47 protein-coding genes, 1 tRNA gene and 1 CRISPR repeat array (1 of these 49 running past the window's edge) are annotated in these 57,671 nt (G+C 41.1%); of the genes, 26 read left to right on the forward strand and 22 right to left on the reverse strand.

Annotation, left to right across the window (positions count from 1 at the left end; all coding sequences use genetic code 11):
• Positions 1-190: 190 nt before the first annotated feature.
• Complete coding sequence (locus tag V7K53_RS05460; RefSeq protein ID WP_094349008.1) at positions 191-562, reverse strand: hypothetical protein; 372 nt, start codon at positions 560-562, stop codon at positions 191-193.
• Positions 563-1,294: 732 nt separating this feature from the next.
• Here V7K53_RS05460 and V7K53_RS05465 point away from each other — a divergent pair.
• The 3 genes from V7K53_RS05465 (at position 1,295) to V7K53_RS05475 (ending at position 7,280) form a co-directional block, all read left to right on the forward strand.
• Complete coding sequence (locus V7K53_RS05465; RefSeq protein ID WP_335196605.1) at positions 1,295-2,578, forward strand: type IV pilus twitching motility protein PilT; 1,284 nt, start codon at positions 1,295-1,297, stop codon at positions 2,576-2,578.
• Positions 2,579-2,821: 243 nt separating this feature from the next.
• Positions 2,822-3,589, forward strand: a complete 768-nt coding sequence (locus V7K53_RS05470) for a circadian clock KaiB family protein (protein ID WP_335196606.1) — start codon at positions 2,822-2,824, stop codon at positions 3,587-3,589.
• Positions 3,590-3,842: 253 nt separating this feature from the next.
• Positions 3,843-6,462: direct repeats of the CRISPR family, unit length 37 nt; unit sequence ATCGCAATCAACTAAAATCCCTATTAGGGATTGAAAC.
• Positions 6,463-6,599: 137 nt separating this feature from the next.
• On the forward strand, positions 6,600-7,280 hold the full coding sequence (locus tag V7K53_RS05475; protein WP_335196607.1) for a RibD family protein: 681 nt from the start codon (positions 6,600-6,602) through the stop codon (positions 7,278-7,280).
• A gap of 124 nt (positions 7,281-7,404) precedes the next feature.
• On the opposite strand, the gene V7K53_RS05480 is transcribed toward V7K53_RS05475, so the two are convergent.
• From V7K53_RS05480 to V7K53_RS05500, 5 genes are all read right to left on the reverse strand, one after another.
• The gene (locus V7K53_RS05480; protein ID WP_335196608.1) at positions 7,405-7,755 is read right to left on the reverse strand and encodes a histidine triad nucleotide-binding protein; all 351 of its coding nucleotides are present in this window, start codon (positions 7,753-7,755) and stop codon (positions 7,405-7,407) included.
• 314 nt (positions 7,756-8,069) lie between these two features.
• A tRNA-Pro gene (locus V7K53_RS05485) sits at positions 8,070-8,143 on the reverse strand.
• 50 nt (positions 8,144-8,193) lie between these two features.
• Positions 8,194-8,559, reverse strand: coding sequence for a DUF1818 family protein (locus V7K53_RS05490; RefSeq protein ID WP_335196609.1), 366 nt, complete (start codon positions 8,557-8,559; stop codon positions 8,194-8,196).
• Between the two features lie 57 nt (positions 8,560-8,616).
• Entirely contained in the window at positions 8,617-9,162 is a 546-nt protein-coding gene (locus V7K53_RS05495; RefSeq protein ID WP_442940472.1) for a hypothetical protein, read from the reverse strand.
• Between the two features lie 184 nt (positions 9,163-9,346).
• Complete coding sequence (locus V7K53_RS05500; protein WP_094351515.1) at positions 9,347-9,583, reverse strand: DNA-directed RNA polymerase subunit omega; 237 nt, start codon at positions 9,581-9,583, stop codon at positions 9,347-9,349.
• 150 nt (positions 9,584-9,733) lie between these two features.
• Here V7K53_RS05500 and V7K53_RS05505 point away from each other — a divergent pair, with 150 nt between their 5' ends.
• Positions 9,734-10,153, forward strand: a complete 420-nt coding sequence (locus V7K53_RS05505; RefSeq protein ID WP_335196610.1) for a fasciclin domain-containing protein — start codon at positions 9,734-9,736, stop codon at positions 10,151-10,153.
• Positions 10,154-10,250: 97 nt separating this feature from the next.
• Here the strand turns inward: V7K53_RS05505 and V7K53_RS05510 are convergent, their stop codons facing one another.
• Positions 10,251-11,717 (reverse strand): glycoside hydrolase family 13 protein, encoded by a 1,467-nt coding sequence (locus V7K53_RS05510; protein WP_335196611.1) that lies wholly within the window; start codon positions 11,715-11,717, stop codon positions 10,251-10,253.
• Between the two features lie 628 nt (positions 11,718-12,345).
• Between V7K53_RS05510 and V7K53_RS05515 the strand changes: the two genes are divergently transcribed.
• Together V7K53_RS05515 and V7K53_RS05520 are read left to right on the forward strand one after the other, a co-directional pair.
• A complete protein-coding gene (locus V7K53_RS05515) occupies positions 12,346-14,073 on the forward strand; it encodes a S8 family peptidase (RefSeq protein WP_335196612.1) in 1,728 nt (575 codons plus the stop codon).
• Between the two features lie 113 nt (positions 14,074-14,186).
• Positions 14,187-14,486 (forward strand): hypothetical protein, encoded by a 300-nt coding sequence (locus V7K53_RS05520; RefSeq protein WP_335196692.1) that lies wholly within the window; start codon positions 14,187-14,189, stop codon positions 14,484-14,486.
• A gap of 5 nt (positions 14,487-14,491) precedes the next feature.
• Here V7K53_RS05520 and V7K53_RS05525 read toward each other — a convergent pair whose 3' ends face one another.
• On the reverse strand, positions 14,492-14,863 hold the full coding sequence (locus V7K53_RS05525; protein WP_335196613.1) for a CU044_2847 family protein: 372 nt from the start codon (positions 14,861-14,863) through the stop codon (positions 14,492-14,494).
• 146 nt (positions 14,864-15,009) lie between these two features.
• Between V7K53_RS05525 and V7K53_RS05530 the strand changes: the two genes are divergently transcribed.
• The 5 genes from V7K53_RS05530 to V7K53_RS05550 all read left to right on the forward strand — a co-directional run bounded on the left by V7K53_RS05530 (position 15,010) and on the right by V7K53_RS05550 (position 22,505).
• Entirely contained in the window at positions 15,010-18,447 is a 3,438-nt protein-coding gene (locus V7K53_RS05530) for an nSTAND1 domain-containing NTPase (RefSeq protein WP_335196614.1), read from the forward strand.
• A gap of 70 nt (positions 18,448-18,517) precedes the next feature.
• Entirely contained in the window at positions 18,518-18,850 is a 333-nt protein-coding gene (locus V7K53_RS05535; protein WP_335196615.1) for a hypothetical protein, read from the forward strand.
• A gap of 562 nt (positions 18,851-19,412) precedes the next feature.
• Complete coding sequence (locus tag V7K53_RS05540) at positions 19,413-20,702, forward strand: glucose-1-phosphate adenylyltransferase (RefSeq protein ID WP_335196616.1); 1,290 nt, start codon at positions 19,413-19,415, stop codon at positions 20,700-20,702.
• A 47-nt stretch (positions 20,703-20,749) separates the two neighbouring features.
• Positions 20,750-21,367 (forward strand): AAA family ATPase, encoded by a 618-nt coding sequence (locus V7K53_RS05545; protein ID WP_335196617.1) that lies wholly within the window; start codon positions 20,750-20,752, stop codon positions 21,365-21,367.
• A gap of 118 nt (positions 21,368-21,485) precedes the next feature.
• A complete protein-coding gene (locus tag V7K53_RS05550; protein WP_335196618.1) occupies positions 21,486-22,505 on the forward strand; it encodes a DnaJ C-terminal domain-containing protein in 1,020 nt (339 codons plus the stop codon).
• A 388-nt stretch (positions 22,506-22,893) separates the two neighbouring features.
• Here V7K53_RS05550 and dprA read toward each other — a convergent pair whose 3' ends face one another.
• Positions 22,894-24,036 (reverse strand): DNA-processing protein DprA, encoded by a 1,143-nt coding sequence (gene dprA, locus V7K53_RS05555; RefSeq protein WP_335196619.1) that lies wholly within the window; start codon positions 24,034-24,036, stop codon positions 22,894-22,896.
• Between the two features lie 257 nt (positions 24,037-24,293).
• Between dprA and V7K53_RS05560 the strand changes: the two genes are divergently transcribed.
• Complete coding sequence (locus V7K53_RS05560) at positions 24,294-25,373, forward strand: alpha/beta hydrolase (RefSeq protein WP_335196621.1); 1,080 nt, start codon at positions 24,294-24,296, stop codon at positions 25,371-25,373.
• A gap of 81 nt (positions 25,374-25,454) precedes the next feature.
• On the opposite strand, the gene V7K53_RS05565 is transcribed toward V7K53_RS05560, so the two are convergent.
• The 3 genes from V7K53_RS05565 to V7K53_RS05575 form a co-directional block, all read right to left on the reverse strand.
• Positions 25,455-26,144: an ElyC/SanA/YdcF family protein gene (locus V7K53_RS05565; RefSeq protein WP_335196622.1), complete on the reverse strand. Its 690-nt coding sequence runs from the start codon at positions 26,142-26,144 to the stop codon at positions 25,455-25,457.
• Positions 26,144-26,800 (reverse strand): DUF2301 domain-containing membrane protein, encoded by a 657-nt coding sequence (locus V7K53_RS05570; protein ID WP_335196623.1) that lies wholly within the window; start codon positions 26,798-26,800, stop codon positions 26,144-26,146. The genes V7K53_RS05565 and V7K53_RS05570 overlap by 1 nt, the downstream gene beginning before the upstream one ends.
• A gap of 330 nt (positions 26,801-27,130) precedes the next feature.
• On the reverse strand, positions 27,131-27,934 hold the full coding sequence (locus tag V7K53_RS05575; protein WP_335196624.1) for an SAM hydrolase/SAM-dependent halogenase family protein: 804 nt from the start codon (positions 27,932-27,934) through the stop codon (positions 27,131-27,133).
• A 109-nt stretch (positions 27,935-28,043) separates the two neighbouring features.
• On the opposite strand from V7K53_RS05575, the gene pirA reads away from it, so the two are divergent.
• The 5 genes from pirA to V7K53_RS05600 all read left to right on the forward strand — a co-directional run bounded on the left by pirA (position 28,044) and on the right by V7K53_RS05600 (position 34,756).
• A complete protein-coding gene (gene pirA, locus V7K53_RS05580; protein WP_335196625.1) occupies positions 28,044-28,199 on the forward strand; it encodes an arginine synthesis PII-interacting regulator PirA in 156 nt (51 codons plus the stop codon).
• Positions 28,200-28,837: 638 nt separating this feature from the next.
• The gene (locus tag V7K53_RS05585) at positions 28,838-30,928 is read left to right on the forward strand and encodes a pentapeptide repeat-containing protein (RefSeq protein ID WP_335196626.1); all 2,091 of its coding nucleotides are present in this window, start codon (positions 28,838-28,840) and stop codon (positions 30,926-30,928) included.
• A 237-nt stretch (positions 30,929-31,165) separates the two neighbouring features.
• Positions 31,166-32,680 carry a C-3',4' desaturase CrtD gene (gene crtD, locus V7K53_RS05590; RefSeq protein ID WP_335196627.1) on the forward strand — a complete coding sequence of 505 codons (1,515 nt, stop codon included), beginning with the start codon at positions 31,166-31,168 and terminating at the stop codon, positions 32,678-32,680.
• 202 nt (positions 32,681-32,882) lie between these two features.
• Positions 32,883-33,989: a saccharopine dehydrogenase family protein gene (locus tag V7K53_RS05595; protein WP_335196628.1), complete on the forward strand. Its 1,107-nt coding sequence runs from the start codon at positions 32,883-32,885 to the stop codon at positions 33,987-33,989.
• Positions 33,990-34,366: 377 nt separating this feature from the next.
• Positions 34,367-34,756, forward strand: a complete 390-nt coding sequence (locus V7K53_RS05600) for a hypothetical protein (RefSeq protein ID WP_335196629.1) — start codon at positions 34,367-34,369, stop codon at positions 34,754-34,756.
• 141 nt (positions 34,757-34,897) lie between these two features.
• Here V7K53_RS05600 and V7K53_RS05605 read toward each other — a convergent pair whose 3' ends face one another.
• Complete coding sequence (locus V7K53_RS05605; RefSeq protein ID WP_335196630.1) at positions 34,898-36,196, reverse strand: cation:proton antiporter; 1,299 nt, start codon at positions 36,194-36,196, stop codon at positions 34,898-34,900.
• A 571-nt stretch (positions 36,197-36,767) separates the two neighbouring features.
• On the opposite strand from V7K53_RS05605, the gene V7K53_RS05610 reads away from it, so the two are divergent.
• Both V7K53_RS05610 and V7K53_RS05615 read left to right on the forward strand, forming a co-directional pair.
• The gene (locus V7K53_RS05610; RefSeq protein WP_069069307.1) at positions 36,768-37,037 is read left to right on the forward strand and encodes a hypothetical protein; all 270 of its coding nucleotides are present in this window, start codon (positions 36,768-36,770) and stop codon (positions 37,035-37,037) included.
• A gap of 426 nt (positions 37,038-37,463) precedes the next feature.
• A complete protein-coding gene (locus V7K53_RS05615; protein WP_335196631.1) occupies positions 37,464-37,859 on the forward strand; it encodes a hypothetical protein in 396 nt (131 codons plus the stop codon).
• A gap of 74 nt (positions 37,860-37,933) precedes the next feature.
• Here V7K53_RS05615 and V7K53_RS05620 read toward each other — a convergent pair whose 3' ends face one another.
• From V7K53_RS05620 to V7K53_RS05635, 4 genes are all read right to left on the reverse strand, one after another.
• Positions 37,934-39,073, reverse strand: a complete 1,140-nt coding sequence (locus V7K53_RS05620) for a glycosyltransferase family 4 protein (RefSeq protein ID WP_335196633.1) — start codon at positions 39,071-39,073, stop codon at positions 37,934-37,936.
• Positions 39,074-39,136: 63 nt separating this feature from the next.
• A complete protein-coding gene (locus V7K53_RS05625) occupies positions 39,137-40,306 on the reverse strand; it encodes a glycosyltransferase family 4 protein (RefSeq protein WP_335196634.1) in 1,170 nt (389 codons plus the stop codon).
• A gap of 717 nt (positions 40,307-41,023) precedes the next feature.
• Positions 41,024-42,163: an amidohydrolase family protein gene (locus V7K53_RS05630; protein ID WP_335196636.1), complete on the reverse strand. Its 1,140-nt coding sequence runs from the start codon at positions 42,161-42,163 to the stop codon at positions 41,024-41,026.
• Between the two features lie 27 nt (positions 42,164-42,190).
• The gene (locus tag V7K53_RS05635; RefSeq protein WP_335196637.1) at positions 42,191-43,540 is read right to left on the reverse strand and encodes a glutamine synthetase family protein; all 1,350 of its coding nucleotides are present in this window, start codon (positions 43,538-43,540) and stop codon (positions 42,191-42,193) included.
• Between the two features lie 172 nt (positions 43,541-43,712).
• Here V7K53_RS05635 and V7K53_RS05640 point away from each other — a divergent pair, with 172 nt between their 5' ends.
• A complete protein-coding gene (locus V7K53_RS05640; protein ID WP_335196638.1) occupies positions 43,713-46,145 on the forward strand; it encodes a hypothetical protein in 2,433 nt (810 codons plus the stop codon).
• 215 nt (positions 46,146-46,360) lie between these two features.
• Here V7K53_RS05640 and V7K53_RS05645 read toward each other — a convergent pair whose 3' ends face one another.
• Positions 46,361-46,645, reverse strand: coding sequence for a DUF2470 domain-containing protein (locus V7K53_RS05645; RefSeq protein ID WP_335196639.1), 285 nt, complete (start codon positions 46,643-46,645; stop codon positions 46,361-46,363).
• Positions 46,646-46,917: 272 nt separating this feature from the next.
• Here V7K53_RS05645 and V7K53_RS05650 point away from each other — a divergent pair, with 272 nt between their 5' ends.
• On the forward strand, positions 46,918-47,673 hold the full coding sequence (locus tag V7K53_RS05650) for a metallophosphoesterase family protein (RefSeq protein WP_335196640.1): 756 nt from the start codon (positions 46,918-46,920) through the stop codon (positions 47,671-47,673).
• A 128-nt stretch (positions 47,674-47,801) separates the two neighbouring features.
• Here V7K53_RS05650 and V7K53_RS05655 read toward each other — a convergent pair whose 3' ends face one another.
• Positions 47,802-48,665, reverse strand: a complete 864-nt coding sequence (locus tag V7K53_RS05655) for a M48 family metallopeptidase (RefSeq protein ID WP_335196641.1) — start codon at positions 48,663-48,665, stop codon at positions 47,802-47,804.
• Positions 48,666-49,058: 393 nt separating this feature from the next.
• Here V7K53_RS05655 and V7K53_RS05660 point away from each other — a divergent pair, with 393 nt between their 5' ends.
• Positions 49,059-49,592: a DUF4330 domain-containing protein gene (locus V7K53_RS05660; RefSeq protein WP_335196642.1), complete on the forward strand. Its 534-nt coding sequence runs from the start codon at positions 49,059-49,061 to the stop codon at positions 49,590-49,592.
• A 125-nt stretch (positions 49,593-49,717) separates the two neighbouring features.
• Here V7K53_RS05660 and V7K53_RS05665 read toward each other — a convergent pair whose 3' ends face one another.
• The gene (locus V7K53_RS05665) at positions 49,718-50,614 is read right to left on the reverse strand and encodes an alpha/beta fold hydrolase (RefSeq protein ID WP_335196643.1); all 897 of its coding nucleotides are present in this window, start codon (positions 50,612-50,614) and stop codon (positions 49,718-49,720) included.
• Positions 50,615-51,228: 614 nt separating this feature from the next.
• On the opposite strand from V7K53_RS05665, the gene V7K53_RS05670 reads away from it, so the two are divergent.
• Together V7K53_RS05670 and V7K53_RS05675 are read left to right on the forward strand one after the other, a co-directional pair.
• Positions 51,229-51,813, forward strand: coding sequence for a hypothetical protein (locus tag V7K53_RS05670; RefSeq protein WP_335196644.1), 585 nt, complete (start codon positions 51,229-51,231; stop codon positions 51,811-51,813).
• 262 nt (positions 51,814-52,075) lie between these two features.
• On the forward strand, positions 52,076-52,849 hold the full coding sequence (locus V7K53_RS05675; RefSeq protein ID WP_335196645.1) for an armadillo-type fold-containing protein: 774 nt from the start codon (positions 52,076-52,078) through the stop codon (positions 52,847-52,849).
• A 108-nt stretch (positions 52,850-52,957) separates the two neighbouring features.
• On the opposite strand, the gene ftsE is transcribed toward V7K53_RS05675, so the two are convergent.
• Positions 52,958-53,704, reverse strand: a complete 747-nt coding sequence (gene ftsE, locus V7K53_RS05680; protein WP_335196646.1) for a cell division ATP-binding protein FtsE — start codon at positions 53,702-53,704, stop codon at positions 52,958-52,960.
• Positions 53,705-53,937: 233 nt separating this feature from the next.
• Complete coding sequence (locus tag V7K53_RS05685) at positions 53,938-54,693, reverse strand: WecB/TagA/CpsF family glycosyltransferase (RefSeq protein WP_322697238.1); 756 nt, start codon at positions 54,691-54,693, stop codon at positions 53,938-53,940.
• Between the two features lie 423 nt (positions 54,694-55,116).
• On the opposite strand from V7K53_RS05685, the gene V7K53_RS05690 reads away from it, so the two are divergent.
• Positions 55,117-55,836 (forward strand): response regulator transcription factor, encoded by a 720-nt coding sequence (locus tag V7K53_RS05690; protein ID WP_334837069.1) that lies wholly within the window; start codon positions 55,117-55,119, stop codon positions 55,834-55,836.
• A gap of 163 nt (positions 55,837-55,999) precedes the next feature.
• Positions 56,000-57,671, forward strand: the 5' portion of a protein-coding gene (locus V7K53_RS05695; protein WP_335196647.1) for a SpoIIE family protein phosphatase. It continues 2 nt past the right edge of the window; only the first 1,672 of its 1,674 coding nucleotides appear in the window; it begins with the start codon at positions 56,000-56,002; only part of the stop codon is in view: it crosses the right edge, with 1 base visible at position 57,671.

Here is a 57,671-nt window from a genome sequence, read left to right on the forward strand (position 1 = left end):
TCCCCTTAAAAAAGGGGGGATAAGAGTCTTAAAGTCCCCCATTTTAAGGGGGATTTAGGGGGATCTCCAATGGCTAGGTGTATACAAAAAAAACTTTTCAGACATCCTCTAAAAGTTCAAATTATAAAAACCATGAAAAAACCCGGCTTAACCGGGCAGACGCACTGTTTGTCTAATTAACCTGTAATAACTATTTAATCTCACAAGTTAGAGGGCAAGCAGCGTAAACAGTAGCCTGCATTTGGTCTGCCTCTCCATGCAGCCAGCTTAACCATTTAACTTCACTAGGATGAACTCCCTTAACAGTTAGCACACCCGCAGCCAATACAACTGCCATAACATTAAACATTATTAGAGCGCCTGCTACAAGCAAAACCGCACTAACAGGCATCACAGATTGCAAGATAATCGACAACAGACATCCGACCGTAGCCATCAACACAACTAGTGGAAAACCCACAACCAACAAACATACTGCTAATGTAAAAGTCCATATTAAAAAGCTTTTAATCATCAACAAGGAGTAGGTCTTTCCTTGATTAGAGCTTTGAGCAGAAACCATGACTTTTCCTCCCAAAATACACAACAGATTTTAATTTCAGCTATATCTCGCTTTTCGCGAGTAAACTGAATTGTTCTTCAGTGAAATTCAGTATATAAAAACTAATTGGGAAAATGAGCATTTGTTTACTAAAGTTTACAGTTAATTTTTCGTAATTATGAATATAAAGTCAACTTTCTATCTATTAAAAAAACTTGTTTACTGCATCTACCTTCAGGTATAGAACCTAAAAGGTATGAGCTTTTAACCTTGATCCCCACGATATCGCTCCTATTTAACTTAACATTTCTTATAAAAATTAGTAGTCTTTCTCATAATTCCTATACAGCCAGAATAAATGATCTGCTAGTATTTGTGCTGTTAATTGCTGGCAATTCGGGCCCATGCCTGGGATAAATTTCTCATCTAAGTTATGAGAATATTTACTTTAAAAGTAAAATCATTAAAATATACTTTTTAATCTATGTGTATTTTCTGAGGTCTTTTAAGTCCTTACGTGTGTTAAACCAGTTTAGATAGGTTAAATAATCTATCTAAATATTCTGAGTAGTGAAATCTTAGGAAATAAAAGATACCAATTGAGGTAGATGAAATAGATTGACCGTGGTTCTAGAGTTTCAATCGCCTTCTATCACCGCTAAGGCTTGCAGACAAGCATTCTCCAAAAGTCATCAAAGCAAGTGACTTTACTTCTCGTTAATTCAACTTTTTAACTGCCAAATGTGAAGATATATGACAGAATCACAGTCTCCATTAAATTCTAACTCTGCTGCCGGACGTAATTTGCCACCAATGCCGCCGCCACCACCGCCAACTCCAACCTTTAGTACGCAGCGGCAGATGACACAAACATTGGATATGTCAATGGATAGGGGCACTAATCCGCCTGTTGCAGGTCATCGTCCGGGTAGTCCACCGCCAATACCTAATTCAGTTCGCCCTCAAAACAGCAGTCCAGAAGTCACTTTAGAGAAGTTAATCAGAGAAGCTTACGATCAGGGATATTCTGACTTGCACTTAGGTGTGGGTGAACCACCCCGCTTCCGCAGCCGAGGAGAAATTCAATCAGGAGATTATCCAGAAACAGATAAAGAAACTTTTATGAGTTGGTTGCGGGAGGTAATGAGTGAGGGAGAAATTCAGCGCTTTGAAGAATCCTTAGAATTTGACGGAGCAACTCAATACGAATTTGCTCGCGTGCGGATTAATGTTTTTGGCTCCCTCAAAGGGCCTGCAATGGTGTTGCGGTTGATTCCGCTAAAAATCTTAACTATGGAACAGTTGAGATTACCTCCAATTTTTCGGGATATTTGTCATCACCATAAAGGTTTAATTCTAGTGACAGGGCCCACTGGTTCTGGTAAGTCCACTACAATGGCAGCGATGATTGACTACATCAATAAGGAGATGGCCAAACATATCATCACCATTGAAGACCCGATAGAATTTGTTCATCAAAGCCGCAAGTCTTTAGTCAAACAGCGGGAAGTGGGAATGCATACCCGAAAATTTGACAACGCTTTGAAAGCAGCTTTGCGGGAAGACCCAGATTTGATTCTGGTGGGGGAAATGCGGGACAAGGAAACAGTTAATACCGCCCTAAAAGCCGCTCAGACTGGTCACTTAGTCATGGGAACCCTGCACACCAATAGTGCGGTCAAAACCATTGAGCGGATTCTTAACCTCTATTCTGGTGATGAGCAGGATGCAATGCGGGTGGCGATTTCTGAGTCTTTAGTGGCAGTAATTGCTCAAGGTTTGTGTCGCACAACTGACGGTAAGCGGGCTGCTTTCCACGATGTGCTGATCAATACTGAGGCGATTAAGGAATGGATCAAAGACGGTAAGTATGATGAAATTGGCGAGCTGATGAAACAAGCTGGCTTTGATGGCATGATTACGATGAATCAGTCATTGCTGAATCTCTATCAAGACGGACGCATCACTGAAGAAACTGCTTTGGAAATGTCACCAACTCCTAACGAAATGGCACAGTTTCTCCGAGGTCGAGTTTAACGATTGGGCATTGGGCACAAGAGGTAGAGGTAAGGGGCAGAGGGGAAAAACTTACTGCTCCTTAATCCTCTGCTCCCCCGGTTACTGAGCGCAGTCGTTGGCGCAGCCTCTCGTAGAGAAGTATGCTCCCCTGCTCCCTCATCTTCCGTTAACTAATCCCAAATATCTTTGCGATCCTGGTTGAGGTTATAGCTAAGGTAAAAGGTAAAAGAGAGAATTTTTACTTTTAGTTCCCTAACCTCTGTGAATAACTTGACGACAAATAAACTATCTACACCCCAGCTGTTTAAAGGCATTGCGCTATTTACACCTGGAGGAGATTTAATTTACTGCATCGACCCTAGCAAGCAAGGTCGATGGCATTTGCATTTGTGCTCGGCTTTGCAAGAAATTCTAGATTTACCAGAGCCACCGCACTTTTTAGTGCCTTGTTATACTGCAACTATTGACAATTGGTTAGATCCGCGCACTCAACAAGTGCGAACTTTTGCTGAAGCTTATCCGGCTGTAATTAGACACCAAACTTTGCTTAATGCTGTTTTTGGCACAGGGGAATTAGTATGGCAAGCAGCTCCTTGGCAAGAGGGATTGTGCGATCGCATGGTGTTAACAAGCTACCGCTCGTCATTTGGGCAGCTTTGGGAGGATCACGATTTAATTGTTCGCTTAGACCTTTCTGAACCTGTACCAAAATATCACCAACCAGTAATAGTACAAAAAAAAGAAGCTATCACACAAGGCTATGTTCTCCGCTTGTTTGTTGCCGGACATAGCAGTTCTACTGAACGGATTCTGCAAAATTTACACGAATTGTTAGAGCGATCGCTCGGACACCCTTATACTCTGAAGGTAATTGATGTTTTAAGTCATCCAGAACAAGCAGAACTAAATCAGGTTTCTGCAACTCCTACCCTTGTCAAGGTTTGGCCTCACCCAATTCGACGAATCGTTGGAGAGTTGGATCATGTAGAAAAGATTTTACAGATGTTGGCTGCTAAGGAAAAATTTTAAGTAATCAGACTAGTTTGTTTGCCAAGTGCGCGAATGGGTAGGTGTTGGTGAAGGGGGAACTACAAAAATGGCTAGATTACAGTATCTGCAAGGATTTAAGAGCTTTAGCATCTTGAAACCATCCGCGCACCTTATATCAACTGACTTTCAGTTATTTACAGTTAGTACAATTGCCAGTCCTTATGTTATGATTTTCGCATTCGCGCTATTGAACCTTGAAAACCAAATAACACATAGCTTTCAGACGCCTGCGATCGCAATCAACTAAAATCCCTATTAGGGATTGAAACAAAGCATCCCGACAGACCGAAAAGCAGCCCGACAAATCGCAATCAACTAAAATCCCTATTAGGGATTGAAACTAGTCTTGCCGTGGTTCCATTGAGAATTCCAAGTTATCGCAATCAACTAAAATCCCTATTAGGGATTGAAACTTCTGCTTCTCGCGGTGGTAGTTCTCCAAATCTTATCGCAATCAACTAAAATCCCTATTAGGGATTGAAACTTTATAGATGCGTAGCGAAGCCACTTATTTATGAATCGCAATCAACTAAAATCCCTATTAGGGATTGAAACTTGCTTACAGGGCATCGGGTTAGCCTTTTGATAGAATCGCAATCAACTAAAATCCCTATTAGGGATTGAAACGATGCCCCAGCAATCCCCGTATTCCTAGCCCCAAAATCGCAATCAACTAAAATCCCTATTAGGGATTGAAACAACATATCCCCCTAAGTTAAACTGCCTAGACCCTAATCGCAATCAACTAAAATCCCTATTAGGGATTGAAACAGCAGAAGGCATTTCCTTTTAGAAAAAACTAAATAATCGCAATCAACTAAAATCCCTATTAGGGATTGAAACAGATCATTCCAGCTATTACGCCTATCTTGCTCTAAGATCGCAATCAACTAAAATCCCTATTAGGGATTGAAACAGGCTAAAACGGAATATAGTCAAACTCATCTACACAATCGCAATCAACTAAAATCCCTATTAGGGATTGAAACAGGCTAATCCCAGATGGTACGGTAAAGTTACGGAATCGCAATCAACTAAAATCCCTATTAGGGATTGAAACTTCATCCCAGGTACTGAAGCCCATAAAAAGTACATCGCAATCAACTAAAATCCCTATTAGGGATTGAAACATGAGGTTTGTAACTTACTAAGAGATTCTGACTATCGCAATCAACTAAAATCCCTATTAGGGATTGAAACTAGAAACTTCCCGCACTTGATAATCAAGGATTAGGTATCGCAATCAACTAAAATCCCTATTAGGGATTGAAACTGGGCAAAGGGATAATCTTCTTGGAAGATTTTTTAATCGCAATCAACTAAAATCCCTATTAGGGATTGAAACCACTCCTGATTATTTAATTCCGATTCAAATTCTTGATCGCAATCAACTAAAATCCCTATTAGGGATTGAAACCTTGATTATCAGCTACCCATGTACCACTACCCCCATCGCAATCAACTAAAATCCCTATTAGGGATTGAAACATCGCTAACCCAACACCAGGATTGAGCGATAATTATCGCAATCAACTAAAATCCCTATTAGGGATTGAAACTATTTATCCACTGGAACTATGGAAAGCAGCAAAGATAAATCGCAATCAACTAAAATCCCTATTAGGGATTGAAACTTCAATTAGTTCTTCTAAGGTTTCTTCTAGTAAACCTATCGCAATCAACTAAAATCCCTATTAGGGATTGAAACAAAATCTATAATATCTACTGGCTGATCTGTAAAAAATCGCAATCAACTAAAATCCCTATTAGGGATTGAAACCCAGCAATATCTTCTGGCTGACTTCGCCAAAGCATCGCAATCAACTAAAATCCCTATTAGGGATTGAAACAGTAATGAGAATTGATATTCTCAGAACTTACATTAATCGCAATCAACTAAAATCCCTATTAGGGATTGAAACACAAAATTAGCTTTTTCAAGCTCTTGAAATAATCATCGCAATCAACTAAAATCCCTATTAGGGATTGAAACCCTGCGGAGCAATCTATTGATAGTGCAGGGAAAATCGCAATCAACTAAAATCCCTATTAGGGATTGAAACAGAAAGTAGTTAAAGTGGAGATTGATTCTAGAATCATCGCAATCAACTAAAATCCCTATTAGGGATTGAAACTTTGCTTCTACCTCTAATGAGGCGGAAGATAGAATGATCGCAATCAACTAAAATCCCTATTAGGGATTGAAACACTAGTTTCAAATGTTTGTCAGGATGCCAAATATTGATCGCAATCAACTAAAATCCCTATTAGGGATTGAAACTGATTATCCTAGCGTAGAGCATCTTTCTATCGATGAAATCGCAATCAACTAAAATCCCTATTAGGGATTGAAACAGAGCCTACAAGCCCATGAGTTAATGCCCAATCATCGCAATCAACTAAAATCCCTATTAGGGATTGAAACTACACTAAAACCCAAAGTGATACACTATTGGCTTATCGCAATCAACTAAAATCCCTATTAGGGATTGAAACCAACTAGTGTAGGGGATGTGTTTGAATACAATGAATCGCAATCAACTAAAATCCCTATTAGGGATTGAAACCTAACGGGCCGTAGTGACCTCTATCGCCAACTAAAATCGCAATCAACTAAAATCCCTATTAGGGATTGAAACAAATTTAGCTCAAGGGGAAGTAGATACCACTCGCATCGCAATCAACTAAAATCCCTATTAGGGATTGAAACAAAACGCCTAATCCTCATTTTGTCACATACGAGCCATCGCAATCAACTAAAATCCCTATTAGGGATTGAAACTCAGATTCATGATGTAACTCCTGTTGATATTTCATCGCAATCAACTAAAATCCCTATTAGGGATTGAAACGATATCTCGTAAGCCTTTAACAGCAATCCCACACATCGCAATCAATTAATATTATCTACCACTTGCAAGATGTCTACTCTAATAGTATTGAGAGGCTTCAAAAAGGTAAAATTATAAAGAATCGTTACAACATAATCATGTCAGCTATCCAAACAACTTTGGTTCTTGCCATGACGGCCGATGGAAAAATTAGTGCCGTAGATCCGAAAGCGCCCCGTGAACCTAATGTAGTCGATCGTGCACATGTGGAGTACCAAGTTTCTCTTGCCGATCTAATCCTGGTAGGAGCAGGGACAATTAGGGCTGAGGGGGGAACCTTTGCAATTAGCGATCGCGAACTGTTGGCAGCGCGTGAGGTTCGGGGTCAGTCTCCTCAGCCGATTACTTGCGTTGTTTCAGGTTCCCTTGACCTATCGCCAGACTTGCCTTTTTTGAGTCAGGACATTGAGCGATGGATATTTACCACACGGACTGCTTTAGAGCGCAGTTCTGATACAACAACTTTGCAAAAACTGGCCGAATTAATTGATTTGGGAGATACAGACCTGGACTGGGATCGGGCCTACACCTTGATGGCAGAGCGAGGTATTCACAAAGTCGTTGCTTTGGGAGGTGGCTCTTTAACAGCTGCTCTAGTCAAGGCAGGGCGAATTGACGATTGGTGGTTGACCATTTGGCCGATCATTTTTGGAGGAAAGCACGCTCCTAGCCCAGTGGAGGGAGAGGGTTTTCTTCCCGATGTTGCTCCTCATCTCCAACTCATAGAAACTCGTCAGGTTGGAAGTGATTTGTTTTTACATTACCGCACGGTTAAGTGAAAACGCGCTGCCAGAATTAAGCACTATGAGCGTTGATATTAACAAGCAGGGGAGCAGGAGTACTTTCGCTTACAATTCAACTCAGTTTGTACTTTTTCCCCTACCCCTTGCTTTTTGCCTCCGATCAACCAGGGGGCCAATTTAACTGCCGCCCTCCCAAAATATGCAAATGTAAGTGATGGACTGTTTGACCGCCGTCATCACCAGCATTGATGACAACTCGATAACCATTTTTTAGTCCAGCAACTTCTGCAACACGTTTAGCAGTTAACAAAAGATGCCCTAACACAGCATGATCTTCAGATTCAGCCTCAGCTAGTGTCGCAATGGGTTTTTTAGGAATGACGAGGATGTGAATGGGCGCTTGGGGATGGATGTCTTTGAATGCCAGGGCTAAATTATCCTCATAAACAATATCAGCGGGAATTTCCCGACTAATGATTTTGCTGAAAATCGTTTCTGTACTTTCACTCATGCCAATCTACCTACTAATCTGCTAGAGATTTTATATTAAGTCCGCCTAATTACTTATCATTGAGAAAATTTGATTGTGCGGGTACATCCCCAATACTTTTCCGATAAACCCAACAATCTCTTTTTTGGTCTAGGGGAAAGGTTAAAGGGTAAGGGGTAAAGGTAAATTCAAACCTTTTCCTTTTCCCCTTTCCCCCTTAACCGAAAAGTATTGGGTATACCCATATTTACTGTTCGGTTCGGTTTTTTCAGGTAAAAGCTATGAAAAAACCTGCTAATCTTTTAAAAAGACTAGCAGGTATGGCTTATCATCAATCGGAGCGGCGGGATTCGAACCCACGACCTCCACTACCCCAAAGTGGCGCGCTACCAAGCTGCGCTACGCCCCGGTCAGAATTCCTATCATATAGCAAAACTGTAGGATAATCAAGAGGCAATTTTAAAAAACCTTAAGCATCCCACTAGCTTGCAGTAAATCTGGAACCGCAGAAGCATTCCATTTACCTTCTACACATCGCCCTGTATTCAAAATGAAGCGCAGACTGTAATCATCAGGATAGCCTTCTACTTCCATCCATAATAAATCGCTTTCGGCTTCACAAGTAATTTTTTCCTCTTCCATCAATTCAGTTGCGAGTTGCTTCATGGTGTCTGCTAGCTGTACTAGTAGACGACAAAAATCATTTAACTCGGCTTCGGTTAACTCAATTGCCCAATCATCTGTACCAACTAAACCTTTAAACTCAGGTGTATCGGGATTCCAGCCAATACGCCAACCCGATCCGGTTTTGACAACGCGTTCCATAAAAAGTGAGGAGTGAGGAGTTAGGAGTTATTAATTTACAACTTAATAACTCTTCTATTACTTAAGTAGTTCAGCACCTCCTCGTTGTGGTGGCTGTGGGGTAGTTGATGTAGCTGGACTTGGTGCGGTGTTGGAGTTAGGGGGTACGGTGTTTTGGGAAGTAGGATTAAATATATTCACTAAGACTTGTACTAGGGCATCTCGCTGGCTGCGGGTGAGGCTCTTGATGGCTTTGCGATCGCCTTCTATCGGATTTTTCTGTAGTGCATCATTTCCTGGATAGGTAGTATCATACATAATTTCGTTCACACCTAGGTAATCAGCTAAAGTCAGCTTCCAATCTAAGCGATAAATGGGGGCCCGCCCTTTGGTATAAATGTGATATCTAATTAGACGATTTGCTAAGGTGTTGCTTTCGGCAACTTTCCCATTTTCTTTGCTGATATACTTATTTTCCCGTGGGAAATCTGGCAATTGCTGATACACTAGCTGCCAAACATCGCTAGGAGTGACTCTCTGAGCAGAAGCAGGTTGGATACTAAATAAATTTCTATGTATTGATTTATCCGCCCCGGAACCCAAAACAATTACACCCATTACCATTAAGGTAAGGAGTAGTGGTGTTAGGGGATAGCTCAGGTTGAGCCAGTGCTTAGTTGCAAGTTTTGAGAAAATTGATTTAAACAGAAATTTTGTCTTTTTCATAGAACAATATTTTGGGTGTTGCTGAGTGAAAATATGAATTTACCTGATTCAAAATTCAGAACTTCCCACTCAGCACTCAATCTTATAGTTCGCCGATAATTTCTGGTTGAGTCAATTCATCGGACATTTCGATTATTGCTCTTAGCACTGGCTTCATCATCGCATCTTCGTTACTTTCAAAGTCTTCGTAACGCCGACGTTTAGCACGATTTGCCACCTGAACCGTAATGCGGTATCGATTTGAGGCTGCACTAATCAGATCCTCAGCACGGTGCATAATCTGAGATTGAGTTGTCTCGAACTTAGAACGCTTTAGCATAATCAGTGGTTCTTGGGGTCATTCTCCAGTGTAACAGTAGTAAATCAGTCTACTGCGGTCTGTGAAATCGCCAGCAACCTCTCTATTGATAGAGGCTAAGATATTTTAGTCACTTTATAAGTAACTTGTAGTATTAAATAACGCACCCTCATGGCTGACCTTGTGGAAACTGCGATCGCAGCGGGTAATTTCAATACCCTAATAAAGGCTGCTAAAGCTGTAAATTTCATAGAAACGTTGAAAAGCCCTGGTTCTTTCACGCTCTTTGCACCAACTGACGAAGCTTTTGCCAATCTGCCAGAGGGAACTTTAGACTCGCTACTACAAGATATCCCCAAGCTCCAGAAAATTGTGGCGTATCATATCGCTAGTGGGGATGTTAGGTCTGATGATTTGGTACAGATTAATGAGGCGGAGACGCTTGAAGGGTCAATTGTCGCCATTGAATCTGCCGACGGTAAATTTAAGGTGAATAACGCCAATGTCCTGAAAACAGATATTCTCGCAGACAATGGCGTAATCCATATCATTGATGCGGTATTGATGCCTGCAATGGTGGCGGGGAAGTAATGTATTGGGGCATTGGGCATTGGGCATTGGGCATTGAGCATTGATTTTTCTCCTTGTCGCCCTCATCCCCCAGTCCCCAATCACCAATCCCCAGTTCCTAGCCCCTAGCCCCCAGAATGCAGCCACTGCGTGCGGGAATAGTCAATGACAACTGCTGAGTTTCTCCTTCACTATTCCACTCAACTTCAGCAGTGCCATATAAAAGCTTGTTGGGTTGAGTACGCAAAGTGGGGACATCTGCATTCGCTGTTGCCGAACTTGTACCAGCGTTGATGGCAATTATTAATTCCTCTGTCCCCAAAGTTCGCGCAAAGATATAAAGTTGTCCTTGAGCAAAGAGAACTTGATAATCACCTGTACGCAAAGCTGGGTAAGTGTGGCGGAGGGCAATTAACTGGCGGTGAGTATTGAAAATTTCTTGATTCCAGTTAGTCTCTAAAGGAAAACTACGACGTGAGTCTGGGTCTATTCCTCCAGGTAAGCCAACTTCGTCACCATAGTAGATGCTGGCAGCACCGGGAAATGTGAGCAGCAGTAGAGTTGACAATTCTATACTGGCTATATCACCGCCTGCAATGGTCATCAATCGGGCTGTATCGTGACTTGCAAGCAAATTGAGCTGAGTTAGCTGAATTTCCCAAGGGTAAAGTTGCAGTACTTCTTGGATTTTGGTGGCGTACTCAGCAGCAAATAAGGGTGGGTAGGGTTGATAGTCGCGGCTTTGGACTTGTTCTAAGACTACGCGATCGCCTGCTGCAAAGGCAATTGTTGGCCCAGCAAATAAATAATTCATCACGCCGTCAAATTGCGTCCCATCTAGCCACTCGCGGGAATCTCCCCACACTTCGCCCACAATGTAAGCTTCAGGATTAATGGCTTTGACGCGATCGCGAAATTCCTGCCAAAAACCAGGAGTTTTGATTTCAAATGGTACATCTAATCGCCAACCGTCGATGCCGAATTTAATCCAATATTCGGCAATTTCCATAATGTATTCTCGTACTTCTGGATTATCGTGGTTAAATTCTGGCAAGGCCCGATTTCCCGCCCAACCCACGTAGTTAGCAGGGAATTCCCCGTTGTATGGTGAAAGGGGCCAGCCTTCTATTTTGAACCAATTTACCCAAGGCGAATGGGGGCCATTTTCTAAAACGTCGTGGAAAAAGAAAAAGCCCCGGCTGGAATGGTTGAACACCCCATCCAGAACGACTTTGATATTTCGTTGATGGGCTGCATCGAGTAATTCTTTAAAAGCTTCGTTGCCCCCTAACATCGGGTCAACTTGGTAATAATCGTGGGTATGATAGCGATGATTGCTGGCGGATTGAAAAATGGGTGTGAAGTAAATCGCGTTAATCCCTAACTTCTGGATGTAGTCTAAATCCTCCATAATGCCCCATAAATCGCCGCCTTTATAGCCTTGGAGTGTTGGCATAGAGTCCCAATCTTCCCAACGGGCTTCCTGCAATAACCGTTTGCGCGGCTGTTTGCTTCTGGCAAAACGATCTGGGAAAATTTGGTAGAAAACAGCGTGCTTCACCCAGTCTGGTGTTTGAATTTGCATGAATAACTTTTTGTATGTTTAGAAGCGATCGTTGCAAATATTAGCTTCTTTATGGCTCTTACTTATGATAGAGAATCTGTCTTTTGTTAGTATTCATTAGTGATTTAGCCTTTTTCATCCTGTTTTATACACAAATGTTATCAGTCTTAACTATTTTGTTTTAGTTTTTAATAGGTCAACTAGGACTCGCCACTGATTGCATTCTGATTCCTGAATACTTTTTTAAGAAATTTATTTATTAGTTAATTATTCTTAATTTTATTTTCCTCACTTTGTCCGTAATGATTTAGGCAGACAATGGATTAGTTTAATAGCTTCATAAAAATTACCTGTTACCTTAGATTTAGGTAATTTTTAGATGCAACCGATCGCAGATGTCTTAGGAACTACAGAAAATCACTATGAGGGATACGTAATTCTAGAATATGAGTTATAAATTAGCAATTGTCTTAGGAATAACTCCTACCTCCTAAACTTATTTGATGTTATCTATAAAATAAATAGATAACTGTAGTCGCATCAAATAATTGAAGCGAAAAAACTACATAGTCTGCCTTAATTCTAGAGCGACTTATCCTGCTAGAATCACTACTTTATTGACAGCAACTCAATTTAATTTAAGGTAAAAATGAGACACGAAAAACTTTCTCCTGGACTACTTTTGGCATATCAAGACTATCAAAATGAAGGAGATCGAGCTTTAGTTACACATAAGCGATCGCTTGGCATCATTGCCCACAAAAGCCCGGTCAAGCCCACTAAGAGCGTCGTTTTTATCTACTGCGAGCCTGATGCAGACTTAAGTTATCTATCACAATATAATATTGAAGTCAATCAAAACTCTGGGAGTGTGCGGACAGCTTTCTTACCGATAGAGAGTTTAGATGTCTTATCTGAAGAAGATGTGATTCAGCGGATTAAGCCATCACGCAAACTTCATTTGAGGATGGACACTGCAATGGGAACAGTCAAACTACCGGAATTTAAGAATCAAACCGGATTGACTGGTAAAGGAGTAATCATCGGCATTATAGACAGTGGCATCGATCCGAAACACCCCGCCTTTGCTGGACGAATTTTACACATTTGGGATCAAACATTGCCAGGGCCAGGAGTCACAGAGGGCGGCTATGGGGCTGAATTTAGCGGAGCGCAACTGACAGTTTCTCAGGATACTGGCGGTCATGGTACTCACGTCGCTGGTATTGCCGCTGGTGCCGATGCTAGTTATGGCGGTGTCGCCCCAGAAGCAGAATTAGTTGTCGTCAGGTCAGATTTACAGGATGCCCACATTGCAGATGGTGTGCGTTATATTTTCCGAGTTGCTAGAGAGTTGGGACGCCCAGCAGTAGTAAATCTCAGCTTGGGTGGACACGCAGATGCCCATGATGGTAGCGACTCCCTATCCAAAGTTATTGATGCCGAAACTGGCCCAGGAAGAATTGTTTGCTGTGCAGCGGGTAACGAAGGAAACGATAACATTCATGGACAAACGACAATACCCAGTGGACGCACTCGTGGTATGCGCTTTAATGTTCCTTTGAATCAAGTAGGCATAGTTTGGTTAAACGCTTGGTATGCCAAAGATAGCGAATTGGAAGTATCTGTGCGGAGTCCTAACGGTTTTGTCACCCCCTTTCAAAAAATAATTACTGAGGGTAATGCAGCCCAAGATTATCAGTTACCAGATGCACGGGTGCAATTAGCGACACCAGCGCCAGACCAAGCCAACGGCGACCATAATTTCTTTGTGCAAATACGTGGTATCGGCCCCTCGCAAGTCATGGGAGGTGTTTGGCAGCTGCGAGTCCGCAACACTTCTTCAACTGACACATGTTTAAATGTGTGGACACTAGATGATAGTTCATCAGTGTTTTTCACAGGTAAAAGTGTCAAAGATGCCTTAAAAATTGGTTCGCCGGGAGCCGCCAGCAGTGCAATTACAGTTGCTGCCTATACTACTAAAACAAAGTATACAGATATTGATGGCCAAGTGCGAGAAATGGGCTTAGAATTGGATACTATTTCGGAATTCAGTAGTGAAGGACCTCTACGCAATGATGGGCAGAAGCCCGATGTAGCAGCACCAGGAGCGATGATTATTTCCACACTTTCTGCCGATGCAAATTTCGACCGCTCATCGATGATTAATTCCAAGTTTGTGGTTCAGGCTGGTACGAGTATGGCGACACCGTTTGTTAGTGGGTTAGTGGCGTTGCTGTTGCAGCGAGATCCGAAACTCGATCCGGCTGCTGTGAAAGACTTGCTACGTAAAAATAGTGCAATTCCTGGAAAACCCGCAGGCACATTTGATGACAAATGGGGTTATGGAGTGATTAATGCAGCTAATCTGTAATTAGACTGAGAAAGATGGATATTATTTCTGTACAAGGATAGGTAACAACAACCTATAAATTTGATAGGTTAGGGTAGGCATAAATGTCTACCCTGTTTACCAAGGAATTGCTGATGAATTATCAGAAACTAGATGCCGCTCTTGCTACAGCGCTAAATGATGTTCAAGATTCAGAAGAAACTAGTTTGGTAGTTTTTATCCATACTGAACCAATTTTAAACTCTGCTGCAACTGCTATTTTAGAAAGTTTAGGCGTTAGTGGTGTTAGCAGTGGCAAAGATATTTTCACAGCAACACTGTCACCGAATGCTATTTCTCAGTTGTCAGAGCAACCTTGGGTGAAATCTTTGAAGCGATCGCAGCAATTAGGTTTGGTTAATAGGAGACTAAATATAGGAAAATTGGGTGTTTAATGCGTTTATTGTGAATCAGGTTTTGGTTTTTCTGGAAACTTACACTTCACCTCAATTTCCAGATTACTTTCAGCAGAGCCTTCGGTAATGTAAGGAATGCCTGCTTTACCACCCAACTTAATGCCAAATTTCAGTCTTACCTCTTCAATCTCAGCAGTATTGAAGTCTTTAAAAGCACTAAGAGCATAAATAGTATAAGAGCGAATCATTTGCCGAGCTTGTTGCATTCGAGCGATCGCATCAGTTCGTACATCCATGTATTCTATGCCATCGTCGTCCTCCTCAATTTCCTGAGTTATTTCGGTGGCTGTGACGTTAATCTCAATCTGCTCAATCTCCCCGTCTGCTTGGAAAAAGAGTTGTTGTACTTCTGACATAAGCTACCTCGATTAAAGTTTTGTAACGTATCTGAATAAATTTCAGTTTACTTGCGGAAAAATAACAGATGGTGTTGTTGTTAGCAACACAGCCATCATTGTGTCTGTCAAGATTATCCCGCATTTACCAACCCAAGGTGTGTTAAATGGCACGATACGCGCTTGTTATTGGTATCGCCGAGTATGTCAGCCCATCATTACCGCGTTTGTCGAAGACTACAAATGATGCTGAGGCTATAGCACAACTTTTAGAGCAATATGGTGATTTCCAGTCTGTGCAAAGACTACCGCAGCGCTGGAATAAAGATAAAAACGACTATGAAATGGCAGCGTCAAAAGTTACTGGCGCTCAACTTGGGGAAGATTTAAGAACATTCCTGCTAGAGCAAGCTGCTAATAATGAAGCGCTGATTTATTTTAGCGGACACGGTTTTACTATTTCCGACAATTTGGGACAACAAAAGGGATATTTGGCAAGTTCTGATTGTCAGATTGAATTTAAGGAAAACGAAAAGGTTGAACAAAAATATGGTATTCCCCTGGATAGCCTTAACGATTTAATTCGAGATTCGCAATTGAGTAGTTTGGTGATGCTACTCGATTGCTGTCATAGCGGCTATTTCTTAGAAAGACAGTTAATAGAAAGAACTCTTAGCGCTTTCACTACACAAAAGGATTATTACTTAATTACAGCGTGTCGGGGCTTTGAACGTGCCGGAGTGATTAAAAGTGAAGAATATAGTATTTTTACAGGCGTAGTTGTTAAGGGATTGGCGGCTGAAAATGCAGGTAATAGTAGGCGAATTAGTGGCGATCGCTTATTTGATTTTATCAGCAACGAACTTAAAGGTTCTGTACAAGAGCCGATTCGTATGGGTTGGGGACGTTCCATTACTCTGGTTACTTATCCCCAATTAGATATTCCTACAGGTGAAAAAATTGCTTTCAATCAGGAAAATCCCTATCGGGGACTTTATGCTTTTGAATCAGAGCAAGCACAATATTTTTGTGGACGAGATGAAGCAGTTCGTACCCTAATTTCGCGTTTAGCAGAGAGTCGATTTTTGGCTGTAATTGGCTATTCAGGTAGTGGTAAATCTTCCTTAGTAAAAGCAGGTTTGTTACCACAACTGAAAGGCGATCGTCTCTCTGGAAGCAGTCAATGGGAAATCGCATCTTTTACACCAGGAGAACATCCTTTAGGTAAATTAGTTGATATTTTAGCTAAACAACAGCAGCAAAATCAACCGCATCTATTATTTATCGATCAATTTGAAGAAGTATTTACCCTGTGTCAAGATGATGAGGAACGCAAAGCTTTTATCCGTTTAATAGCACAAGAAGTAAAAAAAATTGAGGCAAAAACGCGGATAATTTTGACAATTCGCGGTGATTTCTTAAATCGTTGTGCTGACTATTTAGAAATTATTACTCTCATCAATAGCATTCCTCCCACATCATTCATCGTCACACCGATGTCTTTTTCTGAGTTAGAAGAAGCAATAGAAAAACCAGCAAAATTACATGGTGTCACGTTTGAGCATAGTTTAGTTTCGCAAATTGCCGCCGATGTTATCAACCGTCCAGGTGCATTACCCATACTGCAATATGCCCTTAAAGAGTTGTGGCGAGTTTGCATTGAAGAACCTGAATCGCCACAACCGCTTTTAACTCGCAAAGGTTATGAGGAAATTGACGGGGTTAAAGGAGCTTTAGATAAACGAGCGACAATTTTGTATGAAAGTTTAACAACTATAGATCAAGCCTTTGCGCGTCGCTTGTTTATGGAATTGGTGCAATTAGGTGAAACTGGAGAAGTGACGCGGCGGCGTGCTAGCTGGAGTAGATTAGAAGCAATTTCAGATTCTCCACAACAATTGCAAAGGGTTGTAGGATTGCTGGCGGGTTCTCAACAACGTTTAATTATCACTGATGAAAATACGATTGAAGTTGCCCATGAAGCGCTTTTATCTGAGTGGAAATTATTAAATACTTGGATTGCTGAAAATCTAGACAATATTCGTCTCAGTCGCTCTTTAGAGCAAGATTGTCAGGAATGGCAACAAAGGTTTGATAAATCGGATGATGCACTGTTGGCAGGTGCAAACTTGGCTGTAATTTCTGAGTGGGTGAATAAAACTCAGCCCAGACTTACGTCATTAGAATCAGAATTTTTGCATAAGAGTTTGGAGAGACGCGATAGAGAAATTCAAGCAGAATTAGAGCAAGCAAAAAAACTTCAACGAGAAGCAGAAGCCAAAGCCAAAGCTGAATTACAAAGAACTAGATTTGCGATCGCTTCTGCAATACTTATAGCCTTATGTGGGGGATTGGGATTTTTTGCATGGCAACTTAGCATAAAGAATAGCCTGAAGGATAAGTTCGTTTCTGGAGCATTAATTACATCACCTGAGCTACTTTTGCAAACAGGGAATCAGCTTGAGGCGATGATAGCAAGTATACAATCACTTAAGCAATTCCAAGATTTCGGCATAGATAGCGCTGACACACTCAAGCGACTCAAATCAGTAATTGATGGGGTACAGGAGCGTAATCGTTTAGAGGGACATCTAGATTCTGTCACCAGTGTAAGTGTCAGTCCTAGAGAGCCACTTATCGTTTCTGGCAGTAAAGATAAAACTGTGAGACTTTGGAAACTAGATGGTACTCCAGTTAAAACCCCTGCACCTATGAAACATGATGCTGCTGTCTGGAGTGTGAATTTTAGTCCTGACGGTCAATATATAGTCTCTGGTGGTGATGATAAAAAAGTTAAACTCTGGAAGAAAGATGGTACTTTCCTCGATTATCTTAGAGAAGATAAAAATATCTTTTTTGTCAATTTTAGTCCTGATAATAAAATAATTTCTACTACGGAAGATGGCACTGTAAGGTTATGGGAATATAATTCATCAAAAATTATACAAAAACCTTATAAAACCATACTAGGAAATGGCAAAGATAGAATTTGGAGTGCAGAATTTAGTCATAATAATAGTGGTGAAAACATTGTTACTACTTCCGATGATGGAAAAATTAGAATATTCAGCAAAGATGGTACTCTTGTTTCTACTTTACGAGGACATACTGCATCAGTAAGTTATGCAGCTTTTGGTCTTAATAACGATACTATTATTTCCTCTAGTTACGATAATACGGTTAGAATATGGCGAAGGCAAAATGACAAAAAAACGTGGTCAGATATAAAAAATATAGATGCTAACAATCCTTACAAAGTCAAGTTTAGCCCAGACTATAAAACAATTGCTGCTACTAATATTGACGGAAATATACAACTATGGAAAGATGCTCAAATGACTCAACAATATTTTATAGGAAGACACAAAGATAGAATCATTGATTTGAGCTTTAGCAAGGATAGTAAATGGATTGTTACTGTTAGTCGCGATCAAACTATAAGGATATGGAGTTTAGATGCTCAGTCTGATAATACATCCCAGACAAATACTGCTAATTTATTAAAAAAAAGCTGTAGTTGGCTATCAGACTATTTAAACAATAATGCTCGGGCACGCAAAAAATATCTTGATGTTCGTAATATTTGTGAAACTGCTAAAAAATAACTAGTCATTAATATTAAAAAATACATAATTTAGCTGTATAATGGTGAGGAGAAATATAAGGATTTAAAAGATGGAAAACTTAGAAGCTAATTCCAAACCCATCCACCCTGAAAGTGAGAATCCTGGAAGAAATAAGACTAACCCCCAAGGATCTGAAGGAGACCATGCACCCAATCACCCTAGTCACCCTGAAGATCCACAGTTGCTACACTTGATAGAAGTCGAAGAACATAAATCTATTATGTCTGCATCTGTATCCAATCCACCTGAAGAAGACGAAACTAATAACCCTTATCTGGTACTAGATGATAGAATTAATATCCAGAAAACCAATCAGATTTATACAGCACAAGCTGCTCAAGAACATGGACCTACTAACCCTGGACCCCCTTCAAAACCATAAATAAAATGAAAGGGATTAACCACAGCATAGATATCAATTGTCTGATTCAGTAAACTCTTCTCATACTTTTTTTTGGACGAAATTTTATTGCATAGAGGATGTTTTACAAGTATTTAGCTATGATTTTAGCCACTTTATTGATCCCCTTAAAAAAGGAGGGAACTAGAATCAAAGTTTCCCTTTTAAGGGTAATTTAGGAGGATCTAAAAGTCTTTGATACATCATTAGCAACTTTTAAAACATCCTCTCAACTAACTCTAAGCGATCGCCTGAATCCGTAATTAGCAAATGGGTTATTAGCAGATGTCTTTAAAGTTGCATTTTTTGAGCATAACCTGAAATTTAGTTATGTCTCTCAGCCTGAGTATAGTCTAGCGATCGCACCCCATTTTTCATCTCAATTAATACAAATGTTCTATATTTTCTCCTTATCAGCCCCACTATCGATCACCAGTAGGATTCTGTAAAATTCATCCCAAAGAATCAGACGATCCCCCTTACCTGTGGTGGCAGACAGTCCTAAACTGAAGATGAGAGTTGAAAGGCAGTCGGGAGAAATTTTGTGAAGAAAGTATTATCAATCATTCTTGGTGGTGGCGCGGGTACTCGGCTTTACCCGCTAACCAAACTACGCGCTAAACCAGCAGTACCAGTAGCAGGGAAGTATCGCTTAATAGATATCCCTGTTAGTAACTGCATAAATTCCGAAATATTCAAAATCTACGTCCTGACACAATTCAACTCAGCTTCCCTGAATCGTCACATCGCCCGTACTTATAACTTTACTGGCTTCAATGAGGGGTTTGTAGAAGTGCTAGCCGCACAACAAACACCAGAAAACCCCAACTGGTTCCAAGGTACAGCCGATGCTGTACGTCAGTACCTATGGTTAATGGAAGAATGGAATGCAGACGAATATCTAATTCTCTCAGGCGATCACCTCTACCGCATGGATTATCGCCAGTTTATCCAGCGCCATAGAGAAACGGGGGCTGATATTACTCTCTCAGTCATCCCCATTGATGAGCGTCGCGCCTCAGATTTTGGTTTGATGAAAATTGATGATTCTGGTAGGGTAATCGATTTTAGCGAAAAACCCAAAGGTGAAGCGTTACTCCAAATGCAAGTTGATACAAGTGTACTGGGATTATCAAAAGAACAAGCCCAGCTACAGCCTTACATCGCCTCAATGGGGATTTATGTCTTTAAAAAAGAGGTTTTGTTTAAGTTATTGAGAGAAGGTACAGAAAGGACTGATTTCGGCAAAGAAATTATTCCTGATGCCTCTAAAGATTACAACGTTCAAGCTTATCTTTTTGATGACTACTGGGAAGATATTGGAACAATCGAAGCATTTTATCATGCCAATTTAGCCCTAACTCAGCAGCCTCAGCCACCCTTTAGTTTCTACGATGAAAAAGCACCAATTTATACACGTGCTCGCTACTTACCTCCAAGTAAACTTTTAGATTGCCAGGTAACAGAATCAATTATCGGCGAAGGTTGTATTTTGAAAAATTGCCGCATTCAACATTCAGTGTTGGGAGTGCGATCGCGAATTGAATCTGGTTGTGTCATCGAAGAGTCCCTACTCATGGGTGCAGATTTTTATCAAGCTTTTGTAGAACGCCAATGTAATGTAGAAAAAGGTGACATTCCTGTAGGTATTGGTACTGACTCAATTATTCGCGGTGCTATCATTGATAAAAATGCCAGTATCGGTCACGATGTCAAAATCATTAATAAAGATAACGTGCAAGAAGCTGACCGAGAAAGTCAAGGTTTTTACATCCGTAGTGGCATCGTTGTCGTAATGAAAAATGCTGTAATTCCTGATGGAACCATCATTTAATAGTTGTGAGTGCTGAGTTGTGAGTACTGAGTTAAGAATTATGAGTTATGAATAAAACTTTTAATCACTCTTCACTCCTAACTTCTTACTCAGCACGGGCTGAACGCCCCGCTACCGCTAACAGCACTCAGCACGGGCTGAACGCCCCGCTACCGCTAACAGCACTCATTTTACTCATTGGTCTTCCAGGTAGTGGGAAGTCAACTTTGGCAAAACAATTACTGACAGAATCCCCTCAAATGGCGTTAATTTCTACCGATGCCATTCGAGGGAAATTGTTCGGTTCCCAAGCTGTTCAAGGATCGTGGCTACTGATTTGGCGCGAAATTGAGCGGCAATTTCAACAAGCTATTTCCACAACTAATGCAGCTATTTTTGATGCCACCAATGCCCAGCGCCGCAATCGTCGTGAAGTCATTGCTTTAGCCCGTAACTTGGGCTTTACCGACATTAGGGGAATTTGGGTGGATACACCAGTTTGGCTGTGTTTAGCACGAAATAAAAGGCGATCGCGCCAAGTTCCAGAAGAAATTATTTTGCGGATGCACCGTCAACTCCGGGATGCTCCCCCAAGTCGGGAAGAAGGATTAGACAGCCTCAGCCGCTTATCAGAAAAATCGGAGTACGGGAATTGCGATTCCTTGGTGAGCGAGAACCACACTTGATTTTCTATATTTTTTGTTAATTTGAAATCATATTCTTTTTGTTTGGCACTATACCAGGCAAATTAAACATCTCTCTTCTTCAAAAAACATAACGGGAATTTCTATAGGAGGCTGGTAGATGGCTGCAACCGACTTCAAAGACTATTACGCTATTTTAGGGGTCAGTAAGACTGCCAGTGCAGAGGAAATTAAACAAGCCTTTCGTAAACTAGCCCGCAAATACCATCCTGATGTCAACCCAAACAACAAACAGGCAGAGGCACGCTTCAAAGAAGTTAGCGAAGCCTACGAAGTTGTATCAGACCCAGATAAACGTAAAAAGTACGACCAATTCGGTCAATATTGGAAACAAGCTGGTGAAGGTTTCCCATCTGGCGGTGCTGGTCCCGATATGGGTAACTTTGACTTCAGTCAATACGGCAATTTTGATGAGTTCATTAATGAGTTGCTTGGACGCTTTGGTGGTCCTCCCCCTCGTGGTGCGGGTGCGGGGCGCCAAAGTCAGGCGCGAAGTCACTCTTACCGCACTTCTCCGGGTACCTCAACCCATTTTAGCAGCAGCTTTAACGATTTTGGGTTTCAAGATGGAGGTGCGGCTGGTACCCAGGATAGTGAAGCTGCGATCGCTCTAACTTTTGCTGAAGCATTTAATGGGGTGAAAAAGCGCTTCAGTTTAGGTAATGAAACAATAGATGTCAACATTCCATCTGGGGCTAAAACTGGTACTCGCCTACGGGTGCGGGGCAAAGGTCAAATTAACCCCATGACTCAACAACGGGGGGATTTATACTTAAAAGTCGAACTTCAGCCGCACACCTTCTTCCAAATGGAAGGCGATAACTTGGTATGCGAAGTGCCAATCACACCAGATGAAGCGACTCTGGGAGCGTCTATTGATGTACCCACTCCCGATGGTTCAGTTAATGTCAAACTACCAGCAGGAGTCCGTTCTGGTCAATCTCTACGTTTACGTGGCAAAGGTTGGCCCCTCCCCAAAGGTGGACGCGGCGATCAGTTAGTGAAAGTGGCGATCGTTCCACCAAAAGACCTCAGCCAACAAGAGCGGGAATATTATGAAAAAATCCGGGCTATACGTACTTATAATCCCCGTAGTCATTTGAACCAATTCAGGCTTTAATAAGCAAAAAAAGAATCCCCATAATTAAAATCTCGTCATTACCCACATTTTGGTAACAGTCAAAGTATTATGCTAACACCACATCCTGTCTAGAACTTAAGTTCTGTGGCTCAGAGCTACTGTTCACTCAAGTGGACTTGAATCATGTTTGGCTGAATGTTTAACCGAACTTGAGATGAATTGTTGTTTAGTCCATTTAAGAGAACTTGAACTATTAGCCTTGGAATTGTATTTCGAGGCACAATAGTTCTACTTGGTATTCAAAAGCCTACTGATTCCTTATTTTAAGTAGTTTGTTTTTATATAAAAATACAATTTTTATATTGCCAGAAATGTGATAATTAAATTGCTAAAAACAAAGCTAAATAATGTTGTTATTTTTTAATTCTTAACTTTTTTGATACCGCATACCTGGTAGTTGCGAAATAAAACCCATAAGTTCCAACTGTAACAAAGCACCGGAAACTGAGCCAGCAGTCATGCCAGTTTGTTGGACAATAAGATCAAAGGGTAAAGCATCACTTGCGACAGCCTCCGGCACACTTGTGGCGAACGCATCCATTACTGTTTGCAGTTCTGGCGATAAAGTTGGCAAACTTAACTGTTCTGGTGCTGTAGAAGCCTCAATTGCATCAATTTGTGGTATTGCTCCTAGCATTGTTAACAGTTCGTCTAGTTCTTTAAGAATGAAAGTTGCTCCCTGACTCAGTAACTTTAAGCATCCTTGGGATGGATAATCGTCAAGTCTTCCAGGTAATGCATAGACATCTCTACCAAATTCATTTGCGTAGGTAGCAGTAATTAAAGCACCAGATTTTAAAGGCGCTTCCATTACCAGAATGGCGCGGCTTAAACCTGCAATAATTCGATTGCGACGGGGAAAATGAGTCCGATCGGGTGGGGTTTTTGTGGGGTACTCACTTACGACTAATCCAGCCGTCAAAATTTGCTTGTACAAATCCCGATTTTTATGCGGATAGATGACATCTACACCAGTTCCCAAAACTGCGATCGTTCGTCCACCTGCTTTCATGGCGGCGATGTGGCTTTCGGTGTCAATTCCCTCTGCCATACCAGAAACGACTGTAAAGCCATTTTTAGCCAAAGCTGTACTAATTTGGCGAGTCCAACGAATACCATATTCTGAAGGTTGGCGAGTTCCGACAATCCCAACCATTGGTTTTTGTCCGAGATTTTCTTGGAGTTCGACTTCACCACGATAGTACAAAATCGGCGGCGGACTCGGAGTTTCCAGCAGTAAACGGGGATAATCTGCATCTGCTGGCGTCCAGAAATGAGAGTTTTCCTGCTGGTGCTTGGTGAATAGTTGTTCTGGGTGCAAACGCGATCGCTGTTGTACTACTTTTTCTAGTGTCTGAAAACCAAAACCCTCTACTTCTGCTAACTGTACCTTAGTAGCGTTCCAAGCTGTTGCTAGCGTCCCAAAATGCTGTTGCAGCCGTCGCAGTAATACTGGCCCAATTCCTGAAATTTGTGCCCAAGCTAGCCAATATGCGCCTTCTTCTACCACCGTTCTATCCTCACACCACTGGATTGAGTATTCCCAAATTAGGGTTGGCTGTTGATGGAGTAGGGGCGGTACTGTTCGGTTAAGGCAAGAGACGCGATGAATCGCCGTCTCTACAAAGACCTCTTTCCCAATTCCTCTTGACTTTTGCCTCTTGACTCTTGACTATTAACTATTGACTATCTATCTTCTTATCTTCCGTGATGAAATATTTTTATCGTCTTCTAATAAGCCTATCTGGGTGCTTAATATTTTTACTGGTGCATAGTGGACTTGGTTTATTACCTAGTTTGGCAGCCGAAAAAGTTACCGTCAGGTACGGATTGTTTGAGCAATCAATTCCGGTGGCAGATATACGCAACTATGACGAGACACAAAAAGTTTCTGCCGATCTGAAGTCTTTTCTAGATTACCTCAGCGCTAAAGAAAAACAGAAATTTCAAGAAGCCCTTCAAGTGAAAATGTCGCTTGATATTGTGGCTTTAGATAAGCTGGTAAACACAGGAATGGGCAAGCAAATTTTATCTTTTACTTCCCAAGCGATCGCTCGTCGCGATCGAGCCAGTATACAAGCACTACGATCTGCCCTTATCATCGGAGCAAGATCGCCAGAAGGTCTAGGAATAACCAGCTTTCTCCAAGCCTATCCCAGCGATCAACTAGTTATTGATGTGTCAAAGATTAAGAAGCTAGTCGGTATGGCAAATTCCTCTGCTAGTTCTGCTGATGCGCCGCCGAAAGATGACGTAAGTTCTTCACCTTTAGGGAAAGTTGCCCTACAATATCAAACACTCGCCGCCCAGGATAAACAATTCTCAGGTTGCTTATTTGGCGATTCTATTTCGGCTGGACTTGGCAATACCCTTGGGAGTGGTACTTTTAATTTTGGGTTAAATGGTCTGAGTACAATCTCATTACTAGAACAACTGAAAAGTTTAATTCCTACCAAGGTGAAATGCGAAAAAGCTATTATTGCCATAGGTGGAAATGATGCTTTGTATCAAATTAGTGATGAATTATTTAGCAAAAATCTCCAAGAGGCGATCGCACTTCTGCGCACAATGGGAACTAAAGAGATTTTTCTGATTCCGGCTTTTTATTCGACAGTGGCAGCAAGCTCAGATCCAAAAGTAGCAGCCCCACTAGCTAGAGTTGAACAAATTAATGTTCTGATTAATCAAGTTGCTGAAACAGAAAAAGTACCAGTTGCCGCAGCCGGACTAGCACCATTATATGAAAATAATGTTCTTAAAGAAAATTTAACCAGTGATGGCGACCATCTAAATGCAGAGGGTTTGAAAATTTATCGGCAAGCATTATTGCAAATCCTGGGTAAGTAGGTCAACCTAATTAAACATAAAACGTTCACTATATAGCTCCCCGACTTATTTAATAAGTCGGGGAATTACGAATTATCACTGTTAAGCTTTCCAATTCAAAAACCGTGCATAAAGATAAGCTATACCTTCATCAAGAACCGTGCGCACGCCTTCGCTAGAATTCCACCATTTGTTTGGATTATAATCTTGCGTTGTAGCAGCAATCACACCAACATTAATTTGAGGGGTAAGTATTTTTTTAAAAAGAAACCAACTCCTACGGGCATGAACGTCCAAGGAAAAAAGATTAATCGATTCTATTTTTAAATTTGAATTGGATAGCCAACGCTCAAATTCAGCAGCAGATGCATAACTACGATCTTTAACCACAAAAGGTGTCGGAACGGCTACTACTTTTTCTGCTTCTAAACCGAGTTTTATGAAGGTGTCAGCCGACACGTCTGCAAAGTTCTTGTATCCGGTAAGATAACTTCCTTTTCCTAATGTACCTCCGGTAGTAATTATTTGATGATAAGAACCGTTTTGAAATTCAGTCAAAGCTTCTTCTATAGCGTAATCTGGTAGCCATCCTTCAACAACTAATACTTCTGCTGATTGGATCGGGGAAGTTACGGCGAGAAATGAGTGTACATGAGTAAAAATGAAAAATATTAAATAAACAATCAAAGCGATCGCAATCGCCCACCCTTGAGCCGTAAGTGTCCACATTTCTTGGCGTTTGATTAGTTTGATTTTGGGAAATTTTTGACACCGACGATTTTTTATCCGCATTAACCCTTTGCTAAACGTTGTTCTTTCAAGTAGGTAAACACAGATTTATCTCCAATATCAGCAGGAATTGCTTGGACTGTCTTGCGCAGGGCAAACACTAGAAATAATATCGCCCAAGTTCCTAATAAAATACTTTCTCCTTGGGTTGGTAAAATTCCTACCAAATGTCCTAACAACAGTAGCGGTACAATTGGGGTTAATACTTTGGTTTCCAGACGATTGAAGCAAAAAGCCTCTTTAAAATAAATACCTGTCAAAGCTACGAAAATAAAACCAACCCCAAATAAGGTAATTGGCTGATTGTAAATAGCAAGAGCTAAAGGTTCACTACTAGTAATTGCCAGAATCACTGATGCGATACTACCAATCGCCCAAAAAACTTGCAACGTTCGGTGCAGTGATGCCATATAGATATGGATGGTAAATAAACTTACACCAAGCGCGAGACTAAAACAAGCATATAGAGGTGTCAGTAAAGTTACAACAGTTGGGTTATTGTTGAGTAAAATCAAGGCGCTGCCGATGGCAAAGCTCAGTGCTGCTACCATTAATCCAGCGCGATAGATAATTACGCCAGTGCGATCGCTCTGAGTAATTGTAAATTCCCCAAACTGACCTTGATAAACTTCTGGTGCAGATAGTGTTTGTGTAGTCATAGCTAAGAATATAATTATGATTCTCTAGTAGAGTACAACAGGAAATTGCTCAAGGGTTACTTTTATTATTATGAGCAATAAGGCGAACTTCATGTCACCATTCCTAAACTTACATCTTTTAGCAGTTGCTTTCTGGAAAATTTTGTCGATTCGGCACTGCCTACGGTGAATAAAAATGCTTGTTTTTAAATGGTGTGTAGTTGCCCATCCTCCTTTTTATATCTAGAATTTTCCCTTTTTTTGACTTTCCCACAAATTACCAACAGGCACTTTGCAGCCTGGTAATTTTTCACTGTCTTAACTTTAGCAAGATTCACTGGTCTGATTGTCTTAAAAAAACAACACTTCTAACGGATCTTGTAAATTAATCTGTAATTGTGAGTGAGCATCTCCGCAATTAATGGCAATTTCTACCCAACCGTGACTGCCAACTAAAGCTAGTATCTCTCCCACTTTCACCTCACTGTAAGTTTCACAGCCTGGTACACTCAATCCAGCAACTTGCACATACCAACTTTTGCCTTGCACGTAACTCGCTGGAATGTTACTCACTAAGTTGCCAAAGCGATCAATATATTGAATGCAACCCACTACACCAGTTGTTATCTGCTTGCAGTTACCTATATTCAGGTTTACCAAACTTGCTGGATCGATTGCTTGCCCTAGCTGTTTGAGGGGGACACCACTAGCAAGATTAGCTGCCACTGGTGCAAAGATATCCCTACCGTGAAAAGTCTTGCTTGGTTGAGGAGTACGCCAATAATTAAGATTTGTAAGTTCGACGGCTGCGATCGCCGGACTTTGACTGAGTACCCCGCTGAATATACCATTATCTGGGCCGACCAAAAACCCTTGAGCAAATTCTACTGCGATCGCCCGTCGCTTGCTTCCCACACCTGGATCTACTATTGCCAGATGCACTGTCCCAACAGGGAAATGAGCATAAGCATTCATCAGGCTAAATCTGGCTGCGGCGATGTCTTGCGGCGGAATTTGGTGCGTTAAGTCTACCACCGTCAGTCTGGGGTTGATTTGGGCTATGACTCCCTTCATTATGCCTACATAAACATCGCGATCGCCGAAATCGCTCAGTAAAGTCACAAGGGGCTGTCGATCTATCTGGTTATTAGACATATTTTGGTAAAAATATATAAAAAATATATTTTCTGTAGCAACAGCTACAAAATGTGTGCTATGTTAAGAATACAAGACATAAATTGAAAAACTAAAGCAGGTAATCACTATGAGTCAAAATAGATTACAAAGTCTGAGCAATTCACGAGAAACTCACAGAGCGAATATTCAAAGAAGCCTAGAGCATCGCTTGGAAATAGCTAGAGCAAAAGGCGACGAACAGCTAATTCGTCAACTGGAAGCTGAAATGAGGTATTCCAGCTAAATCAAGTTTTCATTGTTCATAGTTTTGTTGTGTAACCCGCTACGGCGGGTTTTTTCTTTTTAGGGGGTTTTCTGACAATTCTGGTAAAAGCTCATAATCCTTACTCAAGCAACGAGATTGATTCCACTAAGCGAAAGTTCGTTCAACAATTACTCAAAGGTATTGGTGAAGGGATGTTTACGATGGTCACTGAGCTTGCCGAAGTGCTGGCTGCGCCTACGCTCCTGTATTATGACCGAATAATTAGCAGAACTTGAAATACCGCAATTAGTGAGTAATGTTGCAAAGTAGACCGCTCCCATAAGTTCGGGAACTGCTCCCATAAGTCGGGAACTGCTCCCGTAAGTTGTGAGACTGCTACAGTTGCAATATTGATAACTACAGGTTAAGTATGGTGACACCACCTTCAATATTGCTGATGATAACTTAAGCATTTAAAGGTAAGGGTACGCAGTCATGCGCTTCTACCATGTATTACATGCAAAATTTTTGTATTTTCTTTATTTTGGCAAAATAGGGAATATTGCAAAGTAAAGTTGTATAAAATCTCAGTGATACCAATTCTCTAAAATCTGTCACCAAATTCAAACCCCCAAACCCAGATTTAATCTGACTTTCTTAATTACGAATTAGTGATTATGCCGCCAGACTACTCCGGTCAAAATCTTCGAGGCCGCTCTTTTAAAGGTCAAAACCTGACTGGGGCAAACTTTAGCAAGGCAGATATTAGAGGAGCAAACTTTACCAGCGCGATTCTTAAAGATGGTGATTTTACAGGTGCTAAGGCTGGACTACAGCGACGTTGGACAATTGGGTTGCTCATAGTCTCATTGCTGCTGTCGGGACTATCAGGGTTTTTCTCAATCCTTCTTGGTGTATTGGTAGCATATATTTTTAACTTTCATAATACTCAAAACTTCATCTTCGGGATAGTCTCCCTAATTTTGCTGCTGGTTTTTTGTATTATTACGATTCGTAAGGGTTTAACAGCAGGTTTAGGAGCCGTCGCCTTCGCAATCGCCGGAGCCGGAGCCGTCGCCTTCGCCGGAGTCATCAACGTCGCCTTCGCCGTCGCTTTCGCCGTCGCTTTCGCCGGAGTCTTCGTCTTTGCCTTCGTCGTCGCCTTCGCTGGAGCAGGAGCCGGAGCCTTCGCCGTCGCTGGAGCCATCGCCGTCGCCAGAGCCGGAGCCGTCGCCATCGCCGGAGCCGGAGTCGGAGCTTTCGCCTTCGCCTTCGCCACCGCCGTCACCACCGCCGGAGCCTTCGCCGTCGCCTTCGCCGTCGCCTTTACATTATTTAACGCTTATATTGGCTGGCGTAGTCTGGCTGGAAATGAAAAAGAAGCTTGGGTTCGCTCATTCGCTGTTGCCTTTGCTGCTACAGGTGGAACTAGCTTTCGTGCTACTGATTTAACTGATGTTAACTTTACAGGTGCAATTCTCAGAAATACAGATTTCAGAAATGCCAACCTCATACGCACTCGTTTTTATGAAGTCAAAAAACTCGACCTTGCCAGAGTAGAAAACACTATACTAATTAACCTTGCTGTTCTCAATTTGCTCGTAAGCTGCAATGGTAGAAAAAAATCATATCTTGGTGCTAACCTTAAAGGTGCTAACCTCATAGGTGCAGATTTAAAAGAGGCAAATCTCAAAGATGCCGATATTACTGAAGCAACCTTCCAAGGAGCTTGTTTAGAGTGGGCAAACTTAACTCTTGCTCAAGCTGTTAGCACTAATTTTACCAACGCTAAAATGACTGGTGCTTGTATTGAAGCGTGGAATATTGAAAGTACAACTAAGTTAGATAATGTAGATTGTCGTTTTATATATCTTCTTGAAAACTCAAAGCCAGAAACAGATGACCGCGAACGCCGTCCCAGTAGTGGCGACTTTCAACCGGGAGAATTTACTAAGCTATTTGAAGAGGTTTTAAATACTGTTGATTTTATTTTCCGCAATGGCATTGATTGGAAAGCTTTTGTTAACGCCTTCCAAAAAGTGCAAGACCAAAATGAAGGCACAGAATTAGCTCTACAGAGTATTGAAAATAAAGGTGATGGGGTTTTTGTCGTTAAGGTTGCTGTACCTGTTGATGCCGATAAAGAAAAGATTCATGGCGAATTTACACAAAATTATCAACTGGCATTGCAAGCTGTAGAAGAAAAATATAAAGCACAATTACAAGCTAAAGATAATGAAATAGTTATCTATCGCCAACAAAGTGGCGAGATGGCAGAGATTGTAAGATTATTAGCGAATAAACCAATTAATATTCAAGTTGACAATAAAGTAGAGAATAAAAATATGACTAATAGCAATGATGCCAGCCGCAAAATTAATATTGGTAGTGTTGGCAGAGATTTCAATGCAAGTGGACAAGCTTTAAATTTAGGTGATATTAGCGGTACGGTAACAAACACCATCAACCAGTTACCAGCATCTTCCGAACCTGATAAACCGGGGATTAAGGAATTGTTGACGCAATTGCAAGCAGCGATTGAGGCTGATACAAATTTACCGCAAGAAGATAAAGTTGAGGCATTAGAACAAGTGAAAGCTTTAGCAGAAGCCGGGAAAAATCCTCAAGAGGGGGCGATGCAAAAGGCGGCGAAAACGGCTATTAAAATTTTAAAAGGTACAATCGCTAGTTTACCCAGTGCCACAAAGTTGGTTGAACAGTGCAGCAATCTATTGCCGTTGATTTCCAATTTTCTGGGTTTAGGATAGTCAAATTAAGACTCGGCGAATGGAATTCGCGGCTACACCGCCTTTCCTGCGGAATGCTATGCGAACGCGGACTAAGGACAAATCAAAGTTTTTTAACCCACCTCTGTGGGTTTTGCTTGTGTAGACGCGGTTTCTAACCACCCTTTTAGCTACGATCGCACCCTTTGACCCTATTGAAGCCAGAGATTAAGGTAAAATTATAAGTAAAAGTATTAAGAATTTTAAAGAAAGTAATCAATGTCCAGCATTTCTATTGACAAAAGTAACTCTCATGTAACTGTTATTGGTGCAGGAATAGGTGGACTGACTGCTGGAGCATTATTAGCTCATAGAGGTTACAGCGTCTTAATTTTGGATCAAGCCCTCGTACCAGGAGGCTGTGCTTCGACGTTTAAACGCCAGGGATTTACCTTTGATGTGGGAGCAACTCAGGTGGCGGGGTTGGAACCAGGGGGAATTCACCACCGGATTTTCTCAGAATTGTCAATAGATTTGCCACAAGCAACGCCTTGCGATCCTGCTTGTGCGGTGTATTTACCTGGGGAAAGTACACCCATCAATGTTTGGCGCGACCAACAGAAATGGCAAGAGGAACGACAAAAACAGTTTCCTGGGAGCGAACCATTTTGGCAGTTGATGGCAACTTTATTTGATGCTAGTTGGGAATTTCAAGGACGCGACCCGGTGCTACCGCCGCGTAATTTATGGGATTTGTGGCAGCTAACTCAGGCGGTGCGTCCCAGTACATTAATTACCGTACCCTTCACCTTGTTTACGGTAGGAGATGCTTTACGGTTATGTGGATTAGGAAATGACCGACGACTGAGAACTTTTTTGGATTTACAACTGAAGCTATACTCCCAGGTAGATGCAGACGAGACAGCATTACTTTACGCCGCCACAGCGTTGAGTGTATCCCAACTGCCCCAAGGATTGTTTCACCTCCAGGGAAGTATGCAAGTATTAAGCGATCGCTTGGTACAATCCTTAGAGAGAGATGGCGGTAAATTATTGATGCGCCACACTGTAGAAGAAATCAAAGTAGAAAACGGTAAAGCCAGTGCTGTTGTTATTAGAAATCAAAAAACTGGTGAAGTTTGGACAGAAGCAGCCGACCACATAGTTAGCAACGTCACCGTACAGAATTTGGTGCAGTTGTTGGGAGAACAAGCGCCATCTGGTTATAAAAATCGGGTGGAAAAACTGCCTCAAGCATCGGGTGCTTTTGTGGTGTATTTGGGTGTAGATGCCAGTGCGATTCCGCCTGAATGCCCTCCCCACCTGCAATTTCTCTACGATGTCAATGGCCCTATTGGCGAGAATAATTCCCTATTTGTTTCCGTCAGTCATCCTGGAGACGGCCGCGCACCGGAGGGGAAAGCGACAATTATTGCTTCTTCGTTTGTCGATCCTGCACAGTGGTGGCACACTGATGATTATGAAGGACTAAAAGAAAAGTTTACCCAAGAAGCGATCGCTCGTCTTGCTCAATACTTCTATCTCAAACCAGAAACTATTATTCATCAAGAAGCGGCAACACCCCGCACTTTTGCCCATTTCACAGCCCGCGATCGCGGTATAGTTGGCGGTATTGGTCAAAGAATACCCACCTTTGGACCCTTTGGGTTCGCCAATCGGACACCAATCGAGAATTTGTGGTTAGTTGGTGACTCCACCCATCCAGGGGAAGGTACTGCTGGGGTGAGTTACTCGGCGCTAACGGTAGTTAGGCAAATTGAAGCGCAAATGTAGTATTTTGTAAAGTTAGTAATGAAGAGTTTGTAGTAAGCACTTTGGTGCTTAGAAAATAACGACTAAAGTCCCTGCTACAAACTTATTTACAACTATTTAGATAGAGCAAAAATTTTATTAAATACTATAAATCATACTTATAACCGATGCCAAGCAGGACACAAAACTGATGGAATAAGGTTAGTGTTGCGAATTTGGAGTAATGACAGATAGCGTTTTAATTCTTGGAGGAAGAGGGCGCATTGGTAGCAGTGTTGCCGAGGATCTAGCTACCCATACGCAGGCTCAAATTACGATTACTGGACGTTCTGCGGAATTCGGGAAGGCTGTTAGCTTGTCTTCGGGGGGACAAGTGCAGTTTTTGATATTAGATTTGGCAGAAGTTGACAAGTTGCGAGATGCGATCGCAAACTCTAATTTAGTCATTCATTGTGCCGGGCCATTTCACTATCGAGATACTAATGTTCTCGAAACCTGTATTGCTGAAGGCGTTAATTATCTAGATGTTAGCGACCACCGTTCTTATACCAGCAAAGCTCTGAATTATCATGAAAAAGCTGCTGCCGCTGGCGTGACAGCAATTATTAATACTGGCATTTTTCCTGGTATTTCTAACAGCATGGTACGCCAAGGAGTTGAACAATTTGATAAACCCGAAAAGATCCATTTAAGTTATTTAGTTTCTGGTTCTGGTGGTGCTGGCATTACAGTGATGCGGACAACTTTTCTAGGGTTGCAGTATCCTTTTGAGGCTTGGATAGATGGAAAATGGGAAATAGTCAAACCTTACAGTGAAAGGGAAGTAGTTGAGTTTCCATCTCCTTATGGACGCAGCGGAGTTTATTGGTTTGATATGCCAGAAACCTTTACACTTCCCCATGCATTCCCATCAGTGAAAACTGTAATTACCAAGTTTGGTTCTGTTCCAGATTTTTATAATCACTTAACTTGGATTGCGGCACACGTTTTTCCCAAGTGGTTAATGCAGCGTCGTTACATGATTGAATTTCTGTCTCATGTCAGCCATTCAATGACAGATGTCACTAATAATTTTAGTGGAATTGGAGTAGCAGTTCGTTCTGAGGTTACAGGGCAAAAGAATAGTGAGACAGCCGTTTATTGTTCGACTGTAGTGCATGAAAATACAGCGCTGGCTTCTGGTTGCGGTACAGGTAGTATTGCCCAATTATTGCTAGAAGGTAAACTCAAGAAACCAGGAGTTTTTCCTGTAGAAGAAGCATTACCAACAAATTTATTTGAAGAGGTAATGCAAAGCCGAGGAATTAAAATTAATCACAGTTGGTCATAAGTGTCTATCCGATAAGAAAGTAAAAATATCAGTCTAATTAAGTAGACTTGAGCTATTAGTCCAGAAGTTGAGTTCTAGATGGTATGTTAGTAAGCACGACAATTTTTGACTATAGCGATTATCATTTTAAAGAGGTACACGGGTAAGTGGCAAATTTTGTCCTACTACTAAATCATTTGTGAACAACGAGATCCCCGACTTTTTAGAGAAGTCGGGGATTTTAGTCTTGTGAATAAGATTACCCTAGCTAAAAATTAATATACCTTGAGATAGAAGAAAGAACTGTACCTAAACACTTAGGATGCCTGTGAGCCTAAGATATCTAACCTATCTTCTACCTAAAAAAGCTCATCACAAAAAATTAGGAGATTTTTTTCATGCAAAAAATTCTATTAAGTTTAAAACAAGCATTACGTTCAAGCTTTTTGGTTGTTGGTTTGATGGTTTTCATCAGCTTGACAGGTTCCTTCATTTTTGTTCAGCAAAGTAGTTATGCAACTACTCTTGAAGAATTAAAACTAGTACCTCCAGAGTATAAACCAAATTCTGAAGAAAAAATTAATCGTGCTAACGAATACGATCCAGGTGTTGGCATTCAAGAAGAAGACAGACAAAAAGCTTATGAGCAAGCAATAAAAGATTCAAAAAATCTTACTACTATAGAGAAGACTTACGAAAGAAATTTGAAGGCTGAACAAAAACAAAATCCCCCAGAAAGTTTTGGCGAAAAAGCGAAAGAAGTTATTGAAAAAGTGACAGGTAAATAGGGAATATAGACCTAATCCTAACACCTTTATTACAACAGAAATGGGAATTTAAGACTAAAACTGCCTCTTAAATTGGGAGTAAGGTTCAGACAATTAAACTGTAGCGACTTTTAAGACAGTCGCTACATACAAAAATGGCTTTTACTCAAATTCGTCTATTGTAGTCGGAGTAGTAGTTTTTTTCTTGTTAGCAAAATTGCGCTCATACCACTTCATTAATGGAGTTGCACTAATTCCATGCACAATGACCGAGGCAACAATAGTAGTGTAAGTTATCCAAGCAATTTGTTCGGCTGCTTCACCTTTCAAGCCATGACCAAAGGCATAAGCTAGATAATATAAAGAACCAACACCGCGAATACCAAACCATCCAAATAACAACCGAGTTCCTGGGTGGAAGGTTCGGCGGCGTGAATCTAGAGGACGTTTACCTATTGTGCTAATCCAAACTCCTAAAGGTCTGACGATAAAGAATAACAAAATTATCACTAACACAGATTGCATAGCATAATTAAGCATTGGTTTCAATAATAGTATTGAACCTAATAGTAAAATTGTCCCTACTTCTAGCAGCTTTTCTACTTGCTCAACAAATTCTAATTGTTCTATCGGTTTTTCAGAATTCCTGTAACTGCGTTGAACAACTAACCCAGCAACAAATACCGCCAAAAATCCATAGCCATTAACCATTTCTGTTAATGAATAAGTTATTAAAATTGTGCTGATAGCAATAAAATCTTCCATTAACTCATCGGTAGGACGGCGTTTTTGAACTTTTTTTTCAATCCAAACTATAGATTTGGCAACAACAATTCCCATAATAATGCCAGATGCGATCGCCCATATTAAATCAACTGTAATCCACTGTTGAAACCAGTTACTCCAGTTGTCATCTTCTAAGGCATGAATGCCAAAATAAACAAAGGGAAAAGCTAAAGCATCATTTAACCCACCTTCAGAAGTTAAACCAAATCTCAACTCATCTTGGTCATTTGCACTGGTCAGTTGTACTTCTGATGCTAATACTGGATCGGTAGGTGCGAGAATCGCTCCTAATAAAATTGCTTCTCCCCAATTCATGCCTAAAAACAATTTACCCACAACAGCCAGAGCAAAAATTGAAATTGGCATCAAAAATAGAATCAATCGCACCGTAATATCCCAAACCCCCAACTTTAGAGGCCGAACAATTCTTAAGCCGCAACTAAATACAGAAATAATTACTACAAGTTCTGTTATTTTCTCCAGCAGTTCGGTGTTAAAAACGTCATCCCTACGTAATTGAATCAGCCCTAAGCCATAAGGGCCTAGAAAAATACCAACCACTAGGTAGATGATGGCAAAAGAAAGGGGTAAACGAGTAATCCAACCTGACCCTAAAGTTACCATCAGCAAAAGTAGACCAATCACAAATAGGTCAATAATATAGATATCTACCATATGACGATTTACATAAATATAAGGTGTTGCTTTGTAAGCTTAGTTGCAATACCTTTGTATTAGAATTTACCTATGGGCAGATTTTCTGGGATTAGGAATTCAGAGACACCACCAAATTGGAGAAGAAAGGAATAGATAAATTTGGCGTTGGCTTTGCCCATCGTAGACATTGCGCTTTAATTATTTGTTAAAAGTGCTGTAACTAATCAGATGTAACACGGGAATATAGCTAAGACACACCTATACGCTTTTACGAATAGTTTGTAAGCTAAACAACATCTAATCCAAAATTTATATAACTCTTGTGGCATAGGTCGAAAAGCCTACGCTAATTATGCAAGTTAAATGTGGAACAGCTTAATCGTGTTCAGTTAAAGGGATTTTTGGGCTTTCTGCATAGATTAGGGAATATAGCCAATTGGACGGATATGATATATTTCCTACTTTCTGACTCAGATATCGGCCAATTTAGTACAAATATACTATAATAGATATAGCGTCCACAAAGCCTAGCCAAATGCATAATGGCTCTGTGAAAACCTTCTGGAAGATGGATTCAAGGGTTAGTTCGATGATGAAGCATTATATTCTCAACCTCAATCCGACTGCCAAGCATGAATGGGATCGGTGTATTTTACGTGACCCGCTGACTGCCAAACGCCCAGACATTGCTAAACTAATTGCCGAAGCAGTTGGTGCTGATACAGGTAGTTATTTGGTCAGCGTGAATATTGAAGTTCAAGTTTTGCAGCAAGCGGCAGTACCTCAAGCCGAACAACTCTCGCTTTCATTTCCAGAGGTGAGTGTGCCCTCACAACCACAACTGCGGGAAGCGGCTTGAGCTACAGTGCAGAATTTAGCAGAAAATAATAAGCCTGTATAAGCAGGCTTACTCTTCTTATCCGCAGATAATCGTAGGGGCACAATATGTTGTGCCCCTACCCGTGTACTTCATTTACCTGAAATACTCTGTATAAACATGAATGAGGTTTAAATTTAAAATATTTTGATAGTTTATTTGAACTTGATTTTTGCTAATTTTTAGGAAAATGACTGTAAATAATTAGTGGAAAATAATTAGCATACCTGCACTTCAGACATCGCTTTTCCTCCCCTAATTGAGTAAATTTTGGCTATAATATGTATATAGCTTCCACCAAGCTGATTTTAGTGTAAAACTGCTCTGTGACAGCCTTTTGGTAAATGGATTCAAGAGTTAGTCTTATACTTAAACACTACATTTTTGACCTTAGAGGAAAATTATTAAATGATGCAACTGAGTCATTATCCAGCTGCGTTGGGCGAAGCCCTTGCCGAAGGCATCGCACAAGCTGCTCAACGGGCTAATGAAATAGATTCTCAGTTGATGGCAGTGCAGCACCAAGTTAACCGATTTGAAGGCAATGCAGACCGCACCGCCGCCTTTGAGATGGATTTGAAAAATGATGCTCAACGCAAGGCTCGCCGCTTTGAGGTGCTGCTTGTAAATCAGGAATATCAAAAGGCAATAGATACCCAAATTCGATTAACTGTCGATAAAGCAAATGCGATCGCTCATTTGGAATATCTGCGTAACCAGTTTAGTGTAGCTAAGTTGGAAGCAAGATTAGCGATCGCTCAACAACTCTCTGATTTTGAGTCTCGTGAATTAGTTGGTTTGTAATCACAACTATAAACCCCAGATGTGAATCTGGGGTTATCCAAATAAAATCGATGATTGTCAAATTAGAAAAGTAATTATAATTTGTGGGATAGCAGTTGGAAAATTTGCTGATTAATAGTTGCAATATCAAAACGCTGACTAGCAGCAGTTCGGGCATTATTGGCTATAGTCGCAGTTATTTCCGTCTCCTGTAAACAAGTGATAATTACTTGTGCAAGTTCCTGGGGTTTTCCTGGTGTCACTAAAAAACCATTAAGTCCATGTTCTACTAATTCCATTGCACCTCCAGCTTTGGCTGCAACTACAGGTTTTCCACATAGCATTCCCTCTACAATCACTCTACCAAAGGGTTCTGGCGAAGTAGAAGTATGTGCCACTAAGTCACATGCTGCCATTAATTGGGGAATATCAGAACGAAATCCTAAGAATTTGACGCGGTTTTCTAATCCCAGTTCACTAACTTGTTGGTGTAACTTTTGGACATAATCTTGTTCGCCAAACAGTGCATCACCCACTAAAATTACTGTCACCTCTTGCGGACATTTAGCCAGAGCATCAATTAAAATATGCTGTCCTTTCCAAGGTGCAAGACGGCTAAAGTGTCCAACGATAAATTTACCTTCTAATCCTAACTGTTGCTGTAATTGTTTAATATCAGACTCATCAGTTTGATAATTTTTTGGATTGAAGCCGTTATAGACAACTTCGATGATATCTGAGCGTCCTCCTGCTTGTACGAAGGCTGTTTGACTCGCTTGAGAATTAGCAATTACTAATGATGCAAAACGATTAGCTAAGTTAATAGCAATGCGAAGATTTGTTTGGCTAAAATGTTCTTTGGAAAGAATATCATGTAAATGATAAACCAGAGGGCGACGACTAAAAAAACTTGCCAACGATCCGACAACTAATGCTTTTTGGGTGTTTGCATAGATTAAATCGTATTCACGCGCTTTTTTTACTACCTTAGTAATCAGAGGTGCAAGTTGTCCCAAACTCTTCAATCCTTGTAGTAAACTGCTTTCTTTGCGAACTTGGATTGCTTGAGTTGCGAGAACTTCTACTGGGATATTATTTTGTTGTAGTAAATCTTTGAACGAGCCGTCTGCAAATAAACCTACCAAAGCGCGATCGCCATAAGGTTTAGCAATATCTATCAAACATAATTCGGCACCGCCTGGTTTACCGCTTTGATCTAAGAAAAGAATTCTCATTCAACCTCTATTTTATCTAATTTTGCTCGTGTAGTGCCCCTAGAATTTATTAAACTTACTTGTTTAAGTTAATAAAACATTCCGGACTTGCTGGGCAATTTGATTCCAGTCGTAATGTGTGGTGGCGTACTGGCGACAGTCCGATCGTGAAGGTATGGGGATATTTCCCAAAAGTACTTGTTCTAATTTTTCAGCAATAGCTAAAGCGTCTGTTGAAGTCGTAATCAAATCGGGTGAAAATTCTGATAAAATTTCTGGCATTCCCCCAACAGGAGTACATAAAACAGGAGTACCACAGGCTAGAGACTCAACTATTACTAATCCAAATCCTTCAAAAGATTGACTAGGCATAATAGTTAATTCAGCTGCTTGATAAGCTATAGGCAATTGCTTATCAGGGAGAAAACCTAAAAACTTAACGTTGTCATCTAGTCCTAATTCTGTAGCCTGTTGTTGTAGTGCAGCTTGGATGTGACCACGACCTGCGATCGCTAGCCAAACATCTGGTATTCTGGGCTTAATTATAGCCAGAGCTTGCAATAATTTATCAACTCCGGTTCGATGTACTAAGCGGCGTGATGTAAATATAATCGGGCGATTACTAGGCCAGCCTAGCTTTGCACAAGCTTCCTGGCGTGATAAATTTGGTTGAAACCAATTAATATCAACTCCACCGGGAATAATATTAATTTTGCTCCACGGTACTTGATATTTATCATGTAGAATTTTACCAAAAGCTTTGCTCAAAACAATGAAGCGATCGCAGCGATTATAAGTGTTTTGTTCGATTAGCCAATGCTTGATTAAAAGACTGAGGTTTTTATTAACTACCTCTTGCTGACTCTCAGAAGCCCAAGGGCCATGAAAGTTAAAAGTAACTGGTACTCCTTTTGGCAAAATATCTAAAAGAGGAAAGCTGTATAATGCAAAGTGCAAATTAATAGCATCTGGTTTGCTAGTTCTTGTTTTCTGAAAGTTCGTGCGAATTGACCATAATCTTTTCCAAATTGCACTATCGGGACTCGCCAAGTTAGTCAGCTTAATCGGCGAATTTGTCTCAGTCTCTGGTAGACCAACTCCGCATAATTCAATCTGGTCTTGATTTGCTGCTAATTTATGAGTTAGCTCATAAATATACCTTTCCAGTCCTCCGGGACTTTTGGGAAACCAGCCTAATCCCAGAGTGAGAATAGATGCAGATGAAGAAGTAAAGTTTTCTAGTTTATATTCCACTAATTTATCTCCTATAAATATACTAAAACAGGCGCACATCTGTGCGCTTTTATATCTGTATGCAAACCTGAATCAATAGAATTTATGAATACACATTACCAATAATAATTTTTGTATAGAAAACCAATTTATAAACTATTTATATATCAACGTCAACAAGGAATTAAAGCTGTATTTTTATTAACTAGATAACACCGAGATAGATATATATGATACTTCTCAACTCAACAACTTGAATGCTGTATGGAGAGAGAAAAAAACTGCTATAAATTAATAAATATAGAATATTTTTGTATTAATATTTACCATTCTGATTTCAAAACAAGTAAATATTAATACCTTAACTTGACTATATCCATTTTTGTGGCAACGCGATACTCCTGCGGAGTCGTTGCACGAACGCCTAAGCTGAAACCTTTGTGGGAAGGGAGGTTTACTTTTTTAATTTCATCGATATCTGTGACATGGAAAAAATATTTACCAGAAATCTAGAATTTTTACCGGATAAATAAAACCAAGTTCTTAATTTTGGATAAAGTCAAGCTTAAATAATCTTTTAAAGATATTAACTGAAAATTTAAAGAATCAGGGTAGCTATATAAAGCTTATGTAAAATAAAAAATAATTTGCTACTTATATATCGTTCTTCAATCACTCTGTTCAACGAAAAATCTCAGCCAAATTTGAAAGCAAGAGTGATTGTGGGAATAAATAATGCTAACGCTTAGTATTTCTTTCGTGCGCTGATTGGTAGAGAGCTAAGGCATTTTCACGTAAAATTGCTACAGAAATAGCCTCAGCTTCAGCTACAGTTATGTCAGAATCTGTAATTGCTTGCTCTAGCACTTCTCCTAAAACCTGACGACCCCACTTTGCACCCAAGTAGTACAATTCTGGAATTGAGTGGGCATCAGAAGAATACATTAATTTAGTAGTGGGAGCTAATTCTAACATTTGCTTGATTGCTTCCCGCATCCCAGATACGCTTAAAAAGGGTATTGCCAAACCGAAATCTAGATAAACTTGGGGATATACAGAAGCTAAATAACCAGCCTGCTGCATATAAGGATATGAAGCGTGTAGCAATACTATCGGTACATGGCGATACTGCGGTAACTCTAGTAAATATCGCAGATTTAGAGGATTAGCTAATCGTAAATCCAAGCTAGGATCGCCGTAGCCAGTATGAAATTGCACTGGTAAGCGATATTTTGCTGCTACTAATAATGCCTGTTGTAACAAAAAATCAATCAGCGGTTTATCTATCAGTCGCAGAGGTTGATTGTGCAGTTGTTGCTTGAGGTTTTCAAAGTTAGCCGCCGCTACCTCGTCAGTTACCGATTGAATATCCAAACCACTCCGGTAACAGGCAATACTTTTAAAAGCTACTACTCCCAGCGGTGGGGGATCGAGTTCACTGTTGAATCTGGCTAGGAAAGTAGCAAAATCAGGAGATTGCAGAATTAACTGTTCTGCTAATAGTTCTAATCTCAGAATCCGTCGCACAGGAATAAACCTTTCATGCCACGACAGAGGTAGGATAGTTTCTGGCTGCAAACCATCATCTAAGTAAATCGCCTCTAAGTTAGCAGCCCGAAAATAAATCTGCGTTAGTTCTTCTAATCCTAGACTTTCCCGCCGTGCCAAAATTGCTGTTTCTTCAGCTTTGCAGTTCAATAAAGCGGCAATCTCGCGCAAGCTACGCCGATAAAAGAAGGTATGACGGGCATGGTAGTTAATTATTTCTGGATCGTAGCCTTCAGTAAAGGCAGCTGCATAAGGAGACTGGGCAGCTACTTCTGGTTTTAAGATATTGTGGGCGTGTTGGTCAATTAAGGGAATATCAGCCAGATTCATTTTTAGTCGGGAGTAGAGAGTGGGTTGCTAGTATTTTTCTAATAATGCTTTCACTTCTGCCGTTAATTCCCAATCTTTCATTGCTTGCCACTCTGCTTGACGCACTGCTAAGAATGCTTTGGCTAACTGGGGATTTAAAGCTGTTAATAGGATATCGTCTTGCTGGAGGTGAGCGATCGCTTGCCCCAAATTATTTGGCAATGGGTCTATTTCATTAGCGCTGCGTTCTTCAATTGATAAATATCCGGGGTCTTGATTGACTGGGTTTGGTGGTGTGAGACTGTGCTGCACACCATCAAGTCCGGCTGCGATCGCTGCTCCTAAAGCTAAGTAAGGATTAGCTGAGGCATCTACAGTTTTCAATTCAAAGTGGCTGGGACAGCCCAAAGCAGGGTTACTAGGGACTCTAACGGCTGCCTCCCGATTATCTAATCCCCAACAACGGAAAGCACCACTCCAACTATGAGGAAGAATACGACGATAAGAATTAGTACTTGGGGTAGTTAGTGCCATCAGTGCTGGTAGATGGTGTAGGATACCAGCGATAAATTGTAATGCCACCTCAGAAAGACCATAGATACTCTGAGGATCGGGTAATAAATTTTTCTCCCTATGCCAAAGGCTTAGATGGATATGACAACCACTACCCGCTGCATCCGGGAAAATTTTGGGTAAAAATGAAGCGATGAGGTTGTGGCGTTTTGCGATCGCTCTGACAGTTTCTCGAAAAGCAATTTGCCAGTCAGCTGCTTGTAAAGCATCCGTATAGCGCATGGTAATTTCCTGCTGACCTGGGCCTGATTCAGGATAATATTGTTCAACAGGTATACCTTGGGCAATAAGTGCATCAGCGATTTCATCAATTACTTCGCGGTGGAGATCCATTGCCTGAGTTGAAGCAAAAACTGTGGAGTCCGCCGGAATGATGCCATCAGGTGTTTGCCGTAGTAAATAAAACTCATTTTCAAAGGCTGCTCGTACTTCCCAACCGATTGATTTAGCTGCCGCAATCATCCGCTTCAAGAAGTTTCGCGGGCATAATCCCCAAGCAGCACGATCTAGTATCATATTGCCCATAACACGAGCATGACCAGGACTATAAGGTAAAGGCTTGAGGCTAGACCAATCTGGGACTAAGCAAATTTCACCTACTGGCCCTAAATTTGTTTCTGGCACAACTGCATCATACATAACGGGAACTCCCTGCTGCCCTACAGAAATCCCTACTCCATGTTCAAAGTAGTGAGCTAACATTCCCAGATGCACAGCTTTGCCACGGATAATATTAGCATTATCGCACCAAAGAACTCGCACAAATTTAACATCAGCTCCTTCAAGATATTTTCGTATTTTTTTAAAGTTATTTTTTTCAGCCATTGCTAGTTATTTTTATTTTTACTCTGTTATTTTCTCATGAAATTTATAGCAGAGTGATATCAGATGCCGTGTCCATACATAGACGGTATCTTAGCCACTTCAAAATAGTTATATTTTTTTACGGATTTCATAAACAATGATTGTATATAAATAATTAAAACCTGAAAATTATATGATAAATAAATTACTGACGCAGTTAAAAAAACTACGTCAATATCTCAATCAGCACATCAAAAAATTATCTAATACTAGATATTTACAAAGAAATAAAACTTTCAAATTTTTACTCAGTCTGACTATTGGAGTTATTGTTACTACCCTTGGAATTACCACAGACTGGGCGACAACTGGAACACGCACGCTTACACATAATACTATTGGCAGTGAAAATCTGCGGGTACAAGATAATACTAAAATACCTACGTTTACACACAAAACATCGTCAATAAATAATACTATTGGCAGCGAAAATATGTGGGTACAAAACAATACTGAAATACCCACACTTACACACAAAATATCGTCAATAAATAATAGTGAAAGTCTGCGGGTACAAAACAATACTGAAACACCCGCGCTTAACTACAAAACATCGTGGATAGGTAATACTATTGGCAGTGGAAATCTGCGGATACAAAACAATATTGAGGCCATGTATGTTGCTCCTGATGGCACAGTTTATACTAACAGCCATTGGGATGAGGCTGCAATGGAGGCAGGAATATATAAAGATGGTAAAGTTATTGCTGCTCTTGGGGATACTCACGGCTGGAGTCGTGGCGGTGGCAAAGCTGTAACCGCAAATAGTAAATATGTTTACATTGCCATGACTCAAGGTTCCAGGGGCGATACAAAAGAAGATTATCCACCAGAAGGAACAACTTGGTATAGCGTTAGACGCTATGACTTATCAGGAAAACCTGCGCCGTTTCCGAATGGGCGTGGTTGGGATAAAAGTATGTTGATTACCAGTACTAAAAGTGAAGTCACTGGATTAGCAACTGTGGGAAGCGAGTTGTATGTGAGTGATTCTGCTGCTAACCAGATTCGTGTTTATGATACTGATACGATGAAGGAACTTCGCAGCTTTACCGTTGCTAATCCGGGAGCAATAACTATCGATCCACAAAAAAATCTGTGGATTATCCAAAATAAAAATGGTAGTAAGCCTGCCAAGATTCTCCATTATTCCCAAAGTGGAAAGCAATTGCCCCAACAGATTGCAGATATTGTCGAACCGACTGCGATCGCTATTGATCGTAAAGGTAAGCTGTTAATAGCAGAAAATGGCCCGCGTCAGCAAATGTTGACTTATGAGATCAAAGATCGACCAGTGCAGGTGAGTAGTTTTGGTTCTAAAGGCGGTATCTATGCAGGAGTTCCTGGTGAAGTTCGAGATTTGAAACTTTACGGACTTACCGGAGTCGGTACAGATGCTTCCGGCAATATCTATATAAATAGTAATGGTTTCAACAAATCAGGAACAGATTTGCGGAAATTTTCGCCATCGGGAAAACTAATGTGGCGATCGCTGGGATTGATATTCGTCGATAATGCAGATGCCGATCCTAAAACTGATGGTGTAGATTTGTTCACCAAACAAGAACACTATTTGATGGATTACAGTAAGGCTGCCGGTAAGCAATGGAATTACAAAGCCTACACCTTAAATCCTTTCAAATATCCTCAAGATCCACGTCTGCATACATCGCCAGATGGAACCTTTGTTCGCCGTATCCAAGGGAAGCGGTTTTTGTTCCTCACAGATATGTATAACAGCTTTCTGCAAATCTATCGTTTTAATCCCGCCACTGATGGTAAAGTTGCCATCCCCGCCGGCATGTTTGTCGGTACTAATGGCGCAGATAAACCATTTATTACCGGAAATTGGCCACCACATCAACCAGAACAAGGGGAATGGATCTGGCGCGATCGCAACGGTAATGGCAAATTTGAAAAAAACGAATACGATCGCAGCAAAGATTATCCTCATCTAGGCGGTTGGTGGGTAGACAGTAAAGGAGATGTTTGGAAAGCTTTGCGAACAGAAAATGGTATTCGACACTATCCTCTACAGGGAATAGATCCTAAAGGCAACCCCATCTACAGCTATAGTTCGATGGAAAAGCAAACTACTCCCAAAATATTTAACGACTTGCGGCGGATCGAATATTTCCCAGAAACAGATAGTATGTATTTGTCAGGCTTTACGGTAGATCGCCCTGCATTTGGTGACGATGCTGGAGTTTCTGGATCTGAGATTGCCCGTTTTGACAATTGGAGTAAAGGAAATCGTACTCCCAAATGGCGGATTGTAATACCCTATGACAGCACCGGGAAGCGTGAAGTGTCTACAGCAGCAATCAGTGTGGCGGGAGACTATGTATTTGCCGTGACAGTCAAAACCGCAGAGGTATATGTCTACAATGCCAAGACGGGAGCGCAAGTACAACAGTTAAAACCAGGCCCAGAAGTTGGCAGCGAAAGTGGCTGGATTGATATACCCTACGGTATTCGCGCTTTTCGGCGTTCCAATGGTGAGCATCTGGTATTTGTAGAAGAAAATTGGAAAGGAAAAGTGATTATGTATCGGCTGGCGGGGTGAGTATTTACGGTAATTACGACGTAACACAGCTTTCAATACTGTTAGGTTAAGAATTTTAAACTGGAATTTGGTTTGGGGAAAAGGGAAAGGGGGAAGGGGTAAAGCTATGGAATTTTCCCTTCCCCTTTAACCTTTCCCCAGTCTAGTATTGCTATATGTACAAAAATATGTGATTAAATGTATCGCAGATTTAGTGTCAATTATTTTGTCATTTCCTAGTTAGCCTTTACCCGCGCTTGCTTCACCATTGCAATCAGAGTTTGATGAGCATCTTCCGCATCTACTAAAACACGATCGAATTGAATGCGAACTGGTACAGTTTCCCCATTGACTTGCGCTGTTAAATCCATACCCTGTGCATCAATTGACAGCATTTCGGCTGCGATCGCATCTGTGACACCACCAAAAGCTTTAGCATAAATAACTACAGCATCAGCATGATCGTCATTCATGTGTTTGCAGATGCGCGAACTAATTTCAGCAGAGAAACCATTAGACATTGTGAAAAGTTGAAACTTATGAATATGGCAAGAGCCTAAATTTTCGTCTAAGTAATTTAAATTAGCAGAAAAACCTAGTCTTACGCCATCGATATTATAAGTTATATCTGAAAAACAATTGTCGTTGTATATATTTGATAAGTTAAGTTTATTACTCGTACAAAAATAAAATTAAAATAAGCATTATCCAGTATTTTTACCTTTCATTGCGGAAACCAGACAGCGTAAACTGTAGCAGAAGTATTAGCCAAAACTATTGCAGCTAAGAGACAATGAGCGAAACTAGCCCCAGACGAATTGTAATTGGGGATGTGCATGGACACTATGAAGGTTTAATGACACTGTTGGAGGCGATCGCCCCCACGTCAGAAGATCGAGTCTATTTTCTGGGAGACTTAATCGATCGCGGACCTCATAGTGCGCAAGTAGTTAATTTTGTCAAGCAAAATAACTACTCATGTTTGTTGGGAAATCACGAGCAGATGTTACTAAACATTCTGACGAATGAAAGGACTTCCTCTTCGACGATGCAAGCATGGCTGTTTGGTGGAGGGCAAGCTACCGTGGCCAGTTACCAAGAGGCTCCAATTCCTGATGACCATCTGGATTGGTTAAAAGCTTTGCCTACATACCTTGACTTAGGGGATATTTGGTTAACTCATGCTGGTGTTGACCCTTCCAAGTCGGTGACAGAACAAACTGCCGATGAACTGTGCTGGATACGAGAGGAATTTCACAGCATTGAAAAACCCTACTTTCCAGATAAACAAATTATCATCGGTCACACCATTACCTTTACCCTGCCGGGTGTTTCTCCTGGTAAACTGGCCCAAGGAAAGGGATGGCTAGACATAGATACTGGCGCTTATCATCCCCGGAGTGGCTGGTTGACTGGACTAGATGTCACAAATCAGTTGGTTTATCAAGTTAATATCTTTAAAAACTATATCCGTATCCTGCCTTTAGAAGAGGTTGTAAGTACAGTTGATCCAGCCAAAATTAAAGTCGATCGCCGCAATAGGAATTGAGGAATATTTGAAATGAGGGGGAGAAATCAATTCAAAATTCAAAATTCAAAATTCAAGAATTTCTGCCCCCTGCCTGGTTGTTGAGCCTAGTCGAAACACTGCCCCCTGCCTCCTCTTTCCCAATTTCCTCAAGACTTCGCTAATGGTCGAATATTTGCTTTATAACTAGCATTATCCAAGCCAGATTTTCCATTACTAGGTTGAGAGTTAATTGCACGTCTGAGGGCATCAATGCGATCGCTGGTTCCGGGGTGTGTACTCAAAAATGTTGGACTAGAACCACCCTTTTTCAGCAGCTTTTGCATAAAAGAGACCATTGCTGACTGGGCATAACCAGTGCGTGTCAAAGTTCGTAGTCCTCTTTGATCGGCCTCAAATTCATTTTTACGACTGCGTGGTAAGTCTCGCGCTAACTGTACACCAATTTGCACTGCGGAATTTCGATCTAAGCCAGCCGCCGTTAATAGACCACTTTCGAGGGCTTTTTGCTGCATCTGCTTGACTACGTGTTTGCCGCCAATGTGACCAATTTCATGGGCGAGTACACTTGCCAGTTCCGCTTCATTATCTGCGGTTTTCAGCAAACCCGTGTGGACATATACATAGCCGCCCAAGGTCGCAAAGGCGTTAATAGCGTCATCCTCAACTATCTGGAAAGTATAGGGGAGATCGGGGCGATCGCTATTCGCTGCTAAACGCCGACCAACTTGTTCTACATAACGATTCACTTCGGGATTGCGGTAAAGTCGGACTTGACTGCTGACCAATTCCTGATTAATCTGCTTACCAAGATCAACTTCTTGATTAGGAGATATATTAGAAAGCTGAAATGCCTGAACTCCTTGGAGTAGAAGAGGTAAGAAATCTAAAGTTCTTCCAGGCAAGGGTGTACTCAGGCACAGACTCAGGGCGACTACCACTGAAATTAGGGGATAAAACCAGCGACGCCGCCATACACGGTAATTTGCAGCAAAACCTTTCCAATTGAACATAATACGCTCTGAAGATTATTTCGGGAGAACACAAAATGAGGGGACAAATCATGAGACGGATTTAGAGGATTCTAAGTTGCATTCTTAACTCAAGACCAAAGGAGTTGTCATACAGATAATCTTGATGCAAATCTACCGAATTGCGTAAGGCTAGGGATTCTCTCTAGAGATAGGCTTAAAAACTAGATTTTACTTTCTAAGTGCGTCAGTATTAACTGGTAAAAGTTTCAGGGTTAGCTGCCGTACCTCGGAAATTACGAACTCGTGATAAACTGTCGCATAACTGCAACCCTTGAATACTTTGAGTTATTACCAAATAGGGAAAATTACTGTTTCCATCGAAAACTTTCTGGCTACAATCCATTACTTCGCTATTACCTCGGAAAACTTTTTATGGCTATTTTAGATTCAAAAGGTCGCTTGTTTGGCAAAATAAATCTCCTAGATTTAGGTGCTTTACTAGTAATTTTGCTAGTTATCTTTGGCATCTTTGTTTTTCCTGGCACTTCTGGTTCTGTTGCCCAAGTTGGGGCGAAAACAGTACCCATAGAAGTAGACTTAGTAGTTCGTGGTTTGAATGTACGCGACCCGGAAAAATTAATCGACAATGGTTTAAAAAAAGGTGGGAAAACCAACGTAATTATCCGCAATCAACCCTACGGACAGATTGAAATTAAATCTATTCAACAGCTACCAAGAACAGTCAATGTTTTCCAACCTGATGGCACTGTTAAAGAACTACCAGATCCCAAGAGCAACAATTACAGTACAGATTTTCTTTTAACTTTAGATGGCAAAGCCCAAGTTACTGAAAGCGGGCCAGTTTTAGGTAACAGTAAAGTTAAAATTGGGATGCCATTTGAGTTAGAAGGCTTTAACTACAACTTCAATGCAACTGTCATTGATATAAGATTGAAAGACAAATAGTATTATCACTTTTGTTGATAATTTTCTCTAGCAATCTTATTAAACATCTGGTGAAACAGAATGTAGAGACGCGTTAGCACAGCGGGGCGTTCGCGGAGTCGAATTTCGCGTCTCTATGACTCATGTTAATTAAGCAAAGGCAAAAACTTGCGAATTAAACCGATTGTCACTGCTGGCAATTCCAACTGTGGTGTCAATCCGACATCTTCCAACTGTTGAAAAAATCGGATCGCTAAGGGATTGATTTCAGCAAGGCGGCGACCAATTGAGGGGCCTGTAAATTGCGACTTTTGTCCCCAAATAATGGCAGTGGGAGTGGCTAATTGTTGAATGTAAAGGGATAAATCAAAGCACAAATCACCACGTACAAAGGACAGTGCTGCATACTCAGCATTAGGCTGTTGGGCAGATTCTAGATAAGCATCTACAATCTCTTGGTAGACTCGATTGGATTGAGCAAATTGCCGTTGTTCTAAGAAGCTGCGAATACCACCACTAGTAGCAATTCCAGTGCTGTAAAGTAAACGATCGACAATGGGAACGCTAACTAACTGGGCAAAAAAACTCCGGGAGTAGTCTTCGCCAAAGTCAGAAAGTCCGGCGGGGGTGGTAAGAATTAAAGACTGGAATAAATCAGGACGATTTGCTGCTACGCGAATTGTAAATGCTGCGGTCAAAGAAGAAGCGATTGCTGTTACTGGCCCAGTACAAGTTTGCTCGAAAAACTCCCGAATCGCGATCAAATAATCCTCAACTTTATAACTCCGTGCTGGATGTTCAGACCTACCCCAACCGAGCAAATCTGGCGCAATGACCCGATATTCAGCCGCAAAAGCCGGATAAACTTTCGACCACTCATAAGCAGAAGACCCACCACCAAAGCCGTGGAGGAATACCAAAGTTTCCCGATCGTCTTTGGCTGTCACATCATCCTCCCAAGGCGCTCCAGCAGCAGTGTAATATACCATTCTACCTAGTGAGGTATCTATAGAGCGTTGTTCAAATCCTAGTGGTTGAAACATAAGTCTTTTTTTGTTGACTGTAGTGATTCGTTGGCACAAGTAAGACACGATACCTGGGAGGCAGGCACACAAAGAGAAGATTCGATAATTTTTCCGCCTCCCCTTTCGTCACCCTAGATGTTTACCGCACTCAGTGGTGAGTAAATTAATAAGCACTTAATACTTGCGTATTTAGTAAGAGCAACGTTCCTTGTAGGCAGTCTTTTAACTCAGCACTCTTCATGTATCTAGTTCAAACTCCCCACTCATTGTTATTATCAGCGAACCAATCACTCTCAGACTTCTCGCTAGCGTCAGATTAAGTAGATATAAAATTACTGGATTACTTGTAAAGATTTGGTGCTTTTTTTCATAAAAATAAAGTAACTGAACGTTGAAATTACTGCTCTATAAGGGTTTTTCATGGTAACGAGGCTCGCTCCAGCGTGAATCCAGCATAAGTTTTTATGGTAGTCTATCAAAAAACCGATAAATAATTTTGAGCGTCAACACGTCAAAAATAGTTAAAACGCTTATTTTAATAAGCTGTTAATTCTACTTATATATGTAGAAAACGCAGCTTTTGATGTATAACTAATCTGATTTTTATCTAAGTAATAGTAAGGCGGGATGTCATGGTAAAGCAGGCTACTCTTCAATCAAATAAACTACCAACGATTGAAGATGCTAAATTTGCGCTTGACAACTTGAATATACAAAACGAAATTAAAGCTTCAGCTAGGCGGGGTCAGGTCGAGCCAGTTTTTGATGATGCCAGACTTACTGTACCTACTTGTATTTGTTTAGACTTAGAAGACTTGAAGTGTTTTGAAGCAGTAGAGCGCCAATATGAACGTTGGGGAGTCATTTTTCACAATTCTCTAGCAATACAGCCATCAAATCCAGCATTTCCAACCTATTCAGGGCTAATAGTCTTAATGGGAGCGCCCAAAAGCGGATTTTTAGAAGCTACTTTCTTGCGTCCAGTTAATTCGGTTAGTGCCTTTGTCACTAGTTCGCAACGGCTAGTGCTTTCCGCCTACGATCGCGATCGGCAACTACTCGCTCAAACTGCACTACCAAGCTCTAATCTTGCCAATTCCGACTCGCCAATTTCCCCCAATACCTTATTATCTATAAATGTGAATAACATTCACAGCGTTACCTTTTGTACTTTTGATGGTCAATTCACCCTTGATAACTTTCGTTTTTGTCTTTAAGTAAGACTTACCGGAGACAGACAGAGGGCAGCAGGCAAGTGGTCACTTCGACTACGCTCAGTAACCACTTGCCTGCCTCCTTAAGTACAAAATGCCCTTGCTCTGAGCGATTGAAAATGGTATCTTAATTTGCGCTGTGCTGTATTAGTCTACTCTCCGTCTATAAAAAAATCGGGCATTTTATGGTTTGAGCCTTCATTCTTTCTTCATCCATAGTAAAACTTATACAATAGGTAATTTCATAATCAAGTAGGTAAACACTGTGGCACAGGCTTCGTCTTCTTGGCAGCAATTGATCAACCAAATCCCCAACTGGAACTGGTCGCTTCCAAAATTCAAGACACAGGGAGCCATAAAGCAGCAAACATTTAAACGTTTCTCTGGCCCTGGGGGCTTTCTTGGGTTCCTGACAATTATCATTGCCATGTTGTTATGGAACTGGAAACTGCTACTGGCTCTCTTAATCGGCATTGGAGTAATGGTATTGGTTTACTCAATGCATGAGTGGGACTGGCAATTGCGCTGGTCAAAAATACGTAATTTCTTAAATAGTTCAAATCGTCGGTTAGTTTTAGCAGTTATCAGTGGTGGTATTGCTACTGTCAGCACTTACATGGCAGCGGCAATATGGGCCGACTCTCACAGTCACTGGATTGCTGCTGGTGCGATCGCGCAAGGTATGGGAACCCTGTTAACTTTAATTTTATTAGTATGGCAAATTGTCAACTTCTATGAAAATCGGGAAGAAGACCACCTCGATCGGTTGTTGATGAATTTAACAGAAAAAGATCCATTGAAGCGGTTGATTGCTCTAGGTCAACTAAGTAAATTCATCAGCCGTAAGCGAGTTGACTCTTCAGTGCAGCAAGATATTGTCCAATGCTTGCAACTCCTACTCAGTCGAGAGGAAGAAGTTGTAGTGCGAGAGGCAGCTTTTAAAAGTTTACAAGCCTGCGATCGCCTACAAGTGCTACCCCCCAAAACAGCAGTACCTTTCGTACCCGTATCAGCAAAAGTCAAACACCACGTTTATTAGTCATTTGTCACTTGTACTGAGCGTAGTCGTTGGTGCAGCCTCTCGTAGAGAAGTATTTGTCCTTTGTCCTTTGTCCTTTGCAAATGACCAATAACTAATGACAAATAACTATTTTCGAGACAATGTTCCATTACGAACTTGCACTATCGGATGATTGCACCGCCGTACCAATTGTTCATCGTGGGTGGTAACAATTACCGTAGCCCCAAAGGAATTTAACTTCTGGAGAATCTGGATTACTTGCCAGGAATTATCTGGATCGAGATTTCCAGTCGGCTCATCGGCCAACAGTAGGGGTGGTGTACCAACGATCGCACGGGCAATACTCACCCGTTGCTGTTCTCCTCCAGACAGTTGATCTGGAAAACAATCAGCTTTACTCAGCAAACCTACCAGCTTTAAGGTTGGTTCTAAACGTCGTTGAATTTCTTTACGGGTATACCCTTGAGCTTGCAGCACAAAAGTGACATTTTCTGCTACTGTTCGTTGGGTAATTAGTTTGTAGTCTTGAAACACAATACCAATTCGTCGCCGCAATAATGACAAGCGATCGCCCCGCAAATCCGCTACATTACATTCATCAACAATTACTTCTCCCTGTGTAGGCAACTCCTGGCCATACAACAGTTTCAAGAGCGTTGATTTTCCAGAACCACTTGGCCCCGTGATAAACAGAAATTCTCCCTTTTTTACCTCAAGGTTTGCATTCAATAAGGCGTGAGTGCCGTTAGCATAAGTCTTGCTTACAGATTGTAATTGTACCTTTGTAGTAGTATTGCTACCGTGCTGTTGAGTTTCACTGTCCTCTCCGCGAACGGAAAAGTCTTTCTTAACTTGAGTTGTTAATACTGGCATTGTTAAACTTTCCTCATACCCACAACCAAACAGTTTGCCTACTTAGATGTGACATTCTCCCCAAAATAAGGATTCCCAGGTTTCGCCTGGGAATTTAAATTTCAACAAAGAAAATTTAAAATTTTTTCAAGACTTTAATACTAACTAAGTAATAACACCCAGAACTTAGCATTCAGAACTCAGCACTCTTAACTCAGCACAGGCTAAACGCCCCGCTTCCGCTAACAGCACTCTTAACTAATTGCACCCCTGGCTGTCAAACGATAAACAAACGCTTTCACAGCAAATGCTGGCAAAGCCAGCATCCGCCGCCAGCGCCAAGGTTCTTGATAAAGGCGATACAACCATTCCAAATTATTATTTCCTAACCAGGCGGGAGCGCGAGTTTTAGTTCCCGACCAAATATCAAAGCTGCCACCAACGCCAATCCAAATTGCTTGGGGACACAAATGGCGGTTTTCGGCAATCCATAACTCTTGACGCGGCACTCCCAAACCAACAAAAATCACTTGTGGCTGCAATTGAGCCAGAGTTTGTCGCAATTGTGCTTCTTCTTCTGGAGAATGGTAGCCTGAGTGAGTGCCTACTATATTCAAATCTGGAATTTGCTGCTGCCAAAAATCTGCCGCATTTGCGGCCACTCCAGGCGCTCCTCCATAGAAAAATATCTTTGTCCCTGTCTTCTGTTGCCCAAGTGCTTGCAAAAGTTTTTCTGCTAATTCAATCCCTGGAAACCGCTGCACTTTTTGCCATAACAGCCATCGTAAATACAGAACAACCCCAGCTCCATCTGGAATTACCAGTTCAGCATTTTTAATCACCTGAGCTAATAATTGATTTCGCTCTGCCTGCATAGTCATTTCTGCATTGAGCGTTACGACATGAGTTCCTCTGCCTGTGTGCAGGCATTCTAACAACCAGCCTGGATAGTCAGCCATCACATGAACTGGTATTCCCAACACTGAAAATGCTTGATTGCCGTTAGACATAGCCTATTCTTAAGTAATACTCACACCAGATTTTGCATGAATGTTAAGTTTATCAAATTTTTTTATATTAGAACTTAGGCAAAAGAGATTCCCCTTTGCCCTTCAACGAGAGTAAGCATAATTAAACTAAATAGATATAAGAGTGAACAAAAATGTATATACGCAGCCTTGCTACGTATATATAAGGGTTTTAGATAACACATAATTAATTTCACTTCTCTGTCTATTAATCTTGGGCGCTTGTACTTGGGCTGAACCAGTCCAACTTTTATTGTTAAAGTGTAATATTCACTCAGTATAAAACGCTCAACTCGCAACTCTGGTTCCGGGAATAGAAGCCTCCACTATACTGCTTGCAGTTAGTGTGGGAGTATGTCACGAAACTCGACTTTATGGTTATAGTGTAACGGGCTGAAGTTGGCTATGAGTAAAATTCGTATCGCTCTGATTGAAGATCATGACCTAACTCGTGTGGGTATTCGTACAGCACTACAGCAAAAGGATGAAATTGAAGTTGTAGGTGAAGCTGCTAATGCTGCTGATGGTCTAAAAATGTTAAAAATGCTACAACCAGATATTGCCATTGTCGATATTGGTTTACCAGATAAAGATGGCATTGAGTTAACACGGGAGGTAAAATCTACTACTAATGGCCAGCAGCTACTTACAAAAGTCTTAATTTTGACGCTGCGGGATAACAAAGAAGCGGTGTTGGCAGCTTTTGCCGCTGGTGCAGACTCTTACTGTATGAAAGATATCAAATTTGATAATTTGCTGGAAGCAGTACGAGTAACTTACAATGGCAACGCTTGGATCGATCCAGCGATCGCTCGGATTGTATTACAACAAGCGCAACAAAATCCTCAAAAGTTGGAATCGGTTTTGGTCGATTCCAAGACTATTGCTCCTAACCCAGATTCTTTTGAGAATCTGGAAGGAATTCAACCTTACACCCTGACAGAAAGGGAATTGGAAGTGTTACAGTTGATTGTCGAAGGTTGTAGTAATGCAGTAATTGCGGAAAGACTTTACATCACAGTTGGGACTGTTAAAACTCACGTTCGCAATATTTTGAATAAGCTATGTGCCGATGACCGTACCCAAGCAGCAGTCCGCGCCTTGCGTTCTGGGTTAGTTGGATAAATTTAATTTTGGTGTGGATCGATTAAGGATAATCAAGGGAAACTCATAACTTGGAAAAGTTATATTTTCAACGTGAATAGCTTCTCTGGTTTTCTCTTATTTATTAGGTGGGATAAACATCATGTTTTCTCGCCATTCAAATATATAAAAACAAAAGTCAAATATGGCTGAGATTGGTACGGACAAACTTAAGCTCATGGTGGTAGATGATGAGCCAGATAACCTAGATTTACTCTACCGCACTTTTAGACGAGATTTTCAAGTATATAAAGCCAATCATGCCTTTGGTGCTTTGGAAATCTTGGATCAATTTGGCGAAATGGCAGTAATTATTTCTGACCAAAGAATGCCAGAAATGAATGGGACTGAATTTTTTAGTCGCACTGTAGAACGCTTTCCAGACACGATTCGGATTTTGTTAACTGGTTTTACTGATGTCGAAGATTTGGTAGATGCGATTAACTCTGGTCAGGTATTCAAGTACATTACCAAACCCTGGAATCCAGAACGGCTGAGAAGCTTAGTTGAGCAAGCCACTGATACATATCGCCTAGTTAAGAAGCGCACCCAAGAGTTGCGTCGGGCCCTACGGCGAGAATCTTTGTTTAATGCAGTAACAACAGCAATTCGGGAATCTTTAGACTACGATAGTATGCTGCAAAAAATTGTCGCAACTATTGGAGAAACATTTGAAGCTACCAGTTGCTTGCTCAAACCAGTAGAGGGCGATCGCCTCACACAAGACGAGTTCTTCTACCGCGATCCGAAATCTGATGTATTAGATTCCTTCTTCGACTCCAGTGTTTTAATTGAAAAGGTGCTGGAAACCCGTCATTATCAACTCGCTCAAGATATATATGAGGGTAATCCTAGTCACCACCTAGTTGTGCCACTTAGCTACCATCAGCATCTGTTAGCTGTGCTAACCCTCCACCAATGGGGACGCGATCGCCCTTGGGAAGACGAAGACATTCAACTAATTGCAGGTGTTGCCGAACAAGCAGCCTTAGCCCTCTCTCAAGCAAAACTCTACCAACGCCTCCAAGAAAAGCAACAGCAGATTCACACTGAGTTAGAGGTGGCTCGCCAAATTCAATACAACCTGCTACGCCAGAGTTTACCTGACATTAAAGGTGTGAAGGTACAAGCTTGCTGTTATCCGGCGCGTGAAGTAGGAGGCGATTTTTTTGAAGTTTTTGTCCATCCTAAAGGCGACTTGTGGTTGGCAGTGGGTGACGTTTCTGGCAAGGGCGTCCCAGCAGCTTTATTTATGGCTAGTATTATTTCAGTTTTGCGCCGAGAATTATCTCAAGAGACACCAGCAGAGCCGAATGTGGTTATGCAGAACCTTAACCACGCTCTCAGTGAAGATTTAATTAGCAACAATTATTTTGTCACTCTTGTGTTAGCTTGTTATACCCCTAGCACTAAGGAACTGGTCTACACTAATGCCGGTCATATTTATCCAATATTATGGTCGCGTCAAGGTGCTTTAGCCGAAAATCCCAATTACCTGAAAGTTCGCAGTGTTCCTTTGGGGATTTTGCCTAAGTGGCAGGCACAGTCTGGTCGCTTGGTTCTCGCTGCTGGAGACACATTGTTACTAGCCAGCGATGGCATTACAGAAGCAATGGTATCAAATAATCCTGATTCAACAGTAAAAACTGAGGCTGGGGTTGAGTCAGCGAACCGTTCGATGCTGAATCAAGATGGTCTTTGGCAACTCTTACAACAAGAGCAACAACCACTTTCTCTTAACCATTTACTAGCTCGCATCCAGGCAGATAATCACGTTCAAGAAGACGATCAAACTATACTTTCACTGGAGATTTTGT

The organism is Nostoc sp., from assembly GCF_036917355.1.
Lineage (GTDB): Bacteria > Cyanobacteriota > Cyanobacteriia > Cyanobacteriales > Nostocaceae > Nostoc.

What these genes read in the sequence shown, in the direction of transcription:
- V7K53_RS05650 (WP_335196640.1), top strand. Translation starts at nt 46,918, where the DNA reads ATGAGCGAAACTAGCCCCAGACGAATTGTAATTGGGGATGTGCATGGA.
- V7K53_RS05515 (WP_335196612.1), top strand. Translation starts at nt 12,346, where the DNA reads ATGAGACACGAAAAACTTTCTCCTGGACTACTTTTGGCATATCAAGAC.
- crtD (WP_335196627.1), top strand. Translation starts at nt 31,166, where the DNA reads ATGTCCAGCATTTCTATTGACAAAAGTAACTCTCATGTAACTGTTATT.
- V7K53_RS05670 (WP_335196644.1), top strand. Translation starts at nt 51,229, where the DNA reads ATGGTAAAGCAGGCTACTCTTCAATCAAATAAACTACCAACGATTGAA.
- V7K53_RS05645 (WP_335196639.1), bottom strand. Translation starts at nt 46,645, where the DNA reads ATGTCTAATGGTTTCTCTGCTGAAATTAGTTCGCGCATCTGCAAACAC.
- V7K53_RS05520 (WP_335196692.1), top strand. Translation starts at nt 14,187, where the DNA reads ATGAATTATCAGAAACTAGATGCCGCTCTTGCTACAGCGCTAAATGAT.
- V7K53_RS05495 (WP_442940472.1), bottom strand. Translation starts at nt 9,162, where the DNA reads ATGGTAATGGGTGTAATTGTTTTGGGTTCCGGGGCGGATAAATCAATA.
- V7K53_RS05460 (WP_094349008.1), bottom strand. Translation starts at nt 562, where the DNA reads ATGGTTTCTGCTCAAAGCTCTAATCAAGGAAAGACCTACTCCTTGTTG.
- V7K53_RS05575 (WP_335196624.1), bottom strand. Translation starts at nt 27,934, where the DNA reads ATGTCTAATAACCAGATAGATCGACAGCCCCTTGTGACTTTACTGAGC.
- V7K53_RS05635 (WP_335196637.1), bottom strand. Translation starts at nt 43,540, where the DNA reads ATGGCTGAAAAAAATAACTTTAAAAAAATACGAAAATATCTTGAAGGA.
- V7K53_RS05505 (WP_335196610.1), top strand. Translation starts at nt 9,734, where the DNA reads ATGGCTGACCTTGTGGAAACTGCGATCGCAGCGGGTAATTTCAATACC.
- V7K53_RS05600 (WP_335196629.1), top strand. Translation starts at nt 34,367, where the DNA reads ATGCAAAAAATTCTATTAAGTTTAAAACAAGCATTACGTTCAAGCTTT.
- V7K53_RS05630 (WP_335196636.1), bottom strand. Translation starts at nt 42,163, where the DNA reads ATGAATCTGGCTGATATTCCCTTAATTGACCAACACGCCCACAATATC.
- pirA (WP_335196625.1), top strand. Translation starts at nt 28,044, where the DNA reads ATGAGTCAAAATAGATTACAAAGTCTGAGCAATTCACGAGAAACTCAC.
- V7K53_RS05660 (WP_335196642.1), top strand. Translation starts at nt 49,059, where the DNA reads ATGGCTATTTTAGATTCAAAAGGTCGCTTGTTTGGCAAAATAAATCTC.
- V7K53_RS05475 (WP_335196607.1), top strand. Translation starts at nt 6,600, where the DNA reads ATGTCAGCTATCCAAACAACTTTGGTTCTTGCCATGACGGCCGATGGA.
- V7K53_RS05545 (WP_335196617.1), top strand. Translation starts at nt 20,750, where the DNA reads ATGAATAAAACTTTTAATCACTCTTCACTCCTAACTTCTTACTCAGCA.
- V7K53_RS05585 (WP_335196626.1), top strand. Translation starts at nt 28,838, where the DNA reads ATGCCGCCAGACTACTCCGGTCAAAATCTTCGAGGCCGCTCTTTTAAA.
- V7K53_RS05530 (WP_335196614.1), top strand. Translation starts at nt 15,010, where the DNA reads ATGGCACGATACGCGCTTGTTATTGGTATCGCCGAGTATGTCAGCCCA.
- V7K53_RS05665 (WP_335196643.1), bottom strand. Translation starts at nt 50,614, where the DNA reads ATGTTTCAACCACTAGGATTTGAACAACGCTCTATAGATACCTCACTA.
- V7K53_RS05535 (WP_335196615.1), top strand. Translation starts at nt 18,518, where the DNA reads ATGGAAAACTTAGAAGCTAATTCCAAACCCATCCACCCTGAAAGTGAG.
- V7K53_RS05565 (WP_335196622.1), bottom strand. Translation starts at nt 26,144, where the DNA reads ATGCGGATAAAAAATCGTCGGTGTCAAAAATTTCCCAAAATCAAACTA.
- V7K53_RS05465 (WP_335196605.1), top strand. Translation starts at nt 1,295, where the DNA reads ATGACAGAATCACAGTCTCCATTAAATTCTAACTCTGCTGCCGGACGT.
- V7K53_RS05610 (WP_069069307.1), top strand. Translation starts at nt 36,768, where the DNA reads ATGATGAAGCATTATATTCTCAACCTCAATCCGACTGCCAAGCATGAA.
- V7K53_RS05480 (WP_335196608.1), bottom strand. Translation starts at nt 7,755, where the DNA reads ATGAGTGAAAGTACAGAAACGATTTTCAGCAAAATCATTAGTCGGGAA.
- V7K53_RS05570 (WP_335196623.1), bottom strand. Translation starts at nt 26,800, where the DNA reads ATGACTACACAAACACTATCTGCACCAGAAGTTTATCAAGGTCAGTTT.
- V7K53_RS05615 (WP_335196631.1), top strand. Translation starts at nt 37,464, where the DNA reads ATGATGCAACTGAGTCATTATCCAGCTGCGTTGGGCGAAGCCCTTGCC.
- V7K53_RS05595 (WP_335196628.1), top strand. Translation starts at nt 32,883, where the DNA reads ATGACAGATAGCGTTTTAATTCTTGGAGGAAGAGGGCGCATTGGTAGC.
- V7K53_RS05685 (WP_322697238.1), bottom strand. Translation starts at nt 54,693, where the DNA reads ATGTCTAACGGCAATCAAGCATTTTCAGTGTTGGGAATACCAGTTCAT.
- V7K53_RS05690 (WP_334837069.1), top strand. Translation starts at nt 55,117, where the DNA reads ATGAGTAAAATTCGTATCGCTCTGATTGAAGATCATGACCTAACTCGT.
- V7K53_RS05510 (WP_335196611.1), bottom strand. Translation starts at nt 11,717, where the DNA reads ATGCAAATTCAAACACCAGACTGGGTGAAGCACGCTGTTTTCTACCAA.
- V7K53_RS05525 (WP_335196613.1), bottom strand. Translation starts at nt 14,863, where the DNA reads ATGTCAGAAGTACAACAACTCTTTTTCCAAGCAGACGGGGAGATTGAG.
- V7K53_RS05640 (WP_335196638.1), top strand. Translation starts at nt 43,713, where the DNA reads ATGATAAATAAATTACTGACGCAGTTAAAAAAACTACGTCAATATCTC.
- V7K53_RS05605 (WP_335196630.1), bottom strand. Translation starts at nt 36,196, where the DNA reads ATGGTAGATATCTATATTATTGACCTATTTGTGATTGGTCTACTTTTG.
- V7K53_RS05490 (WP_335196609.1), bottom strand. Translation starts at nt 8,559, where the DNA reads ATGGAACGCGTTGTCAAAACCGGATCGGGTTGGCGTATTGGCTGGAAT.
- V7K53_RS05550 (WP_335196618.1), top strand. Translation starts at nt 21,486, where the DNA reads ATGGCTGCAACCGACTTCAAAGACTATTACGCTATTTTAGGGGTCAGT.
- V7K53_RS05500 (WP_094351515.1), bottom strand. Translation starts at nt 9,583, where the DNA reads ATGCTAAAGCGTTCTAAGTTCGAGACAACTCAATCTCAGATTATGCAC.
- V7K53_RS05655 (WP_335196641.1), bottom strand. Translation starts at nt 48,665, where the DNA reads ATGTTCAATTGGAAAGGTTTTGCTGCAAATTACCGTGTATGGCGGCGT.
- V7K53_RS05620 (WP_335196633.1), bottom strand. Translation starts at nt 39,073, where the DNA reads ATGAGAATTCTTTTCTTAGATCAAAGCGGTAAACCAGGCGGTGCCGAA.
- ftsE (WP_335196646.1), bottom strand. Translation starts at nt 53,704, where the DNA reads ATGCCAGTATTAACAACTCAAGTTAAGAAAGACTTTTCCGTTCGCGGA.